51 protein-coding genes and 2 pseudogenes (1 of these 53 running past the window's edge) are annotated in these 56,351 nt (G+C 63.0%); 21 read left to right on the top strand and 32 right to left on the bottom strand.

Annotation, left to right across the window (positions count from 1 at the left end; genetic code table 11):
• The 4 genes from ACQKPE_RS07645 to ACQKPE_RS07630 form a co-directional block, all read right to left on the bottom strand.
• On the bottom strand, positions 1-192 hold the 5' portion of the coding sequence (locus tag ACQKPE_RS07645) for a DsbA family protein (protein ID WP_427664618.1). 438 nt of this gene lie to the left of the window's left edge; the window shows 192 of its 630 coding nt (coding positions 1-192); the start codon lies at positions 190-192; its stop codon lies beyond the left edge, outside the window.
• A gap of 3 nt (positions 193-195) precedes the next feature.
• Positions 196-1,128, bottom strand: coding sequence for a rhodanese-related sulfurtransferase (locus tag ACQKPE_RS07640; protein WP_427664616.1), 933 nt, complete (start codon positions 1,126-1,128; stop codon positions 196-198).
• Positions 1,129-1,237: 109 nt separating this feature from the next.
• Positions 1,238-1,537 carry a BolA family protein gene (locus ACQKPE_RS07635; RefSeq protein WP_427664614.1) on the bottom strand — a complete coding sequence of 100 codons (300 nt, stop codon included), beginning with the start codon at positions 1,535-1,537 and terminating at the stop codon, positions 1,238-1,240.
• A 10-nt stretch (positions 1,538-1,547) separates the two neighbouring features.
• Positions 1,548-2,072, bottom strand: coding sequence for a DUF2059 domain-containing protein (locus ACQKPE_RS07630; RefSeq protein WP_427664612.1), 525 nt, complete (start codon positions 2,070-2,072; stop codon positions 1,548-1,550).
• Between the two features lie 155 nt (positions 2,073-2,227).
• Between ACQKPE_RS07630 and ACQKPE_RS07625 the strand changes: the two genes are divergently transcribed.
• Positions 2,228-3,622 (top strand): class II fumarate hydratase, encoded by a 1,395-nt coding sequence (locus ACQKPE_RS07625; protein ID WP_427664611.1) that lies wholly within the window; start codon positions 2,228-2,230, stop codon positions 3,620-3,622.
• A gap of 42 nt (positions 3,623-3,664) precedes the next feature.
• On the opposite strand, the gene ACQKPE_RS07620 is transcribed toward ACQKPE_RS07625, so the two are convergent.
• A complete protein-coding gene (locus tag ACQKPE_RS07620) occupies positions 3,665-4,627 on the bottom strand; it encodes a DMT family transporter (protein ID WP_427664610.1) in 963 nt (320 codons plus the stop codon).
• 180 nt (positions 4,628-4,807) lie between these two features.
• On the bottom strand, positions 4,808-6,301 hold the full coding sequence (pap, locus tag ACQKPE_RS07615; protein WP_427664608.1) for a polyphosphate:AMP phosphotransferase: 1,494 nt from the start codon (positions 6,299-6,301) through the stop codon (positions 4,808-4,810).
• A gap of 139 nt (positions 6,302-6,440) precedes the next feature.
• On the opposite strand from pap, the gene mnmC reads away from it, so the two are divergent.
• From mnmC to ACQKPE_RS07590, 5 genes are all read left to right on the top strand, one after another.
• The gene (mnmC, locus tag ACQKPE_RS07610) at positions 6,441-8,432 is read left to right on the top strand and encodes a bifunctional tRNA (5-methylaminomethyl-2-thiouridine)(34)-methyltransferase MnmD/FAD-dependent 5-carboxymethylaminomethyl-2-thiouridine(34) oxidoreductase MnmC (protein WP_427664606.1); all 1,992 of its coding nucleotides are present in this window, start codon (positions 6,441-6,443) and stop codon (positions 8,430-8,432) included.
• 178 nt (positions 8,433-8,610) lie between these two features.
• Positions 8,611-10,398 carry an N-acetylglutaminylglutamine amidotransferase gene (locus ACQKPE_RS07605; protein WP_427664604.1) on the top strand — a complete coding sequence of 596 codons (1,788 nt, stop codon included), beginning with the start codon at positions 8,611-8,613 and terminating at the stop codon, positions 10,396-10,398.
• Positions 10,399-10,401: 3 nt separating this feature from the next.
• Positions 10,402-12,144 carry an N-acetylglutaminylglutamine synthetase gene (ngg, locus tag ACQKPE_RS07600; protein WP_427664602.1) on the top strand — a complete coding sequence of 581 codons (1,743 nt, stop codon included), beginning with the start codon at positions 10,402-10,404 and terminating at the stop codon, positions 12,142-12,144.
• 117 nt (positions 12,145-12,261) lie between these two features.
• Entirely contained in the window at positions 12,262-13,446 is a 1,185-nt protein-coding gene (locus ACQKPE_RS07595) for an osmoprotectant NAGGN system M42 family peptidase (protein ID WP_427664601.1), read from the top strand.
• Between the two features lie 153 nt (positions 13,447-13,599).
• Positions 13,600-13,827: a YheU family protein gene (locus ACQKPE_RS07590; RefSeq protein WP_427664599.1), complete on the top strand. Its 228-nt coding sequence runs from the start codon at positions 13,600-13,602 to the stop codon at positions 13,825-13,827.
• Positions 13,828-13,839: 12 nt separating this feature from the next.
• Here the strand turns inward: ACQKPE_RS07590 and ACQKPE_RS07585 are convergent, their stop codons facing one another.
• Both ACQKPE_RS07585 and ACQKPE_RS07580 read right to left on the bottom strand, forming a co-directional pair.
• Complete coding sequence (locus ACQKPE_RS07585; RefSeq protein ID WP_427664597.1) at positions 13,840-14,025, bottom strand: carbon storage regulator; 186 nt, start codon at positions 14,023-14,025, stop codon at positions 13,840-13,842.
• 152 nt (positions 14,026-14,177) lie between these two features.
• Positions 14,178-14,987, bottom strand: a complete 810-nt coding sequence (locus tag ACQKPE_RS07580; RefSeq protein ID WP_427664595.1) for an SDR family oxidoreductase — start codon at positions 14,985-14,987, stop codon at positions 14,178-14,180.
• A 200-nt stretch (positions 14,988-15,187) separates the two neighbouring features.
• Between ACQKPE_RS07580 and ACQKPE_RS07575 the strand changes: the two genes are divergently transcribed.
• Positions 15,188-15,340 (top strand): DUF3309 family protein, encoded by a 153-nt coding sequence (locus tag ACQKPE_RS07575; protein ID WP_427664594.1) that lies wholly within the window; start codon positions 15,188-15,190, stop codon positions 15,338-15,340.
• Between the two features lie 46 nt (positions 15,341-15,386).
• Here the strand turns inward: ACQKPE_RS07575 and ACQKPE_RS07570 are convergent, their stop codons facing one another.
• The 8 genes from ACQKPE_RS07570 to ACQKPE_RS07535 all read right to left on the bottom strand — a co-directional run bounded on the left by ACQKPE_RS07570 (position 15,387) and on the right by ACQKPE_RS07535 (position 24,397).
• The gene (locus ACQKPE_RS07570; protein WP_427664592.1) at positions 15,387-16,355 is read right to left on the bottom strand and encodes a response regulator; all 969 of its coding nucleotides are present in this window, start codon (positions 16,353-16,355) and stop codon (positions 15,387-15,389) included.
• Positions 16,356-16,395: 40 nt separating this feature from the next.
• On the bottom strand, positions 16,396-17,022 hold the full coding sequence (locus ACQKPE_RS07565) for a response regulator (RefSeq protein WP_427664590.1): 627 nt from the start codon (positions 17,020-17,022) through the stop codon (positions 16,396-16,398).
• Between the two features lie 9 nt (positions 17,023-17,031).
• Positions 17,032-17,763 carry a molecular chaperone gene (locus ACQKPE_RS07560; RefSeq protein WP_427664588.1) on the bottom strand — a complete coding sequence of 244 codons (732 nt, stop codon included), beginning with the start codon at positions 17,761-17,763 and terminating at the stop codon, positions 17,032-17,034.
• Positions 17,764-17,892: 129 nt separating this feature from the next.
• A complete protein-coding gene (locus ACQKPE_RS07555) occupies positions 17,893-19,092 on the bottom strand; it encodes a hypothetical protein (RefSeq protein WP_427664586.1) in 1,200 nt (399 codons plus the stop codon).
• Positions 19,093-19,157: 65 nt separating this feature from the next.
• Positions 19,158-21,659 (bottom strand): TcfC E-set like domain-containing protein, encoded by a 2,502-nt coding sequence (locus ACQKPE_RS07550; protein WP_427664584.1) that lies wholly within the window; start codon positions 21,657-21,659, stop codon positions 19,158-19,160.
• Between the two features lie 93 nt (positions 21,660-21,752).
• Positions 21,753-22,214 carry a CS1 type fimbrial major subunit gene (locus tag ACQKPE_RS07545; protein ID WP_427664582.1) on the bottom strand — a complete coding sequence of 154 codons (462 nt, stop codon included), beginning with the start codon at positions 22,212-22,214 and terminating at the stop codon, positions 21,753-21,755.
• Positions 22,215-22,424: 210 nt separating this feature from the next.
• On the bottom strand, positions 22,425-24,089 hold the full coding sequence (locus ACQKPE_RS07540; RefSeq protein ID WP_427664580.1) for a cation acetate symporter: 1,665 nt from the start codon (positions 24,087-24,089) through the stop codon (positions 22,425-22,427).
• Positions 24,086-24,397, bottom strand: a complete 312-nt coding sequence (locus tag ACQKPE_RS07535) for a DUF485 domain-containing protein (protein ID WP_427664578.1) — start codon at positions 24,395-24,397, stop codon at positions 24,086-24,088. Before ACQKPE_RS07535 ends, ACQKPE_RS07540 begins: the two co-directional genes overlap by 4 nt.
• A gap of 251 nt (positions 24,398-24,648) precedes the next feature.
• Here ACQKPE_RS07535 and msrA point away from each other — a divergent pair, with 251 nt between their 5' ends.
• Positions 24,649-25,317 (top strand): peptide-methionine (S)-S-oxide reductase MsrA, encoded by a 669-nt coding sequence (msrA, locus tag ACQKPE_RS07530; RefSeq protein WP_427664577.1) that lies wholly within the window; start codon positions 24,649-24,651, stop codon positions 25,315-25,317.
• Positions 25,318-25,320: 3 nt separating this feature from the next.
• Positions 25,321-25,944, top strand: coding sequence for a glutathione S-transferase (locus tag ACQKPE_RS07525; RefSeq protein ID WP_427664575.1), 624 nt, complete (start codon positions 25,321-25,323; stop codon positions 25,942-25,944).
• A 46-nt stretch (positions 25,945-25,990) separates the two neighbouring features.
• On the opposite strand, the gene ACQKPE_RS07520 is transcribed toward ACQKPE_RS07525, so the two are convergent.
• On the bottom strand, positions 25,991-26,494 hold the full coding sequence (locus ACQKPE_RS07520) for an ATP-dependent zinc protease family protein (RefSeq protein ID WP_427664574.1): 504 nt from the start codon (positions 26,492-26,494) through the stop codon (positions 25,991-25,993).
• A 181-nt stretch (positions 26,495-26,675) separates the two neighbouring features.
• Between ACQKPE_RS07520 and ACQKPE_RS07515 the strand changes: the two genes are divergently transcribed.
• The 5 genes from ACQKPE_RS07515 (at position 26,676) to ACQKPE_RS07495 (ending at position 32,719) form a co-directional block, all read left to right on the top strand.
• A complete protein-coding gene (locus tag ACQKPE_RS07515) occupies positions 26,676-27,578 on the top strand; it encodes an acyltransferase (protein ID WP_427664573.1) in 903 nt (300 codons plus the stop codon).
• 120 nt (positions 27,579-27,698) lie between these two features.
• Positions 27,699-28,562: an RHS repeat-associated core domain-containing protein gene (locus tag ACQKPE_RS07510; protein ID WP_427664571.1), complete on the top strand. Its 864-nt coding sequence runs from the start codon at positions 27,699-27,701 to the stop codon at positions 28,560-28,562.
• Between the two features lie 211 nt (positions 28,563-28,773).
• Positions 28,774-30,441 (top strand): S8 family serine peptidase, encoded by a 1,668-nt coding sequence (locus tag ACQKPE_RS07505; protein WP_427664569.1) that lies wholly within the window; start codon positions 28,774-28,776, stop codon positions 30,439-30,441.
• A gap of 284 nt (positions 30,442-30,725) precedes the next feature.
• Positions 30,726-31,643 carry an RHS repeat-associated core domain-containing protein gene (locus ACQKPE_RS07500; protein WP_427664567.1) on the top strand — a complete coding sequence of 306 codons (918 nt, stop codon included), beginning with the start codon at positions 30,726-30,728 and terminating at the stop codon, positions 31,641-31,643.
• Positions 31,644-31,780: 137 nt separating this feature from the next.
• On the top strand, positions 31,781-32,719 hold the full coding sequence (locus tag ACQKPE_RS07495; protein ID WP_427664566.1) for an RHS repeat-associated core domain-containing protein: 939 nt from the start codon (positions 31,781-31,783) through the stop codon (positions 32,717-32,719).
• Between the two features lie 66 nt (positions 32,720-32,785).
• Here ACQKPE_RS07495 and fdhA read toward each other — a convergent pair whose 3' ends face one another.
• From fdhA to ACQKPE_RS07460, 7 genes are all read right to left on the bottom strand, one after another.
• Positions 32,786-33,985 carry a formaldehyde dehydrogenase, glutathione-independent gene (gene fdhA, locus ACQKPE_RS07490; RefSeq protein ID WP_427664565.1) on the bottom strand — a complete coding sequence of 400 codons (1,200 nt, stop codon included), beginning with the start codon at positions 33,983-33,985 and terminating at the stop codon, positions 32,786-32,788.
• Positions 33,986-34,258: 273 nt separating this feature from the next.
• Entirely contained in the window at positions 34,259-35,116 is an 858-nt protein-coding gene (gene purU / locus ACQKPE_RS07485; protein WP_427664563.1) for a formyltetrahydrofolate deformylase, read from the bottom strand.
• A 12-nt stretch (positions 35,117-35,128) separates the two neighbouring features.
• Positions 35,129-35,761 (bottom strand): sarcosine oxidase subunit gamma, encoded by a 633-nt coding sequence (locus ACQKPE_RS07480; protein WP_427664562.1) that lies wholly within the window; start codon positions 35,759-35,761, stop codon positions 35,129-35,131.
• 146 nt (positions 35,762-35,907) lie between these two features.
• Positions 35,908-38,925 carry a sarcosine oxidase subunit alpha gene (locus ACQKPE_RS07475; RefSeq protein ID WP_427664561.1) on the bottom strand — a complete coding sequence of 1,006 codons (3,018 nt, stop codon included), beginning with the start codon at positions 38,923-38,925 and terminating at the stop codon, positions 35,908-35,910.
• On the bottom strand, positions 38,922-39,254 hold the full coding sequence (locus tag ACQKPE_RS07470) for a sarcosine oxidase subunit delta (RefSeq protein WP_427664560.1): 333 nt from the start codon (positions 39,252-39,254) through the stop codon (positions 38,922-38,924). The genes ACQKPE_RS07475 and ACQKPE_RS07470 overlap by 4 nt, the downstream gene beginning before the upstream one ends.
• A 16-nt stretch (positions 39,255-39,270) precedes the next feature.
• Positions 39,271-40,521 carry a sarcosine oxidase subunit beta family protein gene (locus ACQKPE_RS07465; protein ID WP_094011556.1) on the bottom strand — a complete coding sequence of 417 codons (1,251 nt, stop codon included), beginning with the start codon at positions 40,519-40,521 and terminating at the stop codon, positions 39,271-39,273.
• 14 nt (positions 40,522-40,535) lie between these two features.
• Positions 40,536-41,789, bottom strand: coding sequence for a serine hydroxymethyltransferase (locus ACQKPE_RS07460; protein WP_427664558.1), 1,254 nt, complete (start codon positions 41,787-41,789; stop codon positions 40,536-40,538).
• Positions 41,790-42,101: 312 nt separating this feature from the next.
• On the opposite strand from ACQKPE_RS07460, the gene ACQKPE_RS07455 reads away from it, so the two are divergent.
• The 3 genes from ACQKPE_RS07455 (at position 42,102) to ACQKPE_RS07445 (ending at position 44,152) form a co-directional block, all read left to right on the top strand.
• The gene (locus ACQKPE_RS07455) at positions 42,102-43,142 is read left to right on the top strand and encodes a low specificity L-threonine aldolase (protein WP_427664556.1); all 1,041 of its coding nucleotides are present in this window, start codon (positions 42,102-42,104) and stop codon (positions 43,140-43,142) included.
• Positions 43,143-43,287: 145 nt separating this feature from the next.
• A complete protein-coding gene (locus ACQKPE_RS07450) occupies positions 43,288-43,716 on the top strand; it encodes a hypothetical protein (RefSeq protein WP_427664555.1) in 429 nt (142 codons plus the stop codon).
• A 127-nt stretch (positions 43,717-43,843) separates the two neighbouring features.
• Complete coding sequence (locus ACQKPE_RS07445) at positions 43,844-44,152, top strand: hypothetical protein (protein WP_427664553.1); 309 nt, start codon at positions 43,844-43,846, stop codon at positions 44,150-44,152.
• Positions 44,153-44,304: 152 nt separating this feature from the next.
• Here ACQKPE_RS07445 and ACQKPE_RS07440 read toward each other — a convergent pair whose 3' ends face one another.
• Together ACQKPE_RS07440 and ACQKPE_RS07435 are read right to left on the bottom strand one after the other, a co-directional pair.
• Positions 44,305-44,607 carry a cell division protein ZapA gene (locus tag ACQKPE_RS07440; RefSeq protein WP_427664552.1) on the bottom strand — a complete coding sequence of 101 codons (303 nt, stop codon included), beginning with the start codon at positions 44,605-44,607 and terminating at the stop codon, positions 44,305-44,307.
• On the bottom strand, positions 44,604-44,834 hold the full coding sequence (locus ACQKPE_RS07435; RefSeq protein ID WP_427664550.1) for a hypothetical protein: 231 nt from the start codon (positions 44,832-44,834) through the stop codon (positions 44,604-44,606). The genes ACQKPE_RS07440 and ACQKPE_RS07435 overlap by 4 nt, the downstream gene beginning before the upstream one ends.
• A gap of 274 nt (positions 44,835-45,108) precedes the next feature.
• Between ACQKPE_RS07435 and ACQKPE_RS07430 the strand changes: the two are divergent.
• Together ACQKPE_RS07430 and ACQKPE_RS07425 are read left to right on the top strand one after the other, a co-directional pair.
• Positions 45,109-45,879 (top strand): annotated as a pseudogene (locus ACQKPE_RS07430) (MCP four helix bundle domain-containing protein); the annotation flags it as partial.
• Entirely contained in the window at positions 45,862-46,734 is an 873-nt protein-coding gene (locus tag ACQKPE_RS07425; RefSeq protein ID WP_427664639.1) for a methyl-accepting chemotaxis protein, read from the top strand. The pseudogene ACQKPE_RS07430 and the gene ACQKPE_RS07425, both read left to right, overlap by 18 nt.
• 130 nt (positions 46,735-46,864) lie before the next feature.
• On the opposite strand, the gene gbcB is transcribed toward ACQKPE_RS07425, so the two are convergent.
• Complete coding sequence (gene gbcB, locus ACQKPE_RS07420; protein ID WP_427664549.1) at positions 46,865-47,965, bottom strand: glycine-betaine demethylase subunit GbcB; 1,101 nt, start codon at positions 47,963-47,965, stop codon at positions 46,865-46,867.
• A 295-nt stretch (positions 47,966-48,260) separates the two neighbouring features.
• On the opposite strand from gbcB, the gene gbcA reads away from it, so the two are divergent.
• Positions 48,261-49,553, top strand: coding sequence for a glycine-betaine demethylase subunit GbcA (gbcA, locus tag ACQKPE_RS07415; RefSeq protein WP_427664548.1), 1,293 nt, complete (start codon positions 48,261-48,263; stop codon positions 49,551-49,553).
• Between the two features lie 61 nt (positions 49,554-49,614).
• Here gbcA and ACQKPE_RS07410 read toward each other — a convergent pair whose 3' ends face one another.
• Positions 49,615-50,529, bottom strand: coding sequence for an RHS repeat-associated core domain-containing protein (locus tag ACQKPE_RS07410; RefSeq protein ID WP_427664547.1), 915 nt, complete (start codon positions 50,527-50,529; stop codon positions 49,615-49,617).
• A 206-nt stretch (positions 50,530-50,735) separates the two neighbouring features.
• Here ACQKPE_RS07410 and ACQKPE_RS07405 point away from each other — a divergent pair, with 206 nt between their 5' ends.
• Positions 50,736-51,020 (top strand): hypothetical protein, encoded by a 285-nt coding sequence (locus tag ACQKPE_RS07405; RefSeq protein ID WP_427664546.1) that lies wholly within the window; start codon positions 50,736-50,738, stop codon positions 51,018-51,020.
• A 108-nt stretch (positions 51,021-51,128) separates the two neighbouring features.
• Here the strand turns inward: ACQKPE_RS07405 and ACQKPE_RS07400 are convergent, their stop codons facing one another.
• From ACQKPE_RS07400 to dgcA, 4 genes and pseudogenes are all read right to left on the bottom strand, one after another.
• On the bottom strand, positions 51,129-51,899 hold the full coding sequence (locus ACQKPE_RS07400; RefSeq protein ID WP_427664544.1) for an electron transfer flavoprotein subunit beta: 771 nt from the start codon (positions 51,897-51,899) through the stop codon (positions 51,129-51,131).
• A 10-nt stretch (positions 51,900-51,909) separates the two neighbouring features.
• A complete protein-coding gene (locus ACQKPE_RS07395; protein ID WP_427664543.1) occupies positions 51,910-53,142 on the bottom strand; it encodes an electron transfer flavoprotein subunit alpha/FixB family protein in 1,233 nt (410 codons plus the stop codon).
• Complete coding sequence (gene dgcB / locus ACQKPE_RS07390) at positions 53,142-55,091, bottom strand: dimethylglycine demethylation protein DgcB (RefSeq protein ID WP_427664541.1); 1,950 nt, start codon at positions 55,089-55,091, stop codon at positions 53,142-53,144. The genes ACQKPE_RS07395 and dgcB overlap by 1 nt, the downstream gene beginning before the upstream one ends.
• 157 nt (positions 55,092-55,248) lie before the next feature.
• Positions 55,249-56,351: pseudogene (gene dgcA, locus ACQKPE_RS07385) on the bottom strand (dimethylglycine demethylation protein DgcA); the annotation flags it as partial.

Here is a 56,351-nt window from a genome sequence, read left to right as displayed (position 1 = left end):
CTGCCAATGCTCGAGGATGTAGCGCCGTGTAGAAGCATCCAAGGCAGTGTTACCACTGCGCAAGCCGCCGACCACCAGGTGCGTCTGCACCCCGGCCTCACGCGCCTGGGCGATGAGCGCCTCGGCCACCGGCGCGAAACCCCAGCACCAGGAGCACATCGGGTCCATCACATAGAGCAGGCGTGCAGTCATGCATCAGGCCTCGGCTTTGTAGTTGTAGCCGATCGGGTGCGGCAGGTTGCGGGCCTTGGCCAGCTCGACCTGCTTCTGCCGGTCGATGGCACTGCGGCGGGTCTTCTCGCTCAGGCTGTCCCAGCAGTGCGGGCAGCTGACGCCTGGCGAGTAGTGCTCGGACGCACGGTCATCGGCATCGATCGGGTGGCGGCAGGCATGGCACTGGTCGTAGTCGCCTTCGGTAAGGTCATGACGCACCGTGACCCGGTTGTCGAAGACGAAGCAGTCGCCGTCCCAGAGGCTTTGTTCCTGAGGCACTTCCTCGAAGTATTTCAGGATGCCGCCCTTAAGATGATAGACCTCCTCGAAGCCTTCACCGAGCATGTAGCTGGAGGCTTTTTCGCAGCGGATGCCGCCGGTGCAGAACATCGCCACCTTCTTGTGCTTGCTGGGGTCGAAGTGGGCCTTGATGTACTCGGGAAACTCGCGGAAGGTCTCGGTCTTCGGGTCGACAGCGCCCTTGAAGGTGCCGATGGCCACTTCGTAGTCGTTGCGGGTGTCGATCAGCAGCACCTCAGGGTCGCTGATCAGGGCGTTCCAGTCCTTGGGCTCTACATAGGTGCCCACTTGCTGGTTGGGGTCGACGCCCGGCACGCCGAGGGTGACGATCTCTTTCTTGAGCTTGACCTTGGTGCGGTAGAACGGCTGCTCGTCGCAGTACGACTCTTTATGGTCGACATCGACCAGGCGCGGGTCGTTGCGCAGCCAGGCCAGCAGGCCGTCGATGCCTTCGCGGGTGCCGGAAACCGTGCCGTTGATGCCCTCATGGGCCAGCAGCAGGGTGCCTTTGACGTTGTTGTCGAGCAGGGCCTTGAGCAGCGGCTCGCGCAGCTCGACGTAGTCTTCAAGGGTGACGAACTTGTACAGCGCCGCCACGACGATGCTTTGGGACATGCAGGTGTTTCTCCAGGTGGGTGCCCTCGCAAAGGGCGAACCGGAATGACAAATAAAAACGCGCCGACAGGCGGCGCGTTATGCAGTTTACCAGAATGCCGGCAAGGATTCAGTGCTTGCCGCCTCCGGCACACACCGGCGAGGCCGGTGCAGCACCGACCTGGGCCCACTCCTCGGGGGTGTAGGTATGGATCGCCAGGGCGTGGATCTGCCCCATCAGCTCACCCATGGTCGCGTACACCTTCTGGTGGCGCTTGACGCTGTTCAGCCCAGCGAACTGCTCGCTGACCAGCACCGCCTTGTAGTGGGTTTCCTGGCCACGGCTGTGCATGTGGCTTTCGTTGAGCACTTCGAGGTGCCCACCATTGAGGGGTGCCAGTTGCTGCTCGATGCGTTGCTGCATGCTCATGGGTGCGGGCTCACTTCTTCGCTGGAGCGGCGGCCTTGCCAGCGTTCGGGTCGAGTTCCTTGGTCATGTCGTCGAGCAGCTTGTTGACCACAGGAACCGCCGGTTCCAGGCTCTGCTGGGTCAGCTGGGCCGACTGTTGAGTGACCTTGGGCATCTCGCTCAGCACCTTCTTGCCCAGCGGCGACTGGTAGAACTTGACCAGCTCGTTCAGCTCGGCCTCGGTGAAGGTCGCGGTGTACAGGTTGACCATCTGCGGCTTGAGCTTGTTCCAGCCGATGGCGTTGTCCAGGGCAGCGTTGGCCTTGGCGGTGTAGCTGTCGAGCACGGCCTTCTTGTTGGCCGGCGCCTTGGTCTGCTCGAAACGCTGGGCGAACATCTGCTGAACCTGCATGTACACCGGGGTGCCCAGCTTGTCGGCATTGGCCAGGGTCAGGAACTTCTCGGCGGCAGCGTTGTGGCTAGGGGTGGCAGCGAGTACCTGGCCGCTGGCACAAACCAGGGCAACGGCGGCGCAGACGGCACGGAGACGGGTCATTGCATATCCTTCAAGAGATGGAGGCGAGTACCTCAGAGTAGAGCATTCTGCGCCGCCAAGGGCGCGCTGCTCAAGTGGCATGACGAGGGCGTTGACCGCTCGTTCGGTTCAAGGCCTAAACTGCGGTTTCGAGCTAACTATGGAGTGAACGCAGCATGAGCCGTATCGAGACAGACAGCCTGGGCCCGGTCGAAGTTCCAGAGGACGCCTACTGGGGCGCGCAGACCCAGCGTTCACTGATCAACTTCGCCATCGGCAAGGAGCGCATGCCTTTGCCGGTGCTGCACGCCCTGGCCCTGGTCAAGAAAGCCGCTGCGCGGGTCAACGACCGCAACGGCGACCTGCCTGCCGACATCGCCCGGCTGATCGAACAGGCCGCCGACGAAGTGCTGGCCGGCGAGCACGACGACCAGTTCCCGCTGGTGGTGTGGCAGACCGGCAGCGGCACCCAGAGCAACATGAACGTCAACGAGGTGATCGCCGGGCGCGCCAACGAGCTGGCCGGCAAGGGCCGCGGCGGCAAGCTGCCGGTGCATCCGAACGACCACGTCAACCGCTCGCAAAGCTCCAACGACTGCTTCCCCACCGCCATGCACATCGCGGCGGTCCAGGCGGTGCAGCACAAGCTGCTGCCGGCGATCAACGAGCTGTCGGCAGGCTTCGCGGAGCTGTCGGCGCGCCACACGCACCTGGTCAAGACCGGCCGCACCCATATGATGGATGCCACGCCAATCACCTTCGGCCAGGAGATCTCGGCCTTCATCGCCCAGCTCGACTACGCCCAGCGGGCCATCCGCGCGACCCTGCCGGCGGTGTGCGAGCTGGCCCAGGGCGGCACGGCGGTGGGCACCGGGCTGAACGCCCCGCATGGCTTTGCCGAAGCCATCGCAGCGGAGCTGGCAGCCTTGTCGGGCCTGCCGTTCGTCACCGCGCCGAACAAGTTCGCGGCCCTGGCCGGGCACGAGCCGCTGACCAGCCTGGCGGGCGCCCTGAAGACCCTGGCCGTGGCCCTGATGAAAATCGCCAACGACCTGCGCCTGCTGGGTTCCGGCCCCCGCGCAGGGCTGGCCGAGGTGCGCCTGCCGGCCAACGAGCCGGGCAGCTCGATCATGCCGGGCAAGGTCAACCCGACCCAGTGCGAGGCCCTGTCGATGCTGGCCTGCCAGGTGCTGGGCAACGATGCAGCGATCGGTTTTGCGGCCAGCCAGGGGCACTTGCAGTTGAACGTGTTCAAGCCGGTGATCATCCACAACCTGTTGCAGTCGATCGAGCTGCTGGCCGACGGTTGCAGCAACTTCCAGCAGCATTGCGTGGCGGGCATCGAGCCGGATGCCGGGCAGATGGCTGCGCACCTGGAGCGCGGATTGATGCTGGTGACCGCGCTCAACCCGCATATTGGCTACGACAAGTCGGCGGAGATCGCCAAGAAGGCCTACAGCGAAGGCAAGACCTTGCGTGAGGCGGCACTGGAGCTGGGGTACCTGACCAACGAGCAGTTCGACCAGTGGGTGCGGCCGGAGAACATGCTGGCGCCGGGGGGCAAGGGCTGATCGGCAACTAGTGGCGGCCTCATCGCGGGCCGCCGCTGTGGCTCAGCGAACCTGCGCCACCCGCGCCTGCCTGGCCCGCCACCCGGCCAGCAGCGATGGCCCCAGCGCCACCAGCGCCGACCCCAGCACCACTGTCACCGCTCCGGCATAGCCCAGGGCGTTGATCGCTTCGGCCTGCACGAACTCAGGCCACATCCAGGCCGCCAGTGCCACGGCAACGAACGTCACCAGTGGCGTCAAGGCCAGGGTCGCACTGACCCGCGAGGCCTCCCAATGGGCCAGCGCCTCGGCGAATGCACCATAAGCCACCAAGGTGTTGAGGCAGCAGGCCAGCAGCAGCCAGCCTTGCAGCGGGCTCAACTGCAACGCCTCCAGCGGGTGCACCCAAGGTGTCAGCAACACGGCGCAGCACAGGTAGATCACCATCATCACCTGCTGCGAATGCCACACCGTCAGCAACTGCTTCTGGCTCAAGGCGTAGAACACCCAGATGCTGGTGGCCAGGACGATGGTCAGCACGCCAGTGGTATAGGCACCCAGCGAGGTCAGCAGCTCTTCCAGGCGCTGGTTGAAGAACAACCCGAAGCCCGCCAGCAGCACCAGCAGGCCCACGCCCTGGCCGAGGCTGAAGCGCTCCTTGAACACGAACACGCTGGCAACCAGCAGCAACACCGGCCCCAGTTGCACCACCAGTTGCGCGGTACCGGGGCTGAGCAGCTTAAGGCCTACCAGATACAGCACGTAGTTGCCCACCAGCCCGCACACGGCCACCGCCACCAGCCCATAGCCCTTGCGCCCCAGGCCATCGAAACGCGGCAGGCGGCGGTTGGCCGCCAGCCAGGCGAACAGCAGCCCGCCGGACACCAGCAGGCGGTACCAGGTGACGGTCACCGGGTCCATCACCTGCAGCACCTGCTTGAGCTTGATCGGCAGAATGCCCCAGAGCAGCGCGGTCAACAGTGCCAGGAACAGGCCATAGACCCAGCGTCCGGAAGAAATATGCATAGCGTCCTCGATAGCAGCCCGTGGTGGGGGTAAGGGGATTCTAAGGGCTCGAGAGGCTGGGCTGGGGGATCGATGCGGGAAAAGATTTCATCAGGTCATTCTGTTGGGGCATGGGTAGCAAGGCAGGACGCCCGGTGTTGGCCTTTTCGCGGGTAAACCCGCGAAAAGGCCACTGCGGATCTACTTCTTGCTCTTGGCGAACGCCGCCTCCAGCGCATCGTTGATGGTGCGCAGCACCTTCACCCGCGCCCAGCGCTTGTCGTTGGCCTCCACCAGCGTCCACGGCGAAATCTCGGTGCTGGTGCGGTCGACCATATCGCCCACCGCCTCGGAATATGCACCCCACTTGTCGCGGTTGCGCCAGTCTTCCTCGGTGATCTTGTAGCGCTTGAAGGGGATCTGCTCACGCTCCTCGAAACGCTCCAGCTGGGTTTGCTGGTCGATCGCCAGCCAGAACTTGACCACCACCACCCCGGCGTTGCTCAACTGCTCCTCGAAGTCGTTGATCTCGCCATAGGCGCGCATCCAGTCGGCCGGGCTGCAGAAACCCTCCACCCGCTCCACCAGTACGCGGCCATACCAAGAGCGGTCGAACACGGTGAACTTGCCACGCGCAGGAATGTGCCGCCAGAAGCGCCACAGGTAGGGCTGGGCGCGTTCTTCCTCGGTGGGCGCAGCGACCGGCACGATGCGGTACTGGCGTGGGTCGAGCGCGGCGGCAACACGGCGAATCGCCCCACCCTTGCCCGCAGCATCGTTGCCCTCGAACACCGCCACCAGGGCGTGCTGGCGCATGTGCTTGTGGCGTAGCAACCCGGCCAGGCGCGCTTGTTCGCTGACCAACTGCTCCTGGTAGTCGGCCTTGTCCAGGCGCAGGGTCATGTCCAGCGCACCCAGCAGGCTCTTCTGGTCGATGCTGCGCCCCAGCGGCGCGACGTTGCCCTTGTGCTTGCCCTTTGGGTCGTTGTCCAACGCCGCTTGCAGGCTCTCCAGCAAGATGCGCCCCACCGCCAGGCTGCGGTAGTGCGGATCGACGCCCTCGATCACATGCCAGGGCGCATAGTCACGGCCCGTACGGCGCAGCACGCGCTCGCCGAAACGCACGAAACGGTCGTAGGTCTGCGACTGCTGCCAGTCCAGCGGGCTGATGCGCCAGCTGTGCAGCGGGTCGTCCTTGAGCGCCTTGAGCCGCGCCTTCATCTGCTTCTTGGACAGGTGGAACCAGAACTTGATGATCAGTGCACCTTCATCGCACAGCATCTGCTCCAGGCGTTCAGCCCCGGCGATGGCCTGGTCGAGCACGGCATCCTTGAACTGCCCATGTACCCGGCCCTGGATCATCTGGCTGTACCAGTTGCCGAAGAACACGCCCATGCGCCCCTTGGGCGGCAGTGCGCGCCAGTAGCGCCAGGCCGGTGGCCGGGCCAGTTCCTCGTCGGTCTGCTGGTCGAAGGTGCGCACCTCGATCAGCCGCGGGTCCATCCACTCGTTGAGCAATTTGACCGTCTCGCCCTTGCCCGCCCCTTCGATGCCGTTGATCAAGATGATCACCGGGAAGCGCGACTGCTGCTTGAGCTCATATTGCGCTTCGAGCAGCGCCTCGCGCAGGGCAGGCACTTCGGCCTCATAGGTGTCCTTGTCGATGGCGTGGCCGATTTGTGCAGATTCGAACATAGGGCGGGCTCCTTCAGTGGATTAGCAAGATTAGCGGAAACTCAGACCTCGCGGGTTTGCCCCAGGTCAGTCGAGGGCGCCTGCACAACGCTCGCGAATACCCTAGAATCGCCACCTGCACCGCAACCCGAGCCGACCGATGCCTGATACACCCACCCCCTCCTACGCCCAGATCGACTGGGACGAACAGGGCCGCCCGCACTCGCGCCAGTACGACGACGTCTACTTCTCCAAGAACGAAGGCGTAGATGAAACGGTGTACGTGTTCATCGAGCAGAACCGCCTCAAGCAGCGCTTCGCCGAACTTGCGCCACACGCTTGCCTGGTAATCGGCGAGACCGGTTTCGGCACCGGCATGAACTTCTTCTGCGCCTGGCAGCACTTCGCCGAGCACGCCCATGCCGATGCGCGCCTGCATTTCGTCAGTGTCGAGAAATACCCGCTGAGCTTCGCCGACCTGAGCCGGGCCACGGCGCTGTGGCCGCAGTTCGCCGCCTACAGCCAGCAGTTGCTTGCGCAGTATGTGGCCGTGCACCCGGGGTTCCAGCAGTTCAGCTTCGAAGGTGGGCGCATCACCTTTACCTTGCTGGTCGGCGACGTGCTGGAGCAGTTGCCGAAACTGGATGCCCCCATCGACGCCTGGTTCCTCGACGGCTTCGCCCCGGCCAAGAACCCCGACATGTGGACCCCCGAACTGTTCGCCCAGTTGGCACGGCTGTCGCGCCCCGGCACCACCCTGGGCACCTTCACTACCACTGGCTGGGTACGTCGCGGCCTGATCGCGGCGGGCTTTGCCTTGAAGAAAGTGCCGGGCCTGGGCAAGAAGTGGGAGGTGATGGGCGGTGAGTTCATCGCCTGGCCTGACGACACCCCCAGGCCCACACCTGCGCCCCCGTGGTACGCCCGCCCTCGCCCGCTCCCGGGGCCTCGTGAAGCCCTGGTGATCGGCGCAGGGCTGGCCGGCAGCGCCAGCGCCGCCAGCCTGGCCGCCCGCGGCTGGCAGGTGAGCGTGCTGGAACGCCACGATGCCCCGGCCCGGGAAGCCTCGGGCAACCCACAAGGGGTGCTCTACCTCAAGCTATCGGCCCATGGCACTACCTTGTCGCAGATGATCCTGGCGGGCTTCGGCTACACCCGCCGCTGGCTCGAACACCTGCAACACGGCCGCGACTGGGACGCCTGTGGCGTGCTGCAACTGGCCTTCGACAGCCAGGAAGGCGAGCGCCAGGCCAAGCTGGCGAATGCCTTCGACAACAGCCTGCTGCAGCCGCTGGACCAGGCCCAGGCCGAGGCGATCGCTGGCGTGGGGCTGCAAAGCGGCGGGCTGTTCTACCCCGAAGGTGGCTGGGTGCACCCGCCTGCGCTGTGCCAGGCGCAACTGGCCCACCCGGGTATCCGCGTACTGAACCACCAGCAAGTGCTCGAACTGCGCCGTGTCGAGGGCCGTTGGCAAGCCTGGGACGGCGAGCGCCTGCTGGCCAGCGCGCCCTTGGTGGTGCTGGCTGGTGCCGCCGAAGTCCGTCGCTTTCCGGCCTGCGCAGGGCTGCCGCTCAAGCGTATTCGTGGCCAGGTCACCCGCCTGCCTGCCAACGCCGCCAGCCAGGCCCTGCGCACCGTGGTCTGCGCCGAGGGCTACGTGGCGCCGCCGCGCGAGGGCGAACATACCTTGGGGGCCAGCTTCGATTTCCACAGCCAGGACCTCGCACCGACCGCCGCCGAGCATGCCAGCAACCTGGCGCTGCTCGATGAGATTTCCCAAGACCTGGCCCAACGTCTCGGCACCCAGGCGCTGGACCCGGCACAGCTACAAGGCCGCGCCGCGTTTCGCTGCACCAGCCCGGATTACCTGCCGATCGTCGGGCCGCTGGCTGACCCGCAGGCTTTCAATGAGGCCTATGCAGTGCTCGGCAAGGATGCGCGACAGGTGCCGGAGGTCGAGTGCCCATGGTTGGAAGGCTTGTACGTCAATACCGGCCATGGCTCACGCGGGCTGATCACGGCACCGCTGTGTGGCGAGCTGATCGCCGCCTGGGCAAGCGGCGAGCCGCTGCCAGTGCCCCGTGCGGTGGCCGAAGCCTGCCACCCTAATCGGTTTGCCTTGCGGGCGCTGATTCGCGGGACCAAGGGCTGAACCGGAGTCGGCTTCTTCGCGGGTAAACCCGCGAAAAGGTCACTGCTGGCCACCAGACATGAGCACCACCCGCCCCATATAACAGATCGATCTAAAACTCTCACAAATCCCCCAGGTCAGTTCCTTACGCGCTCCATTTCGGGGTGCGCCTCCCCAACGGCAAAACCGGTAAGGACCTATGTGCGGATTAGCAGGAGAGTTACGTTTCACCCCCCCAGGCCAAGCCCCTCGCCCAGCGGACCTCGCTGCGGTAGAGCGCATCACCCATCATCTGGCGCCACGCGGCCCGGATGCCTGGGGCTTCCATAGCCAAGGGCCCATCGCCCTTGGCCACCGTCGACTGAAGATCATGGACCTGTCCGACGGCTCGGCCCAGCCGATGGTCGACAACACCCTGGGCCTGTCGCTGGCCTTCAATGGCGCCATCTACAACTTCCCCGAGCTGCGCCAGGAACTGCAGGACCTGGGCTACCGCTTCTGGTCCGATGGCGACACCGAAGTGCTGCTCAAGGGCTACCACGCCTGGGGCGCGGCCTTGCTGCCCAAGCTCAACGGCATGTTCGCCCTGGCCATCTGGGAACGCGACAACCAGCGCCTGTTCCTGGCCCGCGACCGCCTCGGCGTCAAGCCCCTGTACCTGTCGCGCAATGGCGAGCGGCTGCGCTTCGCCTCGACGCTGCCGGCGCTGCTCAAGGGCGGCGACATCGACCCGATGATCGACCCGGTCGCGCTCAATCACTACCTCAATTTCCATGCTGTGGTGCCCGCGCCGCGTACCCTGCTGGCCAACGTGCAGAAGCTCGAGCCCGGCAGCTGGATGCGCATCGACCAGCACGGCGAAATCGAACGCCAGACCTGGTGGCAGCTGCACTACGGCCCCAACCCGGACGAACAGGACCTCGACCTGGAAGGCTGGACCACCCGCGTGCTGGATGCCACCCGTGACGCCGTGGCCATCCGCCAACGCGCCGCCGTGGACGTCGGCGTGCTGCTGTCCGGTGGGGTCGATTCGAGCCTGTTGGTCGGCCTGCTGCGTGAAGCCGGCGTGGACGACCTTTCCACTTTCTCTATCGGCTTCGAAGATGCCGGCGGTGAGCGCGGCGACGAGTTCCAGTATTCCGACCTGATCGCCCGCCACTACGGCACCCGCCACCACCAGTTGCGCATCGACGAGCGCGAGATCATCGAACAGTTGCCCGCCGCGTTCCGCGCCATGAGCGAGCCGATGGTCAGCCACGACTGCATCGCCTTCTACCTGCTGTCGCGCGAGGTGGCCAAGCACTGCAAGGGCGTGCAGAGCGGCCAGGGCGCGGACGAGCTGTTCGCCGGTTACCACTGGTACCCGCAGGTCGATGGCGCCGAGGATGCCTTCGGCGCCTACCGCGATGCCTTCTTCGACCGCAGCCACGCCGAGTACCGCGACACCGTGCAGACGCCCTGGCTGCTGGAGACCGACGCTGCCGGCGACTTCGTCCGCGAGCACTTCGCCCGCCCCGGCGCGCCGGATGCAGTGGACAAGGCCCTGCGCCTGGACAGCACGGTGATGCTGGTCGATGACCCGGTCAAACGGGTAGACAACATGACCATGGCCTGGGGCCTGGAAGCGCGTACGCCGTTCCTTGACTACCGCCTGGTGGAGCTGTCGGCGCGTATTCCGGCGCGCTTCAAACTGCCCGATGGCGGCAAGCAGGTGCTCAAGCAGGCCGCACGCCGGGTCATTCCTCACGAGGTGATCGACCGCAAGAAGGGCTACTTCCCGGTGCCCGGCCTCAAGCACCTCGAAGGCGCCACCCTGGACTGGGTGCGTGCATTGCTGACCGACCCCAGCCAGGACCGCGGCCTGTTCAACCCGGCGATGCTCGACCGACTGCTGAGCAACCCACACGGCCAGCTCACCCCGCTGCGCGGCTCCAAGCTGTGGCAACTGGCGGCCCTGAACCTGTGGCTCAGCGAACAAGGAATCTGACCGATGAAAGCCCATCCCGCCTATGGCCAGCGCTTGTTGCGCGGCCAGGCGCCGTCCTACGAACGCTTGCAGGCACGCCTGGCCGGTGACGGCAGCGAGCCCCACGACCAGCCGCGTGCCGTGCACTGCGGCTGGGGCCGCCTGCTGATCGGCCACACCTACCCTGCGCCGCTGGAGCTGGCCGAAGCGCTGCTCGACGAGCAGCCCGGCGAGCGCGACATCGCGCTGTACGTGGCCGCACCCCAGCAGGTGCTGGCCCAGGCCCCACAGCAACTGTTCCTCGACCCGTCCGATACGCTGCGCCTGTGGTTCACCGACTACCGCGCCGCGCAGCGGGTATTCCGCGGTTTTCGTATTCGTCGGGCCCATTCCGAGGCCGACTGGCAGGCGATCAACACCCTGTACCAGGCGCGCAGCATGCTGCCGGTCAACCCCGAGCTGATGACCCCACGCCACCTGGGTGGCCCGGTGTACTGGCTGGCCGAGGATGAACACAGCGGCGCAGTGATCGGCAGCGTCATGGGCCTGAACCACAGCAAGGCCTTCGACGACCCGGACCGCGGCAGCAGCCTGTGGTGCCTGGCCGTGGACCCACAGTGCGACCGCCCTGGGGTTGGCGAAGTGCTGGTGCGCCACCTGGTGGAGCACTTCATGAGCCGGGGCCTGGCCTACCTCGACCTGTCGGTGATGCACGACAATCGCCAGGCCAAGCGGCTGTATGAAAAGCTCGGGTTTCGCAACCTGCCGACCTTCGCGGTCAAGCGCAAGAACGGCATCAACCAGGAGCTGTTCCTCGGCCCTGGCCCGGAAGCTGGGCTGAACCCCTACGCGCGGATCATCGTCAACGAAGCCCTGCGCCGAGGTATCGACGTGCAGGTGGAAGATGCCGGTGCCGGCCTGTTCACCCTGAGCCTGGGCGGGCGCCGGGTACGCTGCCGTGAGTCGCTCAGCGACCTGACCAGCGCCGTCACCATGACCCTCTGCCAGGACAAGCGCCTGACCCGCCAGGCCTTTTATGCCGCTGGTTTGAACGTGCCTGCTCAACAACTGGCGGGCAACGCCGACGACAACCTGGCCTTTCTCGAAGAGCATGGCGCGGCGGTGGTCAAGCCGGTGGACGGCGAACAAGGCCAGGGCGTGGCGGTGAACCTCACCACCCTCGAAGACCTCACCCAGGCGATTGCCCAGGCCCGACGCTTCGACAGCCGCGTGTTGCTGGAAAGCTTCCACCCTGGGCTGGACCTGCGCATCGTGGTGATCGGCTACGAGGTGGTGGCCGCCGCCATTCGTCACCCGGCCCAGGTGCTGGGCGACGGCAAGCACACCCTCAAGGCGCTGATCGAGGCACAAAGCCGCAGGCGCCTGGTGGCGACCGGCGGCGAGAGCCGTATTCCGCTGGACGAGGAGACCGAGCGCACCCTGCGTGACGCGGGCCTGGGCTATGACGACATCCTGCCCGCCGGCCAGCGCCTGGCGGTACGGCGCACCGCCAACCTGCACACGGGCGGCACCCTGGAAGACGTTACCGAGCGCCTGCACCCAGTGCTGGCCGATGCCGCCATCCGCGCGGCGCGAGCGCTGGAAATTCCGGTGGTAGGGCTGGACCTGATGGTGCGCGATGCCGAATGCCCGGACTACGTGTTCATCGAAGCCAACGAGCGCGCGGGTTTGGCCAACCACGAACCGCAGCCGACGGCAGAGCGCTTTGTCGACCTGCTGTTCCCGCATAGCCGGCCGCTTGCGTAAACCAGTGCGACCTATTCGCGGGCAAGCCCGCTCCTACAGGTTCAACGCCCCCCTGTAGGAGCGGGCTTGCCCGCGAAGGCGCCGGTACAGCCACCGAATCACCCCCGAGGAGTGAACATGTCTGAACGACACCCCGAACCCGACCTCGACTACCTCAAGCGCGTGCTCCTGGAGATGCTCGCCATCCCCAGCCCCACGGGCTTCACCGACACCATCGTGCGCTATGTCGCCGAACGCCTGGACGACCTGGGCATTCCTTTCGAGCTGACCCGCCGTGGCACCATCCGCGCCACCTTGAAAGGCCGCCAGAGCTCACCCGACCGCGCCGTCTCCGCGCACCTGGACACCATCGGCGCCAGCGTGCGCCAGTTGCAAGACAATGGCCGCCTGGCCCTGGCCCCGGTGGGCCACTGGTCGAGCCGCTTCGCCGAAGGCAGCCGCGTCAGTGTGTTCACCGACACCGGCATTTTCCGCGGCAGCGTGCTGCCGCTGATGGCCAGCGGGCACGCCTTCAACACCGCCATCGACCAGATGCCAGTCAGCTGGGAGCACGTGGAAGTGCGCCTGGACGCCTACTGCGCCACGCGCGCCGACTGCGAAGCCCTGGGCATTTCCATCGGTGACTTCGTCGCCTTCGACCCGCTGCCGGAATTCACCGACAGCGGTCATATCAGCGCCCGCCACCTGGACGACAAGGCCGGTGTGGCGGCCTTGCTGGCGGCGCTCAAGGCCGTGGTGGAAAGCGGCCGGCAACCGCTGATCGACTGCCACCCACTGTTCACCATCACCGAGGAGACCGGCTCCGGCGCGGCCGGCGCCCTGCCCTGGGATGTCAGTGAGTTCGTCGGTATCGACATTGCCCCGGTGGCGCCGGGGCAAGCCTCCAGCGAGCATGCGGTGAGCGTAGCGATGCAGGACTCTTCCGGCCCCTACGACTACCACCTGTCTCGTCACCTGCTGAAGCTGGCAAGTGACCAGGAGCTGCCGGTGCGCCGCGACCTGTTCCGCTACTACTTCAGCGATGCCCATTCGGCAGTGACCGCAGGCCACGACATCCGCACGGCGCTGGTGGCGTTCGGCTGCGATGCGACCCACGGCTACGAGCGCACCCATATCGACAGCCTCGCGGCGCTCAGCCGGCTGCTAGCGGCCTACCTGCTCAGCCCGCCGGTATTCGCCAGCGACTCGCAACCGGCCAACGCTTCGTTGGAGCGCTTCAGCCACCAGCTCGAACATGATGCGCAGATGGCCAGCGACACACAGCTGCCGACCGTGGAGAGCCTGGTGGGGAACAAGGGCTGAAGAGATGTGGCGCCTTGACTGGTCTCTTCGCGGGCAAGCCCGCTCCTACAGGACTTGCGCTGAGCCTGTAGGAGCGGGCTTGCCCGCGAAGAGGCCAGCACAGTCTCCACCGATTCGCGTAGCATTAACCCAATCCCTCAAGACCCCGCCGCCATGCTGATTCCCTACGACCAATTGCAAGCCGAAACCCTGACCCGCCTGATCGAGGACTTCGTCACCCGCGACGGCACCGACAATGGCGACGACACGCCCCTGGAAACCCGGGTGCTGCGCGTACGCCAGGCGTTGGCCAAGGGCCAGGCGTTCATTCTGTTCGACCTGGACAGCCAGCAATGCCAACTGCTGGCCAAGCACGACGTGCCTCGGGAACTGCTCGACTGAACACAGCCCCGCTCATGCCGGGGTCTTGCGTCGCCCCTGGAGCTTGATTCGCTCGTGGATTTCCGAGCGGTGCACCGTCACCTTGCGCGGCGCACTGATGCCGAAACGCACGATGCCGCCCTGTACCTCGATCACCCTGATGCGAACATCGTCGCCGATGGTGATGACCTGCCCTATCTCACGCCCGATAACCAGCATGCTGCTTTCCTTTCGCTTGTACGGAAAAGGCGCAGACTCCTATGGTGTTATCGTCGGCACAACGCTTGGCCGGCAAAATAGACGCAGCCTACGCAGGCGGGTAATAAAGCCTACATACGCAGCCCTGCCACACCGCTAGAGGCCAGGCAAGATCAGGCGCCACGCGCCTTGGCGCGCATCTTCACAGCCATGGAGGTCATCTCGTCGTACAGCAACTGCGGCGCCTTGCACTTGAGCGCCCAGGCCTCACGCCCGGCCTCGTGGGGCAGAATCATGAACTCGCCCGCCGCCACCTTGGCGTGGATGTAGTCGGCGATGTCCGCGGCACTGATCGGCGAGCCTTCCAGCAGCTTGCCCACCTGCGCCTTCATGGCCGGGTTCGGCCCGCGGAACGAGTCCAGCAGGTTGGTCTGGAAGAACGATGGGCACACCACGTGCACTGCCACCTGCAATGGCCGCAGCTCCACCAGCAGGCTCTCCGACAGCGCCAATACCCCAGCCTTGGCGACGTTGTAGTTGCTCATCCCCGGCCCCTGCATCAACGCCGCCATCGAAGCGATGTTGATGATTCGCCCCTGGCTGCGCTCGAGCAGTGGCAGGAAGGCCTTGCAGCCCTTGACCACGCCCATCAGGTTGACCGCGATCTGCCAGTCCCAGTCCTCCAGCGACAGCTCGGCGAAGAAGCCACCCGACGCGACCCCGGCGTTGTTGACGATCACATCGATGCCGCCGAGCTTCTCCTCGCAGGCCTGGGCCAGCGCAGTCAGCTGGCTGTAGTCGCGCACATCGCAACGCTGTACGAACCCCTCGCCCCCCGCCTCACGCACCAACGCCAGCGTTTCACGCAGCCCCACATCGTTGACGTCAGCCAAAGCCAGGCGCCACCCCTCGCGGGCCCAGCGCAGGGCAATCTCGCGGCCCAGGCCGGAACCGGCCCCGGTGATCATCATTCGGTTGTGCATGGAGGCAAGCCTTGTTCGGTCGGGATGCCAGCAGTCTAGCCAAGCCGCAGGATGCGCTGGAGTGCTATCAGGCTGCTGAATGGGCGGGCATGAGTGGCCTACGCGCAACCGATGGAATCTTTGCCATCACTCATAGGTCGCAAGTGTAAGTGGCCGGCAGTTCCAGGCCTCTGACCTTCAACTACGCAAGGACTTCGCCCATGACCACGATCCTCATCATCATCCTGATCCTTATCCTGATCGGCGGTCTGCCGGTCTTCCCCCACTCGCGCAGCTGGGGCTATGGCCCGTCAGGCATCGTCGGGGTGGTGCTGGTGGTGCTGTTGATCCTGCTGCTGCTCGGCCACATATGACCCCAAGCGGCGCGGGCAGCCCCTGCCCCGCGCCGCCAGGGTGTGCTCAGGCGTCGCAACCGCTGCGGTAGCGACGCAGCCGCACCTCCAGGCGTAGCACGGCCAGGGTCAACAGTTGCAGGTCGAGCGCAATGTCGTCACTGACCCTGCTCGCAGCAGCGCAGCTGTCTTCCAGGCGTTGGCAGGCATCGACCACCCGCTGCGCGCGGATGATCCGCACCCCACCCTTGATCCGATGTGCCAGGGCCGCCAGGCCTGCCAAGTCCCCAATCAGCAAGCATTTACGCAGACGCCGCAGGTCGTTGCGGTTCACTTCCTGCAGGTCGCGCAGCAAACTGCAGACAGCCTGGGTGTCACCTGCCGCCAAGCGTTTCAGCTCACCGAGGTCGAAGTCGATACCCTCGTCGACCAGCGTGGCAGCCGAGTTCAACAAGCGTCGCAGTTGCACTATGGGTAGCGGGTTGTGCAGGCAATCATCCATGCCTGCCGCCAGGCAACGCATGCGCGTGCGCATCAGCTCACGCGCAGCCAGGCCAATCACCAGGCAAGGCGAAGCCTGCTGGCGTTGCTCGTGTTGGCGTACGGCACGGGCCAGTTGGTAGCCATTCATGGCAGGCATCTCACAATCACTGATGATCACATCGAAGGTTAATTTCATGCTCGCCCGCAGCGCCTGGGCGCCATCCTCGGCCAGCTCGACACAATGCCCCAGGCGCCGAAGTTGCAAACGCAACAGCAGCCGATTGGCAGGGTGGCCGCTGACCAGGAGCACATGCAGGCAGCGCTGGGCCGACACCGTCGGACACAGCTGGCGGCCACGGCACGGCGACAGGTGCGAACAGCCATTGGCGGCCTTGCGCTGGCGCCGGATACCAGCGATCAGCGCGCTGAGCGCACTGACCTGCTCAAGCAGCATGCGCTCACGCACCTTGCCCGCACGTAGCTGGCGCATGCCATACAGGGCCAGCGCCATCAGCGCCAAACCAGGCAGCAATGCCCAGGGCGGATGACGCAAGGCTGCGTCCAGCCACATCCCCAATAGGTCGCCCAAGGCCCTAGATCAGCCCATTGCGGCGGGCGATGTCGGCCAGGTCGATCAACGAGGCGACCTTGAGCTTCTCGATCAGGCGCGCCTTGTAGGTACTGATGGTCTTGTTGCTCAACAACATGGCATCGCCGATCGCCTTGTTGCTCATGCCCCGCGCCAGCTGCTGGAGAATCACCAGCTCACGGTCGCTCAAGCGGGCGATGCTCTGCGTCTCGTCGTCTTCCAGCTCGCGGCGGTTGACCGAACTGAGCGCGACCTCGGGGAAATAGGTGTAGCCCGACAGTACCGCCACCACCGCCTTGCTCAGGGCCAGCAGGTCGTCGGTCTTCGAGACGAAGCCCGAGGCACCGGCCTTCATGCAGCGCAACGAATAGCTTTCCGCCGCCTGCGAGGTCAGCACCAGGACCTTGGCCGGGCGCTCCATGCCCAGGATCCGACCGATCACCTCCAGCCCGTCGAGGCCGGGTATGAGCAGGTCGAGAATGACGATGTCGGGGCAGTGCTCGCGCGCCAGCCTGACGGCGTCGACACCGTTGTCGGCCTGGGCGACCACCTCGAGCTGGTCCTGGCGCAACTGCATGCACACGCTGGCACGGATGAAGGGGTGGTCATCGACGACCAGTACCTTTTGCATCACCTGCCCTCAACCGCCGATGGCCAGTTCGCGACGGTCGCGGCCCTCGATCAGTTCGAACTCGTAGGTCCAGCCCACCTGCCGCGGGAACTCGCGCACCCGCCCTGGCAGCAAGTGGTGCTTGGTGGTGGTTTCGCAGCGCTGGCCATCGCGGCTGCAATGGCGGAAGCGGTCGAGAATCACCGTGGCGTTGCCCTGGTTGCCCACCGACAGGCGCGTGGGCTGCTCATCGATCGGTGTGTGATAGCGCACTTCGGCGGGGCGCACGAACAGCAGCGTGCCATAGCCGGCCAGCAGGTTGACGCCGGCCTTGAGGCCGTCGCGGTACTGCTCGGCCTCGGCGTCGCTCAGGTTGAAACCGTCCTGGGCCTCCGGCAGCACCGGTACGAAGCGCAAGCGGAAATAACGCTCGCTGTCACGCCCGCCGCGATACAGCAGGCGCACGGTCTGCATGCCATTGGCCGGCACGATCAGCCGCGCCGGGCTAGCCACCACCCCACGCTCGGCCATCGGCAAGCTCTCCTGGTCGATTTCACGGGGCGTGCCATCGCGGGCGTAGACCAACTCGGCCACGCTGACCTTGACGAACGCCGTGGTGTCGCCACCATTGCGCACACGCTTGAGCAAGGTACTCTTGCCGCCGTCGAGGTAGTCGTACAGCGCCCCGACATTGATCTCGGGCGCTGCCAGTGCAGAACAGGGCAGCAACAGCAGGGCGACGGTCATCCAGCGTGCGAACATTTCAAGCCTCCAGCGAGAAAAAGAGAGGGTGATATCAAAGTGATATTATTGGTCGATAGCGAAATGGAAAAAGCCAAACCTGTTGCAGGAAGGCTCCTGTAGGCCGGTAGGAAACATCCGAAGACCAAGTCACATCTCCGCATCGAACACCACCGTCACGTCCCCTCGGTAGGTGCTGCCCGGGTGGTCGAGCATGCCCTTCACATGTTCACGCTCGACCTCGAAATTCAGCTGTCCCGAGCGGTTGAACACAGTAGCGACTGCCTCGAACGATAACGCCGCAGCGCGTCCGGTGGGCAAGGCCAGCTTGCGTACCTCCTTGCCTTCCTGGCGAATGCCCCCCGGCATGCTCACCCCCACACTGACCGGCACCTCGTGGTTGGCGGCATTGCGAATACCGCAGCGATCACCCACCGGGTACTGGCACAGCTTGTAGGCCTTGAACGGCCCGCTGGACCAGATCTGGAACAACAGGTCGCGGTACAGCTTCTGCAGCGCCTGCCCGCGTGACAGCCAACCGCTCCAGCCGCCCGGGGGTTCGAGCACCGCGCGCTCCGAGCCAGGTGGGAAGTCGATGACGAAGGCGTGTTGCACATCCAGCTCGAAGTTCAGCGTCAAGCTGTTGTTGTCCAGGCCCTGGACACCATTGCCGAAGTCGAAGTCCATACCCGGGCCGACGCTGTAGGTCGCACTGCCATGGTAGATGCCCGGCTTCATGGCCAGCGGCGACGGCATGTTCAGCTTGTATGAGACGGCCATTTCGGTCACCGGGGTGGTGAAGGTCTCGCCACGCTTCGCTTCGGTGCCGTTGGAGTAACAGGGCTGTGGCTGAGCGGGATTGCGCACGCTCCACAGGTACATGGTCCAGCCCTGTTCGGTCCAGTAGGTGACTTGGTAGGCACAACCACCCGAGGGGTAGCGCGTGAATACCGGGTTCTTGTAGCTGGGCTCTTGGACTTTCTGACTTACCCCCAGGATCTCGAAGGTGATCGGGTAGGTATCGCGGGTCAGCGGATTGGTGACCTGCAACGTGCGCCGTCCCGGCAGCTTGACGTAGAACTGGTCGCGCGCATCGGGTGCATAGGCGATCGATGTCTTCAGGTAATTCAGCGGCAGCCCCACTGTCTGCACGCCAGCACAGTGCGTGGGCCAGTAGCCGCAGAACCCGGCCTGTCGCGTGGTGTTCTCGAAGCGCCCGCTGGCTTCGCCGCGGTATTTGGCGGTGAAGGTCACCTCGGCCGCCGTGGCCTCGGGCAACGCCGCCCGGCCGAGCAACAATGCCAGCAGCCAAGGTGACAGACGCAGGCGACGTGGGTGTACAGCCAGCATGGATGTAGTCCTCATGATTTCGGTGTGACCCGGCTCCAGGCCCAGGGTTGCTGTGCGCTGTGCCATCAGCTGTCTGCACCTGTGCCGCCGTCGATGGCATTGGCCAGACCCTTCGGTACGCAGCGCAGGTCACCGGCCATCAGCACGTTGTCTTCGCGTGGCAAACCCGCCGGGTCGAGCTTCAACAGACAGGCAGAAGCACCGGCACTGCGGATTTCCAGGGTCGGGGTGGATTCGCTCATCTCCACCGCGAAATGCCCATCCACCTCGCTGACCCCACGGCTGGCGTGGTTGATCACGTGCGCCCCCCGCATCGGCTGGCCCTTGGCATCGAGCAGACGCCCCAGCACCGTCACGGTGCGCAGCACGTGCAACTGGCGGTATTCCACGCCCCCACGGTTCAGGTGATAGTCGACGCTCGAAGGCTGGATCACCGCTGCCGTGTGTTCGCCATCGTCGAAGTCGAACTGCACGTGGCCGGACTTGAACGCCGTCACCGGGATGATGTTGCGCCCCGGGTGAAGGCGCGCACTGCTGCCCTGGTGGTCGTCGGCGCGCAGGCGCAGTTCGGGCAGGTCGGTGTCGACATCGACGATCAGCCCCGCCTCGTGGGGCAGGTACTGGCCGCTCATGGCCAGCTTGCCGCCCCCCACGGCCACGGTGCTTTCCAGGTTGATGCCGCCACTGAGCTTGCCGTTGTAGGAAGACTGCTGGGCATAGGCGTCGCCATACAGCCGCTGGTTCTCGAAGTTGACGTGTCCGGCCAAGCCAGCGCCGTAGCGGTCCACCGTGGTGGTGGCGGTGACCGTGCGCAGGGCGCCGAGGTCGACGTCCTGCTGGTAGGAAACCGACGCGTTCTGGTCTCGCCCGCCATCGCGCGCAGTGCGGCTGCCGATGCTTGCCGACAGGCGCTTGCCAGGCTGGCCGAGGCTCATGCTCAGGCTGAGGTTCACGCCCCGGCTGCGCTGCTCATCGGTAGCGCGGGTACCCGGGCGGTCGAACAACGACAGGCGCCAGGTGGCATCGGAGCCACCGAGCTTGCCGAAATACGACCAGCCCAGGTCGTAGGCCATGCCGCTGGACTCACCACTGCTGCGCGTCACCCGGGCAGTGGCGGTGTGACGTGCATCGAGGCGCTGGTTCAGCGACACCGAGGTCTGGCTGTTCTGCTGGCGGATCGGCCCACTGTCGAGGTCGCGTGCAGACTCGATCCACGAACGGTTGTGGCTGAGCACCAGCGAGCCGAGGTCGTGGCTGAAGATGCCCTGCAAGTCGTAGCCGGTGCCATGGCCTTGGGTCTGGAACAGGTTTGTGTACAGCGAGATACGGTCGCGCGGCGTCCAGTCCAGCGAGGTGCTGTACTGCATGCGCTCGTCGATGCGCTGGCTCGCCAGGCCCAGCACTGCCCGGGGGTGCAGCAGGTAGTTGGCCATCACCCCGCCACTGAGGCTCGCGTCGTGGTCGTCTTCCCAGTTGTTGAACAGGCTTTCCTGGCGCCCCAGGTACAGGTTGTAGCGCCAGCGCGAGTCGGAAGAGCGCCAGTTGGTGGGCTTGTAGATGAACTCTTGGGTGCGCGAAGTCACCTGGCCATCCTCGACCAGGCGCACCTCGACTTCATAGATGCCACCGGGCAGCACCCGAGTGTCGAGGGTCTGCAGGCCGGGCTGTACCGGCTGGCTGTTGATCAGCACGCCATTGCGGTAGATCTCCACCACCCCTGGGCGGTCGGGGGTGACGTAGATCGGCGTGGCACTGGGTGAGGTAGTGTCGATGGCCAGGCTGTCGCTGCTGCCGAACATCAGGCCCAGGGTTGTGTCCGGGCTGCTGCCGAACAAGCGTGGTTGGCGTACCAGGCCTTGTGCGCCTGGAGTGAAATAGCCCAGGCGATAGAAATGGTTCTCGTGCAGCCGTTCGCTGTACAGCTGGTCGAGACGGTAACGGGTGCCTTGTTCGCTGTCGCTGCCACGGTCGAGCTGGCCGTCGGCAACGCCGGTCCAGTTGCCCAGGCTGGTCTGGCCTTGCAAGGCGTAGCGGCCACTGGTTTGCTGGCCATCGCCCACCAGGTTGAGCTGGTTGCGCAGCAGCAGCCCATGGCTGCCATGCTCCGGCAGGCGGTGATAACGGGCGGCATCGCCACTGGCTTCAGCCTGGTCGGTCAACAACGACAACTGCGAGTTGACCAGGCTGTAGTGCAGCGCGCGCAGGCCATCGACGCAGTCACTTTGGCAGTTGCCCAGCGGTCGGCCATCGGCCAGGCGCTCTTGCCAACGGCGACGCAGGCTTTCAGGCTCCTGGCTGTCCTGGGTTTCGGTGAACTCGAGCAGTTGCACTCGCTGGTCACGCGACAGCACCACCATCGCATCGCCCAGGTAGCGGCCATCGAGGTCGACCCGCACCGCCAGCGGCACATCGAAGAAGTGCCCCTCGAACTCGCGCGGCAGGCCCTCTGTCTGTACCAGCCCTGGCACTGCAGGCCTGGAGGTGTCCGCCCACGCAGGCAAAGGGGCGAGCAACGCGCCCGCGGCAAACAGGCCGCGCAACGTCACGCTGAAGGAATACTTGATCATTTTTAGTATGCAGGCAGGCCCCTCCTTCACCGCCGAGGCGAACCTCGGGGCGAAGGACAGGTAGAGCGGATGGGAGTACGAAACGCCGAACGCTTATGGGTTGGTTTCGAACATCATGCTGACCAGGCCTTGGTAGTTGCCCGGAACGTAGCCGGTGGAGGGTGCAGCCTGGGCGGCGATCTCGAAACCGATGACCGCGCCTGGGCCTGCCAGTGCACCCGAGACGACTTCAGCGGAGGTGGTAGTCAGAACTTCGTTGGCGACCTTGACGTCCAGGCCGCTGGTGATGGTGGCAGGCGACAGCATGTAGGCCGCGATCGGGCCCACGGTGCTCTTGACCTGAAGCTGCTTGCGGATCGGCTGCAGCTCGCTGCGGAACGAATTCCATTGCAGCTCCTGCGGGTCATTCATCCAGTTGCCGCCTACCGGCTCAACATAGAATGCGTCGGTCGGTACCTGGGCCGTGACCTGAACTTGCTTTTCGATGGGGTCAGCGGCATGGGCGGCGGTAGCGGTGAACAATGCCAGGGGAAGGGCCATGAAAAGACGTTTCACGAATAGATCTCCTTGAAAGGGGTGTGCTTCAACTGCGTTATTGCAGTTGGCAAGGCGAATTATTCGCGCTGCGGCTGAACCCTTGAGTAAGACCGTTCCCAGTGGGCGTGAGAAATTTCCCAAGGCCTGCAAAGTGCCACTACCGAAGAATGACGACCAGAAACGAAAACGCCCCGGCAAGCCGGGGCGTCGTTCATGCAAAGCCAGGTATCAGTGGGAAACTGCGCCGCTCGAGCCCAGGCCGGTTTGCGAACGCACGAACTGCGGGAAGAACAGTGCGCGCTCTTCGTCGGCAGCCTTGGACTTGTCGGTGACCGAGAAGAACCAGATACCCACGAAGGCGATCAGCATCGAGAACAGTGCTGGGTACTCGTACGGGTAGATGGCTTTCTCGTGGCCGAGGATCTGCACCCAAATGGTTGGGCCGAGGATCATCAGGCTCACCGCACTGACCAGGCCCATCCATCCGCCGATCATCGCGCCACGGGTGGTCAGCTTCTTCCAGTACATCGAAAGCAGCAGCACCGGGAAGTTGCAGCTGGCAGCGATGGAGAACGCCAGGCCTACCATGAACGCAATGTTCTGCTTCTCGAACAGGATACCCAGGCCGATCGCCAGCACCGCCAGGGCGATGGTGGTGATCTTCGACACGCGAATCTCGTCCTTGTCGTTGGCCTTGCCCTTGCGCCAGACGCTGGCGTACAGGTCATGGGACACCGCCGAGGCACCGGCCAGGGTCAGGCCCGCAACCACCGCCAGGATGGTAGCGAAGGCCACTGCCGAGATGAAGCCGAGGAAGATACTGCCGCCCACGGCATCGGCCAGGTGCACCGCCGCCATGTTGTTGCCGCCCAGCAGGGCGCCGGCGGCGTCCTTGAAGGCTGGGTTGGTGCTGACCAGCAGGATCGCGCCGAAGCCGATGATGAAGGTCAGGATGTAGAAGTAGCCGATGAAACCGGTGGCGTAGAACACGCTCTTGCGGGCTTCCTTGGCGTCGCTGACGGTGAAGAAGCGCATCAGGATGTGCGGCAGGCCGGCGGTACCGAACATCAGCGCCAAGCCCAGGGAGAACGCCGAGATCGGGTCCTTGACCAGGCCGCCCGGGCTCATGATCGCCTCACCCTTGGCATGTACCTTGATCGCCTCGGAGAACAGCGTGTTGAAGTCGAAGCCCACGTGCTTCATCACCATCAGTGCCATGAAGCTGGCACCAGACAGCAGCATGACCGCCTTGATGATCTGTACCCAGGTGGTCGCCAGCATGCCGCCGAACAGCACATAGGCGCACATCAGGATACCCACCAGGATCACCGCGACGTGGTAGTCCAGGCCGAACAGCAGTTCGATCAGCTTGCCCGCGCCGACCATCTGCGCGATCAGGTAGAAGGCCACCACCACCAAGGAGCCTGAGGCCGACAGGGTGCGGATTTCCTTCTGGCCCAGGCGGTACGAGGCCACGTCGGCGAAGGTGTACTTGCCCAGGTTGCGCAGGCGCTCGGCGATCAGGAAGAGGATGATCGGCCAGCCGACCAAAAAGCCGATCGAGTAGATCAGGCCGTCGTAGCCGGAGGTGAACACCAGGGCGGAAATACCCAGGAAGGACGCTGCCGACATGTAGTCACCGGCAATCGCCAGGCCGTTCTGGAAGCCGGTGATACGCCCGCCCGCTGCGTAGTAGTCGGAGGCCGAGTTGTTGCGTTTGGACGCCCAGTAGGTAATGCCCAGGGTGAACAGCACGAAGGCCAGGAACATGAGGATGGCCGACATGTTCAAAGGTTGTTTCTGCACCGCGCCGCTGATTGCATCGGCTGCCCACACAGCGGGTGTGAATACACCGCAGGCGAGGACGGCCAAGGTTTTGGCGTGACGAATCATTGCTGCGCCTCCTTCAGGATCGCTTTGTTCAGCTCATCGAACTCGCCATTGGCGCGGCGCACGTAGATGCCGGTGAGCACGAATGCCGAGAGGATCAGGCCAACGCCCATGGGGATACCCCAGGTGATGGACGAGTCGGGGCTGATCTTGCTGCCCAGCAGCTGTGGGCCATAGGCGATGAGGAGGATGAAGGCGCAGTAGAGGCCGAGCATGATCGCCGAGAGGATCCAGGCGAAGCGCTCCCGCTTGGTGACCAGCTCTTTGAAGCGCGGACTTTCTTGTATTGATCGGTAGATGCTGTCGTTCATTGTTTTTGTCCTAGCAGCAACACAGTAATGGGTGAACCCGCCCTTACTTTATGCTGCCGGTGAACGCCAACCAGACGACCTTAGTCTTAGATGCAAGACTGTTTTACCGATTGAGTAACAAAACGAACGGCCAGTGCGCCTGGTTCGCGGGCAAGCCCGCTCCTACAGATTCAGCACAAATCCTGTAGGAGCGGGCTTGCCCGCGAAGAGGCCCGCAACCTACCCCACAGAAAAGACACAGAGGAACCACCATGGTCCTGCGTTCTGAAATCCTGGTGAACAAAAACGTCATGCCCACCGCGGAGCAAGCCCTGCCTGGCCGCGAAACCCCGATGGCCCTGCCCGAATTCCACTACGTGTTCGAAGGCACCCCATTGCTCGGCCCGTTCTTCGAGGGCAGCATCGACTTCGCCATCTTCGGCCTGGGTTGCTTCTGGGGCGCCGAGCGTCGCTTCTGGCAGCGTGAAGGCGTGGTCAGCACCGTGGTCGGCTATGCCGGCGGCTTCACCCCGAACCCGACCTACGAGGAAGTCTGCTCGGGCCTGACCGGCCACACCGAGGTGGTGCTGGTGGTGTTCGACAAGGACAAGGTCAGCTACCGCGAGCTGCTGGCAATGTTCTGGGAACTGCACAACCCCACCCAAGGCATGCGCCAGGGTAACGACATCGGCACCCAGTACCGCTCGGCCATCTACTGCACCAGCCCCGAACAGCTGGAGCAGGCCAAGGCCAGCCAAGAGGCGTTCCAGGCCGAACTGGACAAGGCCGGCTTCGGCCAGATCACCACCGAGATCGAGCAGGCGCCTACCGTCTACTTCGCCGAGGCCTACCACCAGCAGTACCTGGCCAAGAACCCGCAGGGCTACTGCGGCATTGGCGGTACCGGTGTCTGCCTGCCTCCGAGCCTGCAAGGTAACTGAGCCATGGCGACGATGACGCTGTTCCACTCGCCGCTGTCGCCATTCGTGCGCAAGGTCATGGTGGTGTTGCACGAGACCGGGCAACTCGAGCGCGTCACCCTGAAAAGCGTGAACGTCAGCCCGGTGAGCGGCGACGACCAGCTCAACCAGAGCAACCCGATCGGCAAGCTCCCTGCCCTGCGCCTGGACGACGGCACGGTGTTGCACGACAGCAGGGTGATCTGCGAATACCTCGACCACCAGCATGTCGGCAGCCCGCTGCTGCCGCGCGAAGGCTCGGCGCGCTGGCGTCGACTGACGTTGGCGTCGCAGGCCGATGCGATTCTTGATGCGGCGGTTTCCAGCCGCTACGAAAGCTTCCTGCGCCCAGAGGACAAACGCTGGGACGGCTGGCTGGATGCGCAGTCGCAGAAGATCCGCCGCAGCCTGGCCGACCTGGAACAGCAGCACCTCGCTGAACTCGCCTCGGTCTTCGACCTGGCGGCGATCGGCGTAGCCTGCGCCCTGAGCTACCTGGACTTGCGCCAGCCTGAGTTCGGCTGGCGTGAGCAGCAGCCCGGGTTGGCTGCCTGGTATGCCGAGGTGAGCCAGCGGCCGTCGATGGTCGCCACTGCCCCGGCCGTCTGAGCTATCGCTATCGCGGGGCAAGCCCGCGATAGTGCCGTAACGGCAATCAGCAGTCCGGCTTGTCCGCCGTGTAACGCTTGGCAGGGTTCACCGCAGCCTTGAACTCACGCAGGGCCTTGGCACCGATCAGCAGCGGGTAGTTGAAGTTGCTGCGGTCGGTCAGGTTCACCTCCACCGTGCGCTTCACCTCCCCCAGGCACAGCTGCAACTCGACCACCGGGCGCCGCGCCGCCTCGGCTGGCTCCTCGTCTTCGTCGTCATCGCCGCTGCGGGCCTTGATCTTGCTGATGCGCGCCACCTTGTGCTCGTAGACCTTGCCGTTGGAGTCCTTGGTCGCCAGGCGGAAGCGCACCCAGTCCTCGCCATCGCGGGTGAAGGTCTCGATATCCTTGGCCGACAGCGAGGCGGTCAACGCACCGGTGTCCATCTTGGCCTTCAGGGTTTCGCCGAACTCCGGCAGCTTGATGTACTCGTAACGGCCATAGAGCGTCGGGTCGGCGGCCATCGCCGGCAATGCCAGCAGCGACAGGAGGGCGAGCAGAGGTTTCACGGGCAGTATTCCTTGAGATGGGACAGTGCTTAGACTGCGTCGGCAGGATAGGTTCGTTGTCACAGGTTATCCAACACAATGTGAAACATTTGTACCGCCCACTGGGCACGGGACGTTTGGCGTAGGACGCTGCCCTGCTTATCATTGCCACCTGCCAAATTCACACAACAAGAGTCTCTTTATGCGTCGCCTGCTGACCGGCATTCTTACCACCCTGCTGCTACTGCTAAACACCTTGGTGATCATCGGCCCGCTGCTGGTCTTCGCCCTGCTCAAGCTGGTACTGCCAGGCCGGGGCCGTGACTATGCGTCGGCGGCGGTGATGTGGCTGGCCGAAACCTGGTCGGAAATCGACAAGGCGATCTTCGCCCTGTGCATCCCCACCCAATGGGATATCCGCGGCATCGAGAACCTGCGCAAAAGCACCTCCTACCTGTGCGTAAGCAACCACCAGAGCTGGGTCGACATTCCCGCTTTGATCGAAGCCCTCAACCGCCAGGTGCCGTTCTTCAAATTCTTCCTCAAGAAAGAGTTGATCTGGGTGCCGCTGCTGGGCCTGGCCTGGTGGGCGCTGGACTACCCGTTCATGAAGCGCTACAGCAAGGCCTTCCTGGAAAAACACCCGGAACTCAAGGGTAAGGATTTGGAAATCACCAAGGCCGCCTGCGAACTGTTCAAGCGCCAGCCGGTAACCGTGGTCAACTACCTCGAAGGCACTCGTTTCACCGAAGCCAAGCGCCAGGCCCAGCAGTCACCCTACCGCCACCTGCTCAAGCCCAAGGCCGGCGGTGTGGCCTTCGTGCTGGGCGCGCTGGGCGAGCAGCTCGATGCGCTGCTCGACGTCACCATCGTCTACCCCGGCAACCAGGCGCCGGGCTTCTGGGCCCTGCTCAATGGCAGCATCAGCCGGGTCATCATCGATATTCGCGTGCGTGAGCTGGACCCGGCGCTGTGCTCGGGCGACTACGAGAACGACCCGGCGTTTCGCCAGACCGTGCAGGCCTGGGTGAACCAGCTGTGGGAAGAGAAAGACCAGCGCATCGAAGACTTGCGCAACGAGGCGAACCACGGTCGCGCTGTGTAGCCCGACTGAACGCACCACCTCTGCGCTCTACCAGTTGTGGCCCGGCTGCCGCAGCGTTACATGTGACAGGCAATCGCCTGCACTGACGCAGCGGCGCGAGTCACGACATGGAGAGACGCAATGCAACCCACTCAACTGTTCTATCAAGGCGAAAAACTGGCAGGGGCGCTGCAAGGCCAGCACTTTCAACGCACCTTGCACGCGAGTTTGCCGCTTGCCCAGCACCGGGCGGGCGAGCCTGCCCAACTACTGGCCACCGAAACTGCGGGCAGCGTGATGCGGGTTGTTGCACCCGCTCATGATGCGGTGAACGTATTCAGCGCCTACGGTCATGCTGCGGCCCGCGCGCAGCCAGTTGCTTACCCGATGTTCAATGGTGAACGCCTGGACGAGACGTTCGGCGGGTACTTGCTGGGTAACGGGCACCGCGGCTATCGACCTGACCTGATGCGCTTCGTTAGCCCCGATCGGTTGAGCCCGTTTGGCGCTGGGGGCACTAATGCCTATGCCTATTGTGGAGGGGAGCCGGTGAACCACTCCGATCCTTCAGGGAAGAGCTCTTTCAGTATCATAAAATCAAGAGCAGAGGTTGCTCGGATCAAAGTGGCTAGGAAACTTTCATCGAGCAATCGGGCGACCAACACCGGCGACCAAGTTGACGCGCCACTGGTACGATCAGATTATTACAAGATAGAGAGTTACGAAAAAGAGACACGCGCTCTAACGAGTTTAAATGGCGCACTAGAAGAAGAGCACATAAGAATAATGAGAAAACCAAATCACCTCACCGACAAAAATCTAAGAAAACTGAAAAACCTGAGAGACGAGAAAAAACACAACACCGAACGAATCGAATCTATCGCAGAAAAAATCAAAAACTTAGAACCCAAAAAAATTCAACGCACACACAATAGACCGAAAAACAATATCCACCAAGACTTAAAACCAGAAGAAAATCGTATCACCCCGATGAGACTGCGTTAGCCTAGAGACTGATATAGCCCTCCCTCAGCAAACGCAACTGACAATTCTATCAGTTGCGTTGAGCCTCCACCGCCTTACACTGCCTGACACACTCCGAATCAAAGCTCAGATCACTCTGATTGAGCACTATCAGCCTCTGATAATTAAGCTCGCCCTGATTTCGTGCCAAACGCAAGAAAACCTTGCTCCCCAGACAATATCCGGAGGCAGTATGTCATTCCATTTCGAAGTATTTAGAAGCTTTCAGTTTGATGGTGAACTTCACGCACGCGTCACCTCTTCCTCTGCCAACGATGTCGCCGTCATCACGTACAACGCCGTCTGCTCCGAAGGAAATAACCACAGCGTCAGCGGCAACGTGAATGAGGCCGTGGTATTCGAGGACCTGCCCCCCGCAGATTACCGGGTGAGCGCCGAAATCTCGTTCACCACGGGTAAACAGGCTGTCACCCTCGAGAAGACCCTTTCTGTTCATCCTGAGGAGAAAACCCGCACATTGCGCGCTGCGTTGGCGAATCACCCCACTCTGAACCAATTGGCAGGCCGCCTTCCCACGATCAACAACAGCAGCAAAGCCTCCTTGAAAGGCCACCTGTCGCTGGGCACCGCATCTCGCCACACCCTGTGTGTCATGTTCGAGGAAAACGGTCTGGAGAAACTTAACCTGAACATGCCGCCCGAAGTGGGTCGCCTCTTCGCCCAAGACACCCCTCCCGCCTTCGCGCCTGTGGTGAGGAAAAGGGAGGCGCTGCTTGCCAGGAAAGGCCGGGGCAAAGTGCTGCAACGCTTTCTCAATCTGTACTACCTGGATTCAAAGCTGCAAGGACAAAACCTCCTGCAACTGGCCACTGCATTGGAGAAAATCGACTACATCGAGTATTGCGCACTGATGCCCTCGGCTACTGCCGACGACGCAGAAGGGGCAGAGGTCGGGGAAACCAACATCTTGGGTACGCAGACCCCTGACTTCGAGCCCCTGCAACTGCATCTGAACGCGCCGTCTGCCGAGATGAAGGGCCTGAACATCCGCAAAGCCTGGGAAAAAGCCCGTGGCCGGGGGATGTCCCTCCACGTTCCAGAAAGCAACGGTGTCTATCCGGAACATGAGGACCTGATGGGCCAAATGACCGTGGTAACCGCTTATCCAGACCACTTCGCCACCTCTCACGCCGACGCCGTTACCGCCTTGATCGTCGCCGCCGACAATCAAAAGGGTGTAACCGGCATCGCCTGCGAAGCCCACGCCTACACTTACACGACATACTTCGACTATTACGAAATACTGACCATCGGCGACATCCTCGAGCATTACAACCCTACCGATATGGTTTCCATGAGCTTCTCCCGTGATGGCTTCATGCTCCTGCATCAGAAACCGTGGTGGGACTTCGCCAATACGCTGAAGGCAGCAGGAGGTATGGTATTCATTGCATCCGGCAACAATGGCAAGGATATTCTCAACGATCCAGGCTTCGCCGACTGGGGTGACTCCGGCGGTATCGCAATTGGCTCCTGCCACAACACCACAGGCCGCCGCTACGACACGTCTTCGTACAACTTCCACCGCATGCTCAATGCCTGGGGCACCAAGGCCGTGGTAACCGCAGGGTTCGGCGATCTGTTCAAAAACCAGGAGAACCCCAGCCAGAACTACACAGCGACCTTTGGCCAGAGTTCATGCGCCACGCCAATGACTGCCGCGTCTTGCGCGCTGGTCCAGTCCTTCGTTAAAGAGCGTTTCAATATCTTCCTCGACGCCAAAGAAATGTATGACCTGGTGTCTGCATCGGGCCATGCCGACGCAGAGGGTGAGCAGATCGGCATCCGGCCGGATGCCTATGAGGCGATGAGCATTCTGGAAACGCTTCTGGCGCGTTGATCGCAGCGTTGTCACGCCTGCGGTGAAACAGCGGCGAGTGAAATTGGGATGGGTTTATTGGCTCCACTGCGAATTCGGCTTATCGAGTCGAATCGGCAAAAGTACTTATAAAATAAATCCGTCCCTCTTTCCGTCTTCCCCTTTTCGCGCCCGATTTCCGAACCACTCGCCAGCCTCCGATCTCTTATGCCAGTAGCCGCATGTATAAAGCATCGCAATACTGATGTGACTGTTTTTCACAGTAGATACTCACCAATTGCAGAGATATTGAGGTAGTTCATCCAATGAACAGACAACTCGGCACTAGCCAATATTTTTATCGAGCAGGGCGTTTCGCGACAGAGCGACGTGGTGGGCACGCGCGCGCTGTGTTCAGCAGTACTGAATACCTTCTGGCCGAGCGACACAGTGACCGGCTAAATACTCAAAGCCTGCTGGCCGTTGACCGTAATTCATCGGTACTCGCCCGTGACATAAGTCAAGGATCCGCTGCCTATCGATATACACCGTATGGCCACTCGCCCGAGACTACCGGTGCGCTCAACTTATTGGCATTCAATGGCCAACGACAGGATCGCCCGACCCGTTTCTACCTGCTTGGCGATGGCCATCGCGGCTACAGCCCAGCGTTATTCCGTTTTCTATCAGCCGATAGCCTGAGCCCATTCGATGCGGGCGGCATCAATGCCTATGCATACTGTGGCGGTGATCCTATAAACCGTGTGGACCCCTCGGGCCAAAACTGGATCAGTAGCCTATTTAAAGGTATTGGCAATCTGTTCGGAAGGACCAAAAGTCGTAACCGCGTCACTTTAAAGAGCGCAGACAACACCCTTGATCGCCTAGCAGCAAAGGTACCTACCATTAGACCCCACTATGCCGACAGAGGACGAAGAGATGATTATTTCTTCCACGGTCAACTCCGCACCGTAGCAGCACAACGCGAATCTAAGCGCGACGCAATATTTGGCCCAAGCCGTAGAAGCCAAAAAATCCAAACAAGCATCTTAGAGGAAAAATTAAAACTTGCCTCCATTGAAGATAGGATAAAAATTCAATACAGCGACATTAATTACTTGGAGAAATCAGACCCCTCGCACAGACCCCGCCACCAATACGAACAAATAGAGCGACTACAAGATAAAGCATCAAAAACTCGAAGCCGCATACGAGAGCATAATAACCAACTCGACGCCTATTAACTCTAACCCAATCTGGCCCATCACCGACCACAGAACAATGGGGACAGGTTTATTTTCCTGTCATTTCTACCAGTAGTGGAGTGCGTCATTCCTGGCCACCATCACACTCAATCTCTCACAGCAAACAGGAGCAAGATATGAAGCGTCAGGCAAACACAACGCAGTTCTTCTACCAAGGCGGTAAGCTCACTACCGTGCGCGGGCCAGAGCAACAGCGCAGTATCTTCCGTCATTCCGACATCCCGTTGGCCGAACAGGCCAGTACAGACGCTGGCGGCAATGGTTTGCTGGCCACGGATGACAAAGGCTCCGTTCTCACTGTTCAGGGTGATGATGAAGAGAAAGATGAACACCATGCTTTTTCGGCATACGGCCATAATTTGACAACAGGTTCCGGTAAAACTCGAATCGGCTTCAATGGCGAACCTATTGACCTAAGCACAGGGTGTTACTTGCTTGGGAACGGCTATCGTGCCTACACAACACGGACGGGGCGTTTTCAATCGCCCGATAGCCTCAGTCCGTTTGATCGGGGCGGTATCAACGCCTACGCCTACTGCGCAAATGACCCTGTCAATGCCATCGATCCCACTGGCCGCTACCGCGTCGTCGTTGAACAGTTCAGGCAGATCAAGCGACAACCCGTGACCATCGTCACCCGCCTCACCACCGGAATAAGCGTCCGAGTCACGAAGGAGGGCGTGAGGCAGAGAAAAAGCCAGTACCACACCGAGACCTCGCCCCCGAAAACGCACTATCAGCATGAAGTCAGCACACTGCATATCAAGAGGATCGGCACGGGTGAATCCTCTAAATTGAGAGTGGTAAAAGAACAGCATCTGCCGACATACAGGGAGAACGGCTATGCGCTGAAGTACCTCAAAGCCGAGGTACCTCGGCCATTTACCGAGGCCACAGCCAGCATAATCGCATTACTCGAAAGCCATCAAAAATCCTTCCTGAGAGACGGCGCGGAATTATTCAACCAAGCAATGGATCCGCAAAACCTGACCACCTATATTCGAGGTGTTCCAAGAATCACAGAAGGATCCAGCCAGACAAGGCCACCGAGTTGAAAGCCCCCACGCAGAAAAGCGCCGCGCACGATCGTGCGCAGCGCCGACTCACCGGGTGACAGAATCTCAAGCCGCGCTAAACGTCTTATGTGGATCGATCACAAACTTCTTCGGCACGCCCGCATCGAACTCACCATAGCCTTCTGGCGCCTGATCCAGGCTGATCACCTGCACCCCCACCACCTCGGCGATGTTGATGCGGTCCCACATGATCGCCTGCATCAGCGCACGGTTGTACTTCATCACCGGGGTTTGCCCGGTGTGGAAGCTGTGCGACTTGGCCCAGCCCAGACCGAAGCGAATGCTCAGGGCGCCAATCTTGGCAGCAGCATCTACCGCACCCGGGTCTTCGGTCACGTACAGGCCAGGAATACCGATCTTGCCGGCCACGCGGGTGACCTGCATCAGCGAGTTCAGTACGGTAGCCGGCGCTTCATGCTTGGCACCTTCATGACCGTGGCCACGCGCCTCGAAGCCTACGGCATCGACAGCACAATCCACTTCCGGCTCACCGAGAATGTCGGCGATCTGCTCGTGCAGCGGGGTGTCCTTGGACAGGTCGACCACCTCGAAGCCCTGGGACTTGGCGTGGGCTAGGCGGGCCGGGTTGAGGTCGCCGACGATCACCACCGCAGCGCCCAGCAGGCGAGCCGAAGCGGCGGCAGCCAGGCCAACCGGGCCTGCGCCCGCCACATAAACGGTGCTGCCTGGGCCAACGCCGGCAGTGACCGCGCCGTGGTAGCCGGTAGGCAGGATGTCGGATAGGCAGGTGAGGTCACGGATCTTCTCCATGGCCTTGTCATGATTTGGCAGTTTCAGCAGGTTGAAGTCGGCATACGGCACCAGCACGTATTCGGCCTGGCCACCGGTCCAGTCGCCCATGTCGACATAACCGTAGGCACCCCCAGCGCGGGCCGGGTTGACGGTCAGGCATACGCCAGTGTGCATTTCCTTGCAGGAGCGGCAGCGTCCGCAAGCAACGTTGAAGGGCACCGAGACCAGGTCGCCGATTTGCAGATGTTCCACGTCACGGCCCTTCTCGATCACCTCGCCGGTGATCTCGTGGCCCAGCACCAGGCCGACCTGCGCCGTGGTGCGGCCGCGCACCATGTGCTGGTCGGAGCCGCAGATATTGGTGGAAACCACCTTGAGGATCACCGCGTGCTCGATCTTCTTGCCGCGTGGGTCCTGCATCTTGGGGTAGTCGATCTTCTGTACTTCGACCTTGCCAGCGCCGAGATACACCACTCCACGATTACCAGACATGCTCTTACCTCGCTTGATTTGTAGTTATGCAGCGTTGGTTGAAGCGCCGCCGTCCATGGGCGGCATGTGTTACTGGAATGCAGGGAATTGTGGGCGCGATGGGAGAAGGTGCGGTGACTGGATGCGACAGGGGGTTGTCTGTTTGCGGCGCGAAAACCTGGGGCCGCTTCGCGACACAAGGCCGCTCCCACAGATGCGTCACAGCCCTGGAGGCGTGCGCTACATCTGTGGGAGCGGCCTTGTGTCGCGATGGGCTGCAAAGCAGCCCCAATGTCAAAGCACTACAGTACGATTGGCGTTCAAGAACACCCGCCGCTCGATGTGATACCCCACCGCTCGCGCCAAGGTCAGGCATTCGATATCCCGCCCCTTGGCGATCAAGTCCTCGGGGTAATGACTGTGGTCTACCACCTCAACGCCCTGGGCGATGATCGGCCCTTCGTCCAGGTCGTTGTTGATGTAATGCGCGGTAGCACCAACCATCTTCACGCCCTTGTTGTAGGCCTGGTGGTAAGGCTTGGCGCCCTTGAACCCTGGCAACAACGAGTGGTGAATGTTGATCGCCCAACCATCGAGCCTGCGGCACAGCTCAGGCGACAACACCTGCATGTAGCGGGCGAGAATCACCAGCTGCGCGCCAGTCTGCTCGATCACGTCCAGCACCTTGCGCTCCTGGGCCGGCTTGTCGTTCGGGTCCAGGGCGAAGTGGTAGTAGGGAATCTTGTGCCAATGCGCCAGAGGTTCGAGGTCGGGGTGGTTGGACACCACCGCCACCACGTCCATCGACAACTGGCCGATACGCTGGCGATACAGCAAATCGTTCAGGCAGTGGTCGGCCTTGCTGACCATGATCACCACCTTGGGCCGATGGTTCGGCGCGGTCAGCTCGAAGGCCATGCCGAACGCTTCGCTACGTTCGGCGAAGCCTGAACGGAAGGCGTCTTCATCGAAGCCGTCCGGGGCGCGGAACTCCACGCGAATGAAGAAGCGCCCCGACAGCCGGTCATCGAAGGAGTGGTGCTCGGTGACGTAGCAGCGCTGCTCGTAGAGGTGACGCGTAACCACATCGACCGTGCCGAGCATGCTCGGGCAGTCGGCGGTGAGAATCCAGGTATCCGGTGCCCGACTCATGTGCTGCGCTCCTTATGCCTCGATGGCCAGGCCGTACTCGGCCGACGCGTCCTGCAACCACAGCCACCAGTAGTCGGAGAAGCTGCGGCGAATCACCAACTCCCAGGTGTCTTCGGCGGTGCGGCGAATCACCAGTTGCGACTTGGCGAACACGGTGCCGACGGCCTTGCCGACCGGGAAGTTGTTCGGGTGTACATCGTAGCTGGTGGATTTCATCAGCACGTCGCGCACGTTCGGGCCGCGCAGCTCGAGCAGGGTTTGCCCGCCGCTGACGTTGACCACCTGCACGTGCTGGCCATCGAGGGCGTCGCGCAGTTTCTGCTCGGTGGCGAACTCCTGGCCTGCCGGGACGATCAGCAGCCACTCGTCCGGGCCTACCCATTGCAGCGACATCTCGCTGTTGGCGACCACGGTCAGGGCCACCGGCAGTTCCAGGCCCAGGGCCTTGTGCACGGCGCCAGCGAAGGCCTGGTCGTGGCCGTTGCCACGCAGGGTCAGGTGGCCGAGGAATTTCTTCTCGCGCAGGGTCACGCCTGCGTTGTTGCGGCCCTTGCCGACCAGGCTGGCCAGGTCGGCGTGGTGCAGGGGCGACTGGGCCTTGGCATCGCTGCCGGGGTTTTGCTGGAAGACGTTGATAGCGCTCATTTCTTACCTGCCTTGAATTCTTGTGCGAAGCGACCCGAGGCCCTGTAGGAGCGGGCTTGCCCGCGAAGAGGGCGGTGAATGCAACATCGCATTCGTGGTGGTGCGGCATCCCGACAAGCCCGCTCCTACAGGGATATGCGTAGTCTTCAGACGTTCTGCCGCTCACCCTTCGGATCGAAGAACACCGAAGACACGATTTCCGCCTCGATCACGCTGCCATCGGCCTGGGGCGAATACACCCGCTCGCCCAGGCGCTTGAGGCCGCCCTTGACCACGCCCATGGCGAACGAATAGCCCAGGGAGTTGGCCGCGTAGCTGGAGGTGACATGGCCGACCATGTCCATCGGGATAGGCTGTTTCGGGTCGAACACCAGTTGGGCGCCTTCGGGCAGCCACACGTTCGGGTCCACAGGCTTGAGGCCTACCAGCTGCTTGCGGTTCTCGCGGGTGGTGTCCTCGCGGTTCATGCCGCGCAGGCCGATCCACGAATACGGCTTGTTGCGGCCTACGCACCAGCTCATGTTGAGGTCGTCCGGGGTCATCGAGCCGTCGGTGTCCTGGCCGACGATGATGAAGCCCTTCTCGGCGCGCAGTACGTGCATGGTCTCGGTGCCATACGGGGTCAGGTTGTACTGCTTGCCCGCCTCGATGATCTGCTCGAGCACGCCCATGGCGTAGTTGGCCTGCACGTTGACTTCGTACGACAGCTCGCCGGTGAACGAGATACGGAACACCCGCGCTGGTACGCCACCGACATTGCCTTCCTTCCAGCTCATGAACGGGAAGGCGTCCTTGTCCAGGTCGATGTCGCTGATTTGCTCCAGCAGCTTGCGGCTGTTGGGGCCGGACAGGGTCATGGTCGCCCAGTGGTCGGTGACCGTGGTGAAGTACACCTTCAGCTCCGGCCATTCGGTCTGGTGGTACAGCTCCAGCCATTGCAGCACGCGGGCTGCACCGCCGGTGGTGGTGGTCATGATGAAGTGGTTGTCGCCGACGCAGGCGGTCACGCCGTCGTCGAAGACCATGCCGTCTTCCTTGCACATCAGGCCGTAGCGGGCCTTGCCCACGTCGAGCTTGGTCCAGGCGTTGGTGTACACGCGGTTGAGGAATTCCCGCGCATCCGCGCCCTGGATGTCAATCTTGCCCAGGGTCGAGGCGTCGAGCAGGCCAACGCTGTCGCGCACGGCCTTGCACTCGCGGGCCACGGCGGCGTGAATGTCTTCACCGGCCTTGGGGAAGTACCAGGGGCGCTTCCACTGGCCGACGTCCTCGAACTCGGCGCCATTCTTCACGTGCCAGGCATGCAGGGCGGTGAAACGCACCGGCTCGAACAGGTGGCCACAGTGACGCCCCGCTACCGCGCCGAAGGTGACCGGCGTGTAGTTGGGGCGGAACATGGTGGTGCCCATTTCCGGAATGCCTATCCCGAGCGAACGGGCGGCGATGGCCAGGCCGTTGATGTTGCCCAGCTTGCCCTGGTCGGTACCGAAGCCCAGGGCGGTGTAGCGTTTTACGTGCTCGACAGACTCGAAGCCTTCGCGGGTGGCCAGTTCGATGGCGGCGGCGGTGACGTCGTTCTGCTGGTCGACGAACTGCTTCGGCGCGCGGGCAGTGCCTTTGTCATGGGGCACCTGGAACAGCGCCACGGTAGCCTCTTCCTTGCGCTGCACGGTTTTCGGCAGGCTGCCGGTGGTGGCCTTGAAGCCGGCCTCGGTGGCAGCACGCACGCCACCTTCGAAACCGTCGGCCAATGCATCGCCGAGGGCATAGACGCCGTTCACGCCCCCCACGCACACGCGCTTCTGCGGCGCGTCGCCGGGCACGAAGCCGAGAATGTCTTCACGCCACACAGGACGACCGCCCAGGTGCGAGGCCAGGTGCACCACCGGGCTGTAGCCACCGGAAGTAGCGATCAGGTCGCAGTCGAGCGTTTCGCCAGGGCTGGTGACCTTGTGCGCCTGTACATCGATGGCGGCCACGCGGGCGCCGGTGACGTGCTTGCTACCCTTGGCCTCGATCACCGCACTGGAGGTGAGAATACGAATGCCCTTGGCGCGCGCCTCTTCCACCAGCGAACCGCGTGGGTTGTGGCGGGCATCGGCGATGGCGACCACCTGCAAGCCTGCATCGTGCCAGTCGAGCGCTGCACGGTAGGCGTGGTCGTTGTTGGTCGACAGCACCAGCTTGCGGCCCGGCGCCACGCCGTAGCGACGCACATAGGTCGATACCGCACCGGCCAGCATGTTGCCCGGCAGGTCGTTGTTGCCGTACACCAGCGGGCGCTCGTGGGCGCCAGCCGCCAGCACCACGCGCTTGGCGCGGACACGGTGCACACGCTGGCGCACCTGGCCGATGGGTGCGCGGTCGCCGAGGTGGTCGGTAAGACGCTCATGGATGGTGAGGAAGTTGTGGTCGTGGTAGCCGTTGACCGTGGCGCGCGGCAGCAGGGTCACTTCCGGCAGGGCCTGAAGTTCAGCCAGGGTCGCGCTGACCCAGTCGGCGGCAGGCTTGCCATCGAGGGTTTCGCGGCTGTCGAGCAGCGTGCCACCGAACTCTTCCTGCTCGTCGGCCAGGATCACCCGCGCACCGCTACGGCCAGCGGCCAGCGCGGCGGCCAGGCCAGCAGGGCCACCACCGACGATCAGCACGTCGCAGTGCTGGTTCATGTAGTCGTAGCTGTCCGGGTCGTTCTGCAACGGCGCACGGCCCAGGCCTGCGGCCTTGCGGATGTACTTCTCGTAGGTCATCCAGAACGACTTGGGGTACATGAACGTCTTGTAGTAGAACCCCGGCGGCATCATGCTGCCGCCGACCTTGCCAATGATGCCCATGACGTCGTTGTTGACGTTCGGCCAGCCGTTGGTGCTGCTGGCCACCAGGCCTGCATACAGCGCTTGCTGGGTGGCACGCACGTTGGGAATCTGCGTGGCTTCGCTGGCGCCGATCTGCAAGATGGCGTTCGGCTCTTCGGTACCGGCGGCGATGATGCCGCGCGGACGCGAGTACTTGAAGCTGCGCCCGACGATGTCCACGCCATTGGCCAGCAGCGCGGCGGCCAGGGTGTCGCCGGCATAGCCCTGGTAGGTCTTGCCGTTGAAGGTGAAGTTCAGCACCTTGCTGCGGTCGATGCGACCGCCGCTGGCGAGGCGATAGCTCTGGCTCATACTTTTTCCCCTTGGCCCTTGGCGGTCGCGGCGGCGGTGGTCTTGCCCGCGGCAGTCACTTGAGGCTTCTCGCCGATCTTGTAGGTTTCCAGGATTTCGTAGGTCACCGTGTCCCGGGTGACGTTGAAGTACTGGCGACAACCGGCGACGTGGTCCCACAGCTCGTGGTGGATGCCACGCGGGTTGTCGCGGAAGAACATGTAGGTGCCCCACTCCTCGTCGGAGCAGGCGTTCGGGTCCAGCGGGCGGGCGATGTGCGCCTGGCCCGAGGAATGGAATTCTTCTTCGGAGCGCAGCTCGCCGCAGTGGGGACAGAAAATGTGCAACATGACGGTTGTCTCCGGGTCAGTGGGCGACGGCAGCGGCGCCGTGTTCGTCGATCAGCGCACCGTTGTAGAAACGGTCGATGGAGAAAGGCGCGGCCAGCGGGTGCATCTCGCCCTTGGCCAGGCTCGCCGCGAAGACGTTGCCCGAGCCTGGGGTGGCCTTGAAGCCGCCGGTGCCCCAGCCGCAGTTGAAGAACATGTTCTTGACCGGGGTCTTGGAGATGATCGGGCAGGCGTCGGGGGTGGTGTCGACGATGCCGCCCCATTGGCGGTTCATGCGCACGCGAGAGAGGATCGGGAACATCTCGACGATCGCCTGCAAGGTGTGCTCGATCACCGGGTACGAGCCGCGCTGGCCGTAGCCAACCCAGCCATCGATACCGGCGCCGATCACCAGGTCGCCCTTGTCCGACTGGCTGATGTAGCCGTGCACGGCGTTGGACATGATCACGCTGTCGATGATCGGCTTGATCGGCTCGGACACCAGCGCTTGCAGCGGGTGCGACTCCAGCGGCAGGCGGAAGCCCGCCAGCTTGGCCATGTGCCCGGAGTTACCGGCGGTGACCACACCAACGCGCTTGGCGCCGATGAAGCCCTTGTTGGTTTCGACGCCGATCACTGCGCCGTTTTCCTTGCGGAAACCGATCACTTCGGTTTGCTGGATCAGGTCCACGCCCAGGGCGTCGGCAGCACGGGCGTAGCCCCAGGCCACGGCGTCGTGACGGGCCACGCCGCCACGGCGCTGCACAGTGGCGCCAAGGATCGGGTAGCGGGTGTTCTTCGAGCAGTCCAGGTACGGGATCTCGGCGGCTACCTGCTCGGTGCGGATCAGCTCGCCATCGACGCCATTGAGGCGGTTGGCGTTGACCCGGCGCTCGGAGTCGCGGATGTCCTGCAAGGTGTGGCACAGGTTGTAGACGCCGCGCTGGGAGAACATCACGTTGTAGTTGATGTCCTGCGACAAGCCTTCCCACAGCTTCATGGCGTGTTCGTACAGGTGCGCCGACTCGTCCCACAGGTAGTTGGACCGCACGATGGTGGTGTTACGGGCAGTGTTGCCGCCGCCCAAATAACCCTTCTCGATCACCGCGACATTGGTGATGCCGTGTTCCTTGGCCAGGTAGTAGGCCGTGGCCAGGCCATGGCCGCCACCGCCGACGATGACCACGTCGTAGACCTTCTTAGGGGTCGGCGTGCGCCACATGCGCTGCCAGTTCTCGTGGTGGCTGAGGGAGTGCTTGAAAAGGCCGAAGCCCGAATAGCGTTGCATGTTGGTTACTCCACTCAGCGGTAGACCGGGAAGTCGGCGCACAGCGCGGCGACGTTCTTGGCGACATCGGCCTCGACGTCGGCATCGCCCAGGTTGTCCAGCACATCGCAGATCCAGCCGGCCAGCGCAGTGCACTGGGCGACCTTGAAGCCGCGGGTGGTGACGGCCGGGGTGCCGATGCGCAGGCCCGAGGTGACGAACGGCGACTGCGGGTCGTTGGGCACGGCGTTCTTGTTGACAGTGATATGGGCGCGGCCCAGGGCGGCGTCGGCGTCCTTGCCGGTCAGGCCCTGGCGAATCAGGCTGACCAGGAACAGGTGGTTGTCGGTGCCGCCGGACACCACGTCATAGCCGCGCTCGATGAACACCTGGGCCATGGCCTGGGCGTTGTCGATCACTTGCTGCTGGTAGGCCTTGAAGCCAGGCTCCTGCGCTTCCTTGAAGCACACCGCCTTGGCAGCGATCACGTGCATCAGCGGGCCGCCCTGGGCGCCGGGGAACACAGCAGCGTTGAGCTTCTTTTCGATTTCTTCGTTGGATTTCGCCAGGATCAGGCCGCCACGTGGGCCGCGCAGGGTCTTGTGGGTGGTGGTGGTAACTACGTCGGCAAACGGAATCGGGTTGGGATACAGGCCAGCGGCGACCAGGCCGGCCACGTGGGCCATGTCGACGAACAGCAGCGCGCCCACTTTGTCGGCGATCTGACGGAAACGTGGGAAATCGAGGGTCTTCGAGTAGGCCGAGAAACCGGCAACGATCATCTTCGGCTTGTGCTCGACGGCCAGGCGTTCCACTTCGTCGTAGTCGATCAGGCCGGTATTGGTGTCGATCCCGTATTGAACGGCGTTGTACAGCTTGCCCGAGGACGACACCTTGGCGCCGTGGGTGAGGTGGCCGCCATGGGCCAGGCTCATACCCAGGATAGTGTCACCGGCTTGCAGCAGCGCCAGGTACACCGCGCTGTTGGCCGAGGAGCCGGAGTGCGGCTGCACGTTGGCGTAGTCGGCACCGAACAGCTGCTTGGCGCGCTCGATGGCCAGCGCCTCGACCTTGTCGACGTGCTCGCAGCCGCCGTAGTAGCGCTTGCCGGGGTAGCCTTCGGCGTACTTGTTGGTCAGGCCGCTGCCCTGGGCCTGCATGACGCGCTTGCTGGTGTAGTTCTCCGAGGCGATCAGCTCGATGTGATCTTCCTGGCGCTGTTCTTCGGCATTCATCGCCGCCAGCAGTGCGTCGTCGTAACCTTGGATCTGGTCTTGCTTGCTGAACATCGTGTATCTCCCGGCAGCGATCGCTTCTTGTCTGGTGAGGGTCTTCTCACCCTTTGCGGCGATGGTATGACTGGGCCGGGGGGCACAGATGCCTGCGCGCGCCTTGCAATGGCGCGTTTACGACATTGGTGGTGTGTCAGTTGTGGCCCTTTCGCGGGCAAGCCCGCTCCTACAGGGCTCGCCGCGGTTCCTGTGGGAGCGGGTTTACCCGCGAAAGGGCCGGCATGATCGGCACTGGGCTCGGCTTGTATAGGCAACCGTTTCAGCGATGGTTTAGAGTGCTCGCCTTGCGTCGTAATAAGGACAGGCGTCATGACCGACAACAACCAACAATTCGCCAGCGACAACTATTCCGGTATCTGCCCCGAAGCCTGGGCCGCGATGGCCAAGGCCAACCAGGGCCACGAGCGCGCCTACGGCGACGACCAGTGGACCGAGCGCGCCTCGGAGTACTTCCGCAAGCTGTTCGAAACCGACTGCGAAGTGTTCTTCGCCTTCAACGGCACCGCGGCCAACTCCCTGGCCCTGGCCTCGCTGTGCCAGAGCTACCACAGCGTGATCTGCTCGGAGACCGCCCACGTCGAGACCGACGAATGCGGCGCACCCGAGTTCTTCTCCAACGGCTCGAAGCTGCTGACCGCCCGCAGCGTGAACGGCAAGCTGACCCCGGAGACCATCCGCGAGGTAGCGCTCAAGCGCCAGGACATCCACTACCCCAAGCCACGCGTGGTGACCATCACCCAGGCCACTGAAGTCGGCACCGTCTACCGCCCCGACGAGCTCAAGGCGATCAGCGCCACCTGCAAGGAACTGGGGCTGAACCTGCACATGGACGGCGCGCGCTTCTCCAACGCCTGCTCGTTCCTCGGCTGCTCGCCGGCAGAGCTGACCTGGAAGGCCGGCATCGATGTGCTGTGCTTCGGCGGCACCAAGAACGGCATGGCAGTGGGCGAGGCGATCCTGTTCTTCAACCGCGCCCTGGCCGAAGACTTCGACTACCGCTGCAAGCAGGCCGGGCAACTGGCCTCGAAGATGCGCTTCCTCTCGGCGCCCTGGGTGGGCCTTTTGGAAGACGGCGCCTGGCTGCGCCATGCCAACCACGCCAACCACTGCGCGCAGTTGCTGGCTTCGCTGGTGAGCGACCTGCCGCAGGTCGAGCTGATGTTCCCGGTGGAGGCCAACGGCGTGTTCCTGCAACTGCCGGAGTTCGCCCTGGAGGCCCTGCGCAACAAGGGCTGGCGCTTCTATACCTTCATCGGTAGCGGCGGCGCACGGTTCATGTGTTCGTGGGATACCGAAGAAGCTCGGGTACGGGAGCTGGCGAAAGACATTCGCGCAATTCTCGGTACCTGATAGATCACCGGGGGGCTTTCGCCCCCCGGCAGCCAATGCCCATGAACGACGAAAACTCCTGCTTTCGTTTCGTCATTTTCTGATACGTCGTGTTTTGCACGGTCCACATATTGATCCCTCCTCAACCCAAACAGGGATCAACTTCATGTATCAAGACCTCGAAGTCACCTTCTTCGGCCACCCCATTTCTCACCCCGACGTCAAGCAACTGCTGCTGAACTGCCACCTGAACGACTTTTTCTGGGGCACGGGTTTTCTCCCGCCCTACTTCTTCGAGTACACCGACAACGGCAAGCAGGGCCTTTGGGCCATCAAGGGTAATTGCACCGGCCCTAAGGAGACGATCAGCGCCATGTGCCCTGCCGACATACCCGGGGTAAAGATCTTGCTCAAGGTAAACAATAAGCGCGGCCACAAGCTGGTGGAGGAGCCGCAACTGCGCTATGCGTTGATGCAGATGCCACTGGGCACCACGTTCCGTCGAGACAACTACATCTTGCGCGTGCTCAAGCGGGACATCACGGTCAAATCCGCCTGCTTTGCCGAGCTGCAAGTGACCGTTGATTACATCTAAGGCCTGCAACGTCGCAGACCAATAAGGATACCCAGGTTTAGGCAGCGCCTGGCATTTTTGCCAGTGCCGCAAACACGCGGGGTTGGATACGGTTGCTGCTCAACTCATCCAATAAGGAGCAGTACCCATGCAATCGAACTCTGCTGTGACCGCGAAGAACATCAAGGTCAACGACTATATCAATGGCCAGGTCGTAAGCCGGAAAATCTGGACGCCGAAAGCCGACGGCGATTACAACGTCTCTATTCGTTTCCTGGACGTTACAACCAAAACCGAAAGCAAGTTTGACTTCAGTGTCACCCTGGCGGGCGATGAAGTATTGGACGACCTGCTCGCGACCGGCGACGAAGTCTCCAATGGCAACTATTTCGAGGTGATCCGTGTAAGTTACGACCAGCACGAACGTGTCATCACGCGATTCATGGCTTTCCGCTGATCAACGCCTAATAGCGACCCATCGCACCTCTTGATAACAGCCCGCAATCTGAAACTTCAATCGTTTCGGGTTGCGGGCTTTTTCCTGTTTAACCCACGCTCGGGCGCCTGACGTGCTTCATGCCTACCCAGCAGGTCTATCGGTTTCAGGCTTCACGATTCCGAAATGGCCCGGGCAATGTTCTCTACCGTGGCATCGACCTGCGCCTGGGTACGCTCCAGAGTCCGGGCATGCTCGCGTTGCAATTCGATTTGCTTGGAGCACAGGTTCAGGGCTGCCAGCACCAGCAGCTTGTCGCCAATCAGGGTCGGGTAGCTGCGCTTGGTCTCGGCCAGGGCGGCATTGAGCATGCGCACGGCCTGGTTGAGGGTTTCTTCCTGGCCTTCAGGGGCCTTGAGCGAATAGTCGTTGCCGAGGATCGACACCACGTTGATCGGCTGCGCTTGCAGCTTCATGCGCCGACGACACCGGCGCTGGCGCGCTCGACCAGGGCCTGGATGCGTGCGGCGGTGGCGCCGTGCTTCTCTTCCTGCTCCATCAGCGACAGCTGCAGGGTTTCGTTCTCTTCCTTGGCCTGGGCCAGTTCCTCGCCGAGCGTGTGGTTCTGCTCGGCCAGTTGGGTGTTCTTGTGCATCAGGTCGGTGACCAGTTGCTCCAGTTGATTCAGGGATGCTTCCAACATGCGTCTATCTCGGGGTTGTTGCAAAGGGCGCACACGATAAAGAAAAGCGCGTGCCCTCGCCATTAAATATGGGAAATCAAAGGTTTGGGCGTGGGAGATTGACAGGCAGAACGGCACCTTGTTCCAAGACTGGTGCAACCATCGGTCAGGTCATTTTGTGACTGATCATGAATTTTTTATTTCACCCTCAAGACTTGTTGGCGACAACCGATAGGCAGGTCAGAGTTCCCCCCTCTTCGCATGGATCGCGAACCTACCTGCGGATGAAACCTCCATGTCCTTACGAAACCTGAATATCGCTCCCCGTGCGTTACTTGGTTTTGCGTTGATCGGCCTGCTGATGATGGGCCTGGGTATTTTCTCGCTGATCCAGATGGGCAAGATCCGCGAAGCTGGCGTGACCATCGAGCGCATCAACGTGCCGAGCATCAAGGCCATCGATGAACTCAGCATCCTCAACCTGCAACTGCGCAACCTGGGCTACCGCCTGCTGAGCAACCGCGAGGCCCAGTCCCAGGCCAACACCCTGGCCCAGATGGACCAACGCAACGCGCAAGTCGACAAGGCCCGCAAGGCCTACGAACCGCTGATCAGTGCCACCGACGAGCAGGCCGCCTACGACCAGTACGGGCAACTGCTCAACCAGTACCGCCAGCTGGAAGCGCAGGTACGCACCCTCAACCAGGCCAACCAGGTGGATGCGTTGCGCAACCTGATAGGCCATGACCTGCTGACCAACTCCGAGCAGATCAGCAGCGTCATGGAGAAGCTGGTAGCCATCAATACCGAGCAAACCCGCCAGGCCAACGACATCGCTGCCAAGCAGTACGACAACGCCTTCACCCTGGTGGTGGTGGTGCTGATCATCGCTGCGCTACTGACCCTGGTGTTCGCCCTGGCGCTGACCCGCAGCATCGTCAAGCCGATCGACGAGGCGCTTCAGGCCGCTGAGCAGATCGCCGAGGGCGACCTGACCCGTTCCACCCTGGCCGAGGGCAGCGACGAAGCCGCGCGCCTGCTGCAAGCCATGACCAAAATGCAGACGAAGCTGCGCGACACGCTGCACCTGATCGCCGGCTCCGCCACCCAGCTGGCTTCGGCTGCCGAAGAGCTCAACAGCGTGACCGACGAAAGCGCGCGTGGCCTGTCGCAGCAGAACAACGAGATCCAGCAGGCCGCTACAGCGGTGACCGAGATGACCAGCGCGGTGGAAGAAGTCGCGCGCAACGCGGTCAGCACCTCGGAAGCCTCGCGAGAGGCCAGCCGCTCGGCAGGCGACGGCCGCGACCTGGTACAGGAAACCGTGGGCGCCATCGAGCGCATGAGCGCTGACGTGCAGGCCACTGCGGGGCTGGTGTCCAACCTGGCCGAGCAGTCGCGCGACATCGGCAAGGTGCTGGACGTGATTCGCGGCCTGGCCGACCAGACCAACCTGCTGGCGCTCAACGCGGCCATCGAGGCGGCCCGTGCTGGTGAGGCCGGCCGTGGTTTTGCCGTGGTGGCGGATGAAGTGCGTGCACTGGCGCACCGTACGCAGCAGTCCACCAGCGACATCGAGCGCATGATCGGCAGTATCCAGGGCGGTACCGAGCAGGCGGTGGAATCGATGCGTACCAGCACCGAACGCGCCGAATCGACCCTGAACATCGCCCGTGGCGCGGGCCAGGCACTGGACACCATCGCCGGTGCGGTCATCCAGATCAACGAACGTAACCTGGTGATCGCCAGCGCGGCAGAAGAGCAGGCCCAGGTGGCCCGCGAGGTGGACCGCAACCTGGTGAACATCAACGACCTGTCGGTACAGAGCGCCACCGGGGCGCACCAGACGGCGGCAGCGAGCGCCGAGCTGTCACGCCTGGCGGTCGACTTGAACGGCTTGGTAGCGCGTTTCCGCACCTGAGCTGTTGCCCCTGGGGCTGCTGCGCAGCCCTATCGCGACACAAGGCCGCTCCCACAGAAAGTCGCATAGTCCTGTGGGGAGCGGCCTTGCGTCGCGATAGGGCCGCAAAGCGGCCCCAGTTTTCGCTGGATCAATAATCGATCCGCACATCCCCCTTCGGCACGCTGCAGCACGACAGGATGTACCCCTCGGCCTCGTCGTCCTCGGTGATGCCGCCGTTGTGCTCCATCTCTACCTCGCCACCGAGCTTGAGCACCTTGCAGGTGCCGCAGATGCCCATGCCGCAGGCCTTGGGAATCATCAGCCCTGCCTTGGCCGCCGCCGCATGCACCGTTTCGCCCGGGGCAACGCGGATGCTCTTCTCGCTGCCGACGAACTCCACCAGGTTCAGCTCGGCCAGGTCCGGCTCCGGCGCATCCGCCGCAGCTTCGGCATGCTCCACTGCATCGGCCTTGGCCTCTGGCGGCGTCGCGCCAAACGACTCCTCGTGGTAGTTCTTCATGTCGAAGCCGACCGCCTCGAGCATGCGCTTGACCGCATTCATGTAGGGCGTCGGGCCGCAGCAGAACACCACACGCTCCATGTAATCGGGGGCGATCAGCTCCATCAGGCGCTGGTTCAAATAACCCCGGTAACCCGCCCAAGGCTCGCCCAGCCCGTGCTTCTCGCAAATGATGTGCAGGCTGAAATTGGGGATCCGCGAAGCCATGTGCTCCAGCTCGCGGTGGTAGATGATGTCCTTCGGCGAGCGGGCGCTGTGCACGAACACCATGTCGACGTTGCCATTGGTGTCGTAGAACCAGCGCGCCATCGACATCACCGGGGTGATGCCAACGCCGCCGGACAGGTACAGCACCTTCTGCCCCGGGAAGTCGATGGCGTTGAACAAGCCCACCGGGCCGTGCACCGGCAGCTCGGCGCCTTCGTGCATGGTGTCGTGGAGGAAGTTCGAGACCAGCCCACCCGGCACGCGCTTGACGGTGATCGAGAAGCTGTACGGCACCGACGGCGCACTCGAGATGGTGTACGAACGCATGACCGGCTTGCCTTCGATTTCCAGCTCCAGGGTGACGAACTGGCCGGGCTTGAAGAAGAACAGGATCGGCTGGTCGGCCATGAAGCAGAAGGTGCGCACGTCCCAGGTCTCCTGGATGACCTTGACGCAGCGCACGATGTGGCGGCCGTTGGCCCAGGTCTGGGTGGTAACCGGGTTGAGGAAGGTTTCGGACATGTTCATCTCCAGCAGCCGACTATCGGCCTTCTTATGGCTGCGATAATGCGCAAGCGCAGGGCGTCGCACATTCCCATCCGCGACATCGGCGTGCTTATCGCGACCAGCCCCGCACCACAAGGGTTGGCGCGTCGGAATTCGATTCGGCCATGTCGCCCATGGATATGGTTCCCGAACGGCGCGAACGCACACTCCTCGGCAAATAGAACCGCTGCTTTTTCGGCAGCTGCCTTGCGGCAACACAACAACGATTAGCCACCTTTCGCCGGCCGACAACGGCCTTGAGGATATAACGATGGACGTCACCGCAACCCTGAGCCTGGGCGATCCACTGGAACCTGCACGCAAGGCCACCGCCGAGATGCTGCAAACCCGCGAGCGCACCTACTCGCTGCCGCAACCGTTCTACAACGACGAACGCCTGTTCCAGATCGACATGCAGGAGATCTTCCACAAGGAGTGGCTGATCGCGGGGCTGGTCAGCGAGATCCCGGCCAAGGGCAACTTCATCACCCTGCAGATCGGCAAGAACCCGGTGGTGGTGATCCGTGGCGCCGAGGGCAAGGTGCACGCCTTCCACAACGTCTGCCGCCACCGCGGCTCGCGCCTGTGCACCAGCGACAAGGGCAAGGTGGCCAAGCTGGTCTGCCCGTACCACCAGTGGACCTACGAGCTGGACGGCCGCCTGCTGTTCGCCGGCACCGAGATGGGTGCCGACTTCGACATGAAGCAGTACGGCCTGAAACCTGTGAACGTGAAGGTCGCCGGCGGCTATATCTTCATCAGCCTGGCGCAGAACCCGCCGGCCATCGACGAGTTCCTGGCAACGCTCGACCACTACATGGAACCGTACGACATGGAAAACACCAAGGTGGCGGTGCAGACCACCTTGATGGAAAAGGCCAACTGGAAGCTGGTGCTGGAGAACAACCGCGAGTGCTACCACTGCAACGGCTCGCACCCTGAGCTTTTGAACACCCTGCTGGAGTGGGACGACACCAACGACCCACGTGCCGACCAGGCCTTCAAGGACCACGTCGCTGCCTCTGCCGCTGCCTGGGAAGCCGAGAAGATCCCGTACCTGCACAAGAGCCACGGCCTGCGGAACCGCATCGTGCGCATGCCGCTGCTCAAGGGCACCGTGTCGATGACCATGGACGGCAAGCAGGCGTGCAAGAAACTGATGGGCCGCATCCAGAACCCGGACTTGGGCTCGATGCGCATCCTGCACCTGCCACACTCGTGGAACCACTGCATGGGCGACCACATGATCGTCTTCACCGTGTGGCCGATCAGCGCCCAGGAAACCATGGTCACCACCAAGTGGCTGGTGCACAAGGATGCCGTCGAAGGCGTGGACTACGACCCTGAGCGCATGCGCAAGGTGTGGGACGCCACCAACGACCAGGACCGTCGCCTGGCCGAAGAGAACCAGCGCGGGATCAACTCCACCGCCTACCAGCCGGGGCCTTATTCGAAGACCTACGAGTTCGGCGTGGTGAACTTCATCGACTGGTACAGCGAGCGCGTGCTGGCCAACCTGGGGGCAGAGCCTGCGCCTTATCTGAAAGAAGTGAAGGCACAATAAGCCTGTGAGCGACCCGAGCCTCGATTGCATCGGCGAGGCTCGGTCAACCTTCGCGGTTACCTTACGCACCACGAACGCCGGCGACTCCCATTTCAATATCGGTGGGTCGTTGCGCAGTATGACGGTGCCGACGAAGGTAGGCACTGGCCTCATTACCCATTCTCATCAAACCATGACCCGCTTGAACCGTGAGCTGGGCTGCCGTATTTCCTGTCCAAATAGCTCCCCGCATGACGCCGGAGCCGATATCGTCGATACCCGTCATTTCCAGCGTCGTGCCCCACAGTACTTCGCCCGTGCGCCGCGGGTTTGCTCTCAGGAATCGATAGACATCCCGTGCTGCCAGGAAATTGGATGACATTGAACCGGCGATGCTCGTCAGCTGGTTGCCAACCCCCAGCCAGGTAGCAGGAGACGAAAGGTTACTCGACTGCCAGCCGCTCTCGATGAGATTGGAAATTCCCCTGCCCACCCCCAGTGTTCCAGACGCCCCATAGATGCCGTTGCCTGTTCGGGTAGAAATGTGAGGGTCGGGAAACGTTGCAGCGCCAGGGCTCATGCGTGAGACAACATTACGGGCAGTGCGCGCAAATGCGCCCGCGAACGTGAAAGTGCTCGACACCATGCCCACCACCTTCACCGCCGCCTGCACGGTAGCGATGAACCAGCGTCCGTTTGGATCCGCTCGGTTTACGGGGTCTCCTGCACAATAGGCGTACGCGTTTAACCCCCCTCGGTCGAAGGGGCTGAACGTGTCAGCTGAGTGAAAGCGCATCAGATGTGGGTTGTAGCTACGATGACCATTTCCCAGGTGGTAATAGCCCAGAGCCTGATCGCGGGGTTGGCCGGTAAAGCCGATGAGAGGAAGACCGCCATTGGCGAGAGCCCCGTAGGGCGTGTAGGCACGCAATGAGCCTCCCGCCTGGTGCAGTGTCGAGCCTTGATGATTGACGCAAAGCAGTGATGAGGAACGCATTGGGTGGTACTCCATTTTTATATCGACGCACCGTAACTAATTCCCCAAGTGTGGATAACTAGTAGAACTAACATTCTCCACACGCTGTTCAATTTTTCACCTAATGCTAAGCAGCCCAGTTTTCACGGGGTTTGTGGCGTGCGTCAGAAAATTTACCCACAGGCTGGCACACAGTTTCTCTGGAGGTATTAGGGGAACGGCAGTGAATGGCACGGCTGCAAGCCCGTTCCTACAAAGGCGCAGGTGAGCCTGGAGGAGCGGGCTTGCCCGCGAACCGGGGCCATGCATCACCACAACCCGCAGAAATTCATGACCTTATACGAAAATTTGATCATTTCTCGATCAAACCGCTACAACCCACGCAGATCAAGGGCTACAGCAGTAACCCAACATCTTATCCACAGGTGCGCCAACAGCGATTGTGGGCAACCTCACAGCATTGCCTGCCAATTGAAATGAAAAAGCCACGAAAAATCCGTGGCTTGGGCTGATCACTTATTGATCTATCGTCTACAGGCCTTGAAAAACTTGGCCTGTAGCAATGCGCAAACACTTTATCCACAGAGTGGCAAACAGTGTTTGTGTGTAACGCATCCTTCCTAGCGCAGCACCCCTTCTTCCACCAGCAACTTGAGGATCGCTTCAGCCCCTTCCTGTGGAGAAACGTCCTTGAGCACCTTGCCCCCACCGCCGCTGGCCTTGGCCGTGGCCGCCTTCATGCGGTCAGCGCCGCTCTTGGCCTTGATCACCTTGAGGCGTTTGGGCCGAGGCCGCGCGGGTTGCAGTTCGGCGCCAGCCAGCCATTCATCCTCGACAATGACCACGCTGCGCGCCGCCAACACACCCCGGCGTGCCGGGCCAAAGGCGCTCTGGCGCGGCTTGGGCGCAGCGTTATCCACAGTCGCCAGGAACGGCAGGCGCACCTTCAGGCGCCGCCGCTGACCACGGGGCAACGCCTGGAGTACCTGGGCGCTGCCATTTTCGATCGACTCCACCTCCGCCAAGCCCACCACCAATGGCCATCCCAGCTTCTCGGCCAGCAGGAACGGCAGCATGCCGGAGCCCTCGCCTGTTTCCGCCTGGCTGCCGGTCAACACCAACTGCGCCCCGGCATCACGCAGGTAATCGCCCAGCACGCCCAGCACATCGGCACCTGCCGGTTGCTCCAGCACATCCAGGTGCTCCAGGCCCATGCCCAGGTAGCCACGCAGCGCTTCCTCGCGCGGGTCACCGGCATGCACCACCTGCAAGTTATCCCCAGCCAGCTGCAAGCCCAGCTCCACCGCACGCGAGTCCTGCTCGGCGCGGCGGGCGCGGCCGGAGCTAGGGTGGGCGCCGATAGAAACCAGGCTGATCACTTTCGTACTCATGCTCGTGCCCTTATGCCGCGTCGCGCTGGCCGCCGCTGCGGAAGTTGTCCACAGCTTCGATCAGGGCCTGGAGAATCGCCGAGCTGTCGCCAATCACCGACAGGTCGGCGCGTTTGATCATGTCGCAGCCGGGGTCCATGTTGATCGCCACTACCTTGTCGCAGGCGCCGATGCCTTGCAGGTGCTGGATCGCGCCCGAGATACCCACCGCCACGTAGACCCGCGCCGTGACCCAGGTACCGGTGGCGCCCACCTGGCGGTTTCGCGGCATGAAGCCGTCGTCCACCGCCACCCGCGAGGCACCTTCGGTGGCGCCGAGGGCGGCAGTGGCCCTGTGGTACAGGTCCCAGTCCTTCACGCCGTTGCCGCCCGAGACAATGAACTCGGCCTCGGCCATGGCGATGCTGGCTGGGTCCACGGCCACCGCGCCGAGGTCTTCGATTCGCGACAGGCTGCGCGCCACGCTTGTGGACAACTCAACCGGCAGGGCTTCGTGGCGGGTTTCGCTGACCGGCTCAGCGCACTCCGCCGCCCCCAGGATCAGGCGCGGCACAGCACGTTGCAGGTCTTGCTGGCCAGCACCGGCGCGGCCGATGCTCTGGCCATCCTTGACCTGCCAGACCCTTGTGGCCGGGCGCTCGCCCAGGGCCGCAGCAAGGCGCCGCCCCAACTCGCCGCCACCGGTGCGGCTGTCGGGCAGCAGCCAGTGGCGCGGCGTGAACTGGTTATCCACAGCGCGCAGGCCCTGCACCCGTTGTTCCGGCGCATAGCCGTCGAAGGCTTCGCCCTCGATGACCAGCAAGCGGTCGACACCGGCTGTGGAAAAGTTGTTTTCCTTGTGCTCGCCGAAGACGATCGCCAACACCGCGCCGTCGCTACCGGCCAGGCTGTGGGCCAGGCCGAGCAGGTCGCGGTCGTGGCTGCTCAGACGGCCACCGACCATGTCCGGCACCACGGCGATGTAGAACCCAGGCGTCACCACCTGGTGCAGCGGCAACTGCACTTCGGCCGCCGCACTGCGCCGACCGACGCTCGCGGTGCCCTGCTGGGCGCCGCTGCGGTCGATGCGCTTTAGCCCGGCCGGGCCGATGAAGCCAGCCGCCAGCGCATGGGGGTTCTTGCGCATCAGCCCGTTGGGGCCCATCCAGCTGGTCTGTTGCGTTTGCATGGCCGCATGCAAGGGGTGCAGGCGGTTGCGGGCGATCCACTCGGCGCGTGGGTCGCGGCGGATGATGTCGCTCATCAGTGCACCTCCGCAGGTTCACGTTTGGGCGCCGGCGACTTTGCCGCCGGGACTTGTTCCTCGATCAGCACATCGGCCACCAGTTCGGCGAGGTCCTTGATCTGCGGGCGCGGCTCGACCACGCCTTCGAGCATCGCGGTGCACTGCGGGCAGCCCACCGCGACCAGTTCGGCCTCGGTCTCGCGGATGTCGTCCATGCGCATGTCAGGTATGCGCTGCTTGCCGGGAATATCGGTGATCGGTGCACCGCCGCCGCCGCCGCAGCAACGGGAACGGAAGCCCGAGCGCTGCATCTCGCGCACTTCGATGCCCAGCGCCTTGAGCACCTCGCGCGGGGCTTCGTATTCGCCGTTGTAGCGGCCCAGGTAGCACGGGTCGTGGTAGGTCACGCTGCCGCCCTTGTGCTGGCCGAGGTTGAGTTTGCCAGCGGCGATCAGTTCGGCGATGTAGGTGCTGTGGTGCTGCACCTGGTAGTCGCCGCCCAGGGCGCCGTATTCGTTCTTCAGCACGTGGAAGCTGTGCGGGTCGCAGGTGACGATGCGTTGGAACTGGTACTTGGCCAGGGTCTGGATATTGCGCTTGGCCAGTTGCTGGAAGGTCGCCTCGTCGCCCAGGCGGCGCGCCACGTCGCCGCTGTCGCGCTCTTCCAGGCCGAGCACGGCGAAGTCCACGCCCGAGGCCTTGAGCACTTTCACGAAGGCGCGCAGGGTGCGCTGGTTGCGCATGTCGAAGGCGCCGTCGCCGACCCAGAACAGCACCTCGGTGCTCTTCACCTCAGGCAGCAGCTTCAGGTTCAGGTCGGCGGCCCAGTTCATCCGGCCACCGGGGTTGAAGCCGCCGGGGTTGTCGGTGGCGATCAGGTTGTCCAGCACCTCGGCGCCCTTGTTCGGGGTGGCGCCTTTTTCCAGGGTGAGGTGGCGGCGCATGTCGACGATGGCATCGACGTGCTCGATCATCATCGGGCATTCCTCGACACAGGCGCGGCAGGTGGTGCACGACCACAGCGTCTCGGCATCGACCAGGCCATTGACGATGGGTTGGTGTGGGTGGCCGCCATGTTCGCCGAGGGGCTTTCCAGGGTACGGGCTACCGGCGAACTGCGCATCGGTGCCACCGGCAAGGCCGATGACCATGTCCTGGATGAGTTTTTTCGGGTTCAGCGGTTGGCCGGCGGCGAAGGCCGGGCACATGGCCTCGCACTTGCCGCACTGCACGCAGGCGTCGAAGCCGAGCAGTTGGTTCCAGGTGAAGTCCACCGGCTTTTCCACGCCCAGCGGCGCGTCGGGGTCTTCCAGGTCCAGAGGCTTGAGGCCGGTAGAGCGGCCACCGCCAAAGCGCTCGGCGCGGCGGTGCCAGGCAAGGTGCAGGGCACCGGCGAAGGCGTGCTTCATCGGCCCGCCCCAGGTCATGCCGAAGAACAGCTCCGACACACCCCACAGCACGCCCAGGCCGAGGATGGCGACCATCACCCAACCGCCGGTATTGGCAGGCAGGATGCCAGCCACTGGCAAGGTGGCGATGAAGAAGGTTGCAGCGAACACCAGCAGGCTTTTCGGCAGGCGCATCCACGGGCCCTTGGACAAGCGTGACGGCGGGTTCAAGCGGCGTTTGAAGACGAAAATCGCACCTGTGAACATGATCACCGTGGCGATCAGCAACGCGTAGCCAAGAATCTTGCTCTGCAGGCCGAAACCATGCACCAGGATCGCCAGCACGGCCGACAGCACGAAGCCGCCCGCCGTCGCCACGTGGGTGTTGGACATGTACTTGTCGCGCTCTACCACATGGTGCAAATCCACCAGGTAGCGGCGCGGCATGGCCAGCAGGCCACCGAGCAGGTCGACCTTGGACGCCCGGCCACGGCGCCACATGCGCACCCGGCGCGCGGCGCCGAGCACGGCGAGTGCAAGGGCGGCGAACAGCAGGATGGGTAGAAGGGTGTTCAACATGGGAGGCTCCCACAACAGCTGAAATCGTGCGCCGATAAGGCTGGGCGCGGACCCTGTAGGAGCGGGCTTGCCCGCGAATACGTCAGATCAGACAACCATGTTGCTAGTGCTGGCGCTTTCGCGGGCAAGCCCGCTCCTACAGGAGTCAAGTGATGCTTCAGAAATCCTTGCACAACCGCAAGGCGTCATAGATCGCCGCGTGGACGTTACGCTGGGCCACGCAGTCGCCGATGCGGTACAGCAGGTAGCCCTCGCCCGGCTGGCTGAGGATCGGCTGCGGCTGGATCGCGAACAGTGCCTCGATGTCGATCTGGCCCTTGTTGCGCGAGCCGTCCTTGAGCCCGTAGTACAGCGCTTCGTCGGGACGCACGCCGTTCTCCACCACCACCTGGTCGACCACGCGCTCTTCCTTGGCACCGGTGTATTCGTTCTCCAGCACCGCCACCAGCTTGTCGCCCTCGCGGTAGACCTTTTCCAGCATCATGTCGCCGGTCATGATCACTTCCTTGGGGTACACGCTGCGGTAGTAGGTCGGGAAGGTGGTGCCGCCCATGGCCACGCCTGGCTTGATGTCGTCGGTGACGATCTCTACCTGCGAGCCCTTGTCGGCCAAGAAGTCTGCGGTAGACATGCCGGTGAACTCACAGATGGTGTCGTACACCAGCACGTTCTTGCCCGGCGCGACCTTGCCGTCGAGCACATCCCAGCTGCTGACCACCAGCCCTTCGGCGGCGCCCCAGTGCTCGTTCTGCTCGACGAACGGGTGGCCGCCAACGGCCAGCACGATCACGTCCGGGCGCAGGTCCTGGATAGTGTCGATATCCGCCGCAGTACCCAGGCGCAGGTCGACCTTCAGGCGCGCCAGCTCCAGCTGGTACCAGCGGGTGATACCGGCGATCTGGTCACGCTGCGGCGCCTTGGACGCCGTGGTGATCTGCCCACCGATCTGGTCTTTCTTCTCGAACAGGGTCACGTCGTGGCCACGCTCGGCGGCCACACGGGCGGCCTCCATACCGGCAGGGCCTGCGCCGACCACCACCACCTTGCGCTTGGGCCCGGTGGATTTCTCGATGATGTGCGGCACGCCCATGTACTCACGGGAGGTCGCGGCGTTCTGGATGCACAGTACGTCCAGGCCCTGGTACTGGCGGTCGATGCAGTAGTTGGCACCGACGCACTGCTTGATCTGGTCGACCTGGCCCATCAAGGTGTTGTGGGTACTGTTGATCCTGTTGTTGCCGGTACTGGGGCTGATTATCT

The organism is Pseudomonas sp. NPDC089554 (assembly GCF_050280645.1).
Classification (GTDB): Bacteria; Pseudomonadota; Gammaproteobacteria; order Pseudomonadales; family Pseudomonadaceae; genus Aquipseudomonas.
The sequence above is the reverse complement of the archived record's forward strand: the minus strand, read 5'-3'. Positions and strand labels throughout refer to the sequence as shown.

Coding starts and splice junctions, on each gene's coding strand:
- fdhA (WP_427664565.1), bottom strand. CDS start 33,985: ATGTCTGGTAATCGTGGAGTGGTGTATCTCGGCGCTGGCAAGGTCGAA.
- gbcB (WP_427664549.1), bottom strand. CDS start 47,965: ATGTCCGAAACCTTCCTCAACCCGGTTACCACCCAGACCTGGGCCAAC.
- ACQKPE_RS07605 (WP_427664604.1), top strand. CDS start 8,611: ATGTGCGGATTAGCAGGAGAGTTACGTTTCACCCCCCCAGGCCAAGCC.
- purU (WP_427664563.1), bottom strand. CDS start 35,116: ATGAGTCGGGCACCGGATACCTGGATTCTCACCGCCGACTGCCCGAGC.
- ACQKPE_RS07515 (WP_427664573.1), top strand. CDS start 26,676: ATGCGTCGCCTGCTGACCGGCATTCTTACCACCCTGCTGCTACTGCTA.
- ACQKPE_RS07410 (WP_427664547.1), bottom strand. CDS start 50,529: ATGCGTTCCTCATCACTGCTTTGCGTCAATCATCAAGGCTCGACACTG.
- ACQKPE_RS07505 (WP_427664569.1), top strand. CDS start 28,774: ATGTCATTCCATTTCGAAGTATTTAGAAGCTTTCAGTTTGATGGTGAA.
- ACQKPE_RS07595 (WP_427664601.1), top strand. CDS start 12,262: ATGTCTGAACGACACCCCGAACCCGACCTCGACTACCTCAAGCGCGTG.
- ACQKPE_RS07630 (WP_427664612.1), bottom strand. CDS start 2,072: ATGACCCGTCTCCGTGCCGTCTGCGCCGCCGTTGCCCTGGTTTGTGCC.
- ACQKPE_RS07425 (WP_427664639.1), top strand. CDS start 45,862: ATGACCAAAATGCAGACGAAGCTGCGCGACACGCTGCACCTGATCGCC.
- ACQKPE_RS07565 (WP_427664590.1), bottom strand. CDS start 17,022: ATGCAAAAGGTACTGGTCGTCGATGACCACCCCTTCATCCGTGCCAGC.
- ACQKPE_RS07535 (WP_427664578.1), bottom strand. CDS start 24,397: ATGAACGACAGCATCTACCGATCAATACAAGAAAGTCCGCGCTTCAAA.
- ACQKPE_RS07585 (WP_427664597.1), bottom strand. CDS start 14,025: ATGCTGGTTATCGGGCGTGAGATAGGGCAGGTCATCACCATCGGCGAC.
- ACQKPE_RS07400 (WP_427664544.1), bottom strand. CDS start 51,899: ATGAGTACGAAAGTGATCAGCCTGGTTTCTATCGGCGCCCACCCTAGC.
- ACQKPE_RS07590 (WP_427664599.1), top strand. CDS start 13,600: ATGCTGATTCCCTACGACCAATTGCAAGCCGAAACCCTGACCCGCCTG.
- ACQKPE_RS07460 (WP_427664558.1), bottom strand. CDS start 41,789: ATGTTCAGCAAGCAAGACCAGATCCAAGGTTACGACGACGCACTGCTG.
- ACQKPE_RS07575 (WP_427664594.1), top strand. CDS start 15,188: ATGACCACGATCCTCATCATCATCCTGATCCTTATCCTGATCGGCGGT.
- ACQKPE_RS07395 (WP_427664543.1), bottom strand. CDS start 53,142: ATGAGCGACATCATCCGCCGCGACCCACGCGCCGAGTGGATCGCCCGC.
- ACQKPE_RS07455 (WP_427664556.1), top strand. CDS start 42,102: ATGACCGACAACAACCAACAATTCGCCAGCGACAACTATTCCGGTATC.
- ACQKPE_RS07580 (WP_427664595.1), bottom strand. CDS start 14,987: ATGCACAACCGAATGATGATCACCGGGGCCGGTTCCGGCCTGGGCCGC.
- ACQKPE_RS07450 (WP_427664555.1), top strand. CDS start 43,288: ATGTATCAAGACCTCGAAGTCACCTTCTTCGGCCACCCCATTTCTCAC.
- ACQKPE_RS07440 (WP_427664552.1), bottom strand. CDS start 44,607: ATGAAGCTGCAAGCGCAGCCGATCAACGTGGTGTCGATCCTCGGCAAC.
- ngg (WP_427664602.1), top strand. CDS start 10,402: ATGAAAGCCCATCCCGCCTATGGCCAGCGCTTGTTGCGCGGCCAGGCG.
- mnmC (WP_427664606.1), top strand. CDS start 6,441: ATGCCTGATACACCCACCCCCTCCTACGCCCAGATCGACTGGGACGAA.
- ACQKPE_RS07445 (WP_427664553.1), top strand. CDS start 43,844: ATGCAATCGAACTCTGCTGTGACCGCGAAGAACATCAAGGTCAACGAC.
- ACQKPE_RS07555 (WP_427664586.1), bottom strand. CDS start 19,092: ATGCTGGCTGTACACCCACGTCGCCTGCGTCTGTCACCTTGGCTGCTG.
- ACQKPE_RS07620 (WP_427664610.1), bottom strand. CDS start 4,627: ATGCATATTTCTTCCGGACGCTGGGTCTATGGCCTGTTCCTGGCACTG.
- ACQKPE_RS07435 (WP_427664550.1), bottom strand. CDS start 44,834: ATGTTGGAAGCATCCCTGAATCAACTGGAGCAACTGGTCACCGACCTG.
- gbcA (WP_427664548.1), top strand. CDS start 48,261: ATGGACGTCACCGCAACCCTGAGCCTGGGCGATCCACTGGAACCTGCA.
- ACQKPE_RS07495 (WP_427664566.1), top strand. CDS start 31,781: ATGAAGCGTCAGGCAAACACAACGCAGTTCTTCTACCAAGGCGGTAAG.
- msrA (WP_427664577.1), top strand. CDS start 24,649: ATGGTCCTGCGTTCTGAAATCCTGGTGAACAAAAACGTCATGCCCACC.
- ACQKPE_RS07500 (WP_427664567.1), top strand. CDS start 30,726: ATGAACAGACAACTCGGCACTAGCCAATATTTTTATCGAGCAGGGCGT.
- ACQKPE_RS07470 (WP_427664560.1), bottom strand. CDS start 39,254: ATGTTGCACATTTTCTGTCCCCACTGCGGCGAGCTGCGCTCCGAAGAA.
- ACQKPE_RS07465 (WP_094011556.1), bottom strand. CDS start 40,521: ATGCAACGCTATTCGGGCTTCGGCCTTTTCAAGCACTCCCTCAGCCAC.
- ACQKPE_RS07635 (WP_427664614.1), bottom strand. CDS start 1,537: ATGAGCATGCAGCAACGCATCGAGCAGCAACTGGCACCCCTCAATGGT.
- ACQKPE_RS07625 (WP_427664611.1), top strand. CDS start 2,228: ATGAGCCGTATCGAGACAGACAGCCTGGGCCCGGTCGAAGTTCCAGAG.
- ACQKPE_RS07540 (WP_427664580.1), bottom strand. CDS start 24,089: ATGATTCGTCACGCCAAAACCTTGGCCGTCCTCGCCTGCGGTGTATTC.
- pap (WP_427664608.1), bottom strand. CDS start 6,301: ATGTTCGAATCTGCACAAATCGGCCACGCCATCGACAAGGACACCTAT.
- ACQKPE_RS07560 (WP_427664588.1), bottom strand. CDS start 17,763: ATGTTCGCACGCTGGATGACCGTCGCCCTGCTGTTGCTGCCCTGTTCT.
- dgcB (WP_427664541.1), bottom strand. CDS start 55,091: ATGTTGAACACCCTTCTACCCATCCTGCTGTTCGCCGCCCTTGCACTC.
- ACQKPE_RS07510 (WP_427664571.1), top strand. CDS start 27,699: ATGCAACCCACTCAACTGTTCTATCAAGGCGAAAAACTGGCAGGGGCG.
- ACQKPE_RS07480 (WP_427664562.1), bottom strand. CDS start 35,761: ATGAGCGCTATCAACGTCTTCCAGCAAAACCCCGGCAGCGATGCCAAG.
- ACQKPE_RS07550 (WP_427664584.1), bottom strand. CDS start 21,659: ATGATCAAGTATTCCTTCAGCGTGACGTTGCGCGGCCTGTTTGCCGCG.
- ACQKPE_RS07475 (WP_427664561.1), bottom strand. CDS start 38,925: ATGAGCCAGAGCTATCGCCTCGCCAGCGGCGGTCGCATCGACCGCAGC.
- ACQKPE_RS07640 (WP_427664616.1), bottom strand. CDS start 1,128: ATGTCCCAAAGCATCGTCGTGGCGGCGCTGTACAAGTTCGTCACCCTT.
- ACQKPE_RS07405 (WP_427664546.1), top strand. CDS start 50,736: ATGGCACGGCTGCAAGCCCGTTCCTACAAAGGCGCAGGTGAGCCTGGA.
- ACQKPE_RS07525 (WP_427664575.1), top strand. CDS start 25,321: ATGGCGACGATGACGCTGTTCCACTCGCCGCTGTCGCCATTCGTGCGC.